Here is a 55435-nt window from a genome sequence, read left to right as displayed (position 1 = left end):
CCGCCGATGAGGATCTTCCCCTGCGTCGGATCCTCGAGGCCGGCGACCATGCGCAGCGTCGTGGTCTTGCCGCAGCCCGAGGGACCGAGCAGCGCGAAGAACGAACCGGCGGGAATGCGGAGGTCGAGCTGCTCCACCGCGGTGAAGCCGGGGTAGCGCTTCTGCACACCGACGAGTTCGAGGTCGGCGCCGGCCTCGGCGAACGAAGACGTGGCAACCATCTGCTACAGTCCCAGCGCCTGCTGGAAGGCGGTCGAGTAGCGGTTGTCCTCTTCGGCGGTGAGGATGCGGAACGGACGCAGCTTCGTCCAGTCCTCCTCGGTGGGGAAGATCGCCGGGTTGTTCACCTGATCGGGATCGATGTCCTGCATCGCCTCCTGCGCCCCCTGCACCGGGCAGACGTAGGCCACATAGGCGGCGACCTCCGCGGCGACCTCCGGCTGGTAGTAGTAGTCGATGAGCTGCTCGACCCGCTCCTTGTTCTCGGCCGAGGTGCCGTTGGGAACCGTGAACGAATCACGCGCCACCATGCCGCCGGTCTCGGGAAGCTCGACGCCCCACTGGTCATCGAGCTCCTTGTTCATCATGACCACGTCACCGGTCCACACGAAACCGGCGAGCATCGTGCCGGTCTCGAGATCCTGCGTGTAATCGTTGCCCTTGACGTTGTTGATCTGGCCGCTGTCCAGGGCATCGGTCAGCCACTCCATCGCACGGTCGAACTCCGCATCGCCCCAATCGCTGCTGGGATCGACGCCCTGGCCGGACAGGATCAGGCCGATCGTGTCGCGGAACTCGCTGAGCACCTGCACCTTGCCTTTCAGCTCGGGCTTCAGCAGATCGTCGAGCGTGTGCAGACCGCCGGGCAGCGCCTCCTTGTTCCAGGCCCAGCCCGTGGTGGGCAGCTGCCAGGGAATCGAGAACTTGCGCCCCGGATCCTCCGCGAGCGCCTCCCACTCCGATTCGAGCAGGTTGCTCTCCACGTTCCCGAGATTGGCGTAGTCGAACTCCTGCACCTGTCCCGCATCGATGAGGCGCGCGTTCATCCAGTCCGTCATCGTGATCACGTCGTACCCGACGAACTGATCGAGTTGCAGCGCATCCTTGATCTTGCCGTAGAACGTGTTGTTGTCGTCGATGTCCTCGACGTAGTTGACGTTGAAACCGGCCTGCTCGATGAACGCCTCGAGGGTCGGATTCGTCGAGGTCTCCTCGTCGAAATCGAGGTAATAGGTCCAGTTGCCCCAGATGAGGGTGTCGCCGCTCCCGCCGCTTCCGCCCCCGCAGGCGGAGAGCGCCAGCGTTCCGGCGCCGGCCGCGCCGACCGCCGCGCCGCGGAACAACTGCCTGCGGCTGACCTGCTGCCGGCGGATCAGGTCGACCAGACCGCTGACGATGGGATCTTCGGGAGAGGGACGAACCACGAGTGACTCCTTGCTCGATCGGACGGTACGACTACCTGCCACTCGCCGGGGGCGTCATCGCCGGAGTCGATGAACACGAGTATGGCGCAGACGGAGCGCGCATCACAACCTCACCGACGCGCGAGCGTATTTTCGACACGAAACAGTTACAGAAGCGAAATCCCCGATGCCGGATCCGTCGCGCCCCGGCGGAAGCGCGACGGATTCCGTCGCCGCCGGGTCGCTTCCGCGCGTCGCGGCGCGCGGCCGGCCCAGGCTCCGAACCGCCTCGGACACCTGATTCCCGGGCGATAATCATGAAATCATCAGGATCCAACATCACAAACCACTGATTCCTTTGCTTTTTCCTTTCTTTAGTGTCAGTATCGATAGCGTGAGCACCATCCGGAACACGACGACGCTCGACGCGACGTCGAAGGCGATCATCGAGCAACTCCAGCTCGACGGTCGGCGTTCGTACGCCGAGATCGGCAAGGCGGTCGGCCTCAGCGAGGCCGCCGTGCGCCAGCGCGTGCAGAAGCTCACGGAGGCCGGAGTGATGCAGATCGTCGCGGTGACCGATCCGATGCGCCTGGGCTTCAACCGCCAGGCGATGCTCGGCATCCGGGTCTCCGGCGACACCAGGGTCGTCGCCGACCGCCTCACCGAGCTGCCCGAGGTCACCTACGTCGTGCTCAGCGCCGGGTCGTTCGACATCCTCGCCGAGATCGTCTGCGCCGACGACGACGCGCTCATCGAACTGCTGAACCAGCGGATCCGCGAACTCGACGGCGTCGCCGCGACCGAGACCTTTCTCTACCTCCAACTCAAGAAACAGAAATACGACTGGGGAACACGATAACCATGTCCTACGATCCGACCGCAGCGGTGGACACCGCCGCACTCCAGGCCTCGGCCAAGCGCCACATGTGGCCCCACTTCACCAACCGCAAGGTGCTCGACGACGGCATCCCCGTCATCGTGCGCGGCGAGGGCCACCACATCTACGACGCCGCGGGCAAGCAGTACATCGACGGCCTCGCGGGCCTCTTCGTGGTCAACGCGGGCCACGGCCGCCAGCGCATCGTCGAGGCCGCCGCCAAGCAGATGCAGCAGCTCGACTTCATGCCGCTCTGGTCCTACGCCCATCCGGCCGCGATCGAGCTCTCCGAGCGCCTCGCGGGCTACGCCCCCGGCGAGATGAACAAGGTGTTCTTCACGACCGGCGGCGGCGAGGCCGTCGAGTCGGCCTTCAAGCTGGCCAAGCACTACTGGAAGATCAAGGGCCAGCCGATGAAGCACAAGGTGATCTCGCGCTCGGTCGCCTATCACGGCACCCCGCAGGGCGCCCTCGCCATCACGGGCATCCCCGACATGAAGAAGTTCTACGAGCCGCTGACCCCTGGCGGTCACCGCGTGCCCAACACGAACTTCTACCGCGCCGAGGAGATGGGCGCCCCGTCGGACGACCTCGAGGCCTTCGGCCAGTGGGCCGCGAACCGCATCGAGGAGGCCATCCTGTTCGAGGGCCCCGAGACCGTGGCCGCGATCTTCCTCGAGCCGGTGCAGAACTCGGGCGGCTGCTTCCCGCCTCCCCCCGGCTACTTCAAGCGCGTGCGCGAGATCGCGGACGAGTACGACGTGCTGCTCGTCAGCGATGAGGTCATCTGCGCATACGGCCGCATCGGCGACTTCTTCGCCTCGAAGGCGCTCGGCTACGAGCCCGACATCATCACCTCGGCGAAGGGCATCACCTCCGGCTACGTGCCGCTGGGCGCCATGATCGTGTCCGACAAGGTCTCGGAGCCGTTCAACTCGACCGAGAACACCTTCTACCACGGCTTCACCTTCGCGGGCCACCCCGCCGCCGCGGCAGCGGCGCTCGCCAACCTCGACATCTTCGAGGAGGAGGATCTCAACGGCAGCGTGCGCGAGAACAGCCCGCTGTTCCGCGCCGAGCTCGAGAAGCTGCTCGACATCGACATCGTCGGCGACGTGCGCGGAGAGGGCTACTTCTTCGGGATCGAGCTGGTGAAGGACAAGGCGACGAAGGAGACCTTCAACGAGGAGGAGTCGAACCGCCTGCTGCGCGATTACCTCTCCCCCGCGCTGTGGGACGCCGGCCTCTACTGCCGCGCCGACGATCGCGGCGACCCCGTGATCCAGCTCGCGCCGCCGCTGACCATCGGCAAGGCCGAGTTCGCCGAGATCGGCGGCATCCTGCGCAGCGTGCTGAAGGACGCCTCCTCGAAGATCTGAGGGCCCTCTCGCGCCGCCGGCTCTCGAACGGCCCCTCCGCCCCGGCGGAGGGGCCGTTCCCGTCTCCGGCACGATCCGTTAGGCTCCGCATATGACCTCCACGGATCCCGCCCCCAGCCCCGAGCCCGCGCAGACGCCCCCGCACGGCGATCCGCCTCCCCGGTACGCCGCACCCGCCTACGATCCTGCGCCGGGCGCAATCGCGTCCCCGGCGCAGGCGCCCCTCCCGGCTCCGGCGAGCGCCGCGCCGACGCTCACCGCGCGCGGCGGGGTCAACGGCCTCGGCATCGCGGCGCTGTCGCTCCTCGCACTCCTCTCGTTCCTGAGTCTCCTCGCCCCGCTGCTCTACCGGCAGGCGGCGATCATCGGGGACTACTCGCTCGTCGCGGGATCGCTCACGGGACTGCAGTTCCTGGTGGTCCTCGTCGCGATCGGCCTCGCGATCGGCGGCGTGCTGCAGCGCTCGGCGCCGAGACTCCGCTGGACCGCGATCGGCTCGCTCGTCTCGGGCGCGCTCTCCCTCGCCTCGATGCTGTTCGGCACGCTCGGCGGCTGGCTCGCGACGGCCCTGCCCTACTAGGGCACGTCGCCGAAGTCTGCACGCGCTCCGGTGCGCCCGCGGTGCGGGACGCTAGGCGGCGGTCTGCTCGGGCGAGTGGCACCCCGCCGGACCCGGCAGATGCTCGTAGGCAAAGTCGCCGCGGTACTCGAGCACGGTGCCGAGCACGGGATGGCGGGCCCGCGCGGAGATCGTGTAGCACTGCCGTTCGGCGTCGAAGCCGGTCGCCGACTCGGCGGCGATCCCGAGCAGGCGCGGGAGGCGCAGGCGTCTCCGGCCGATCCTGAGCCGCATCGAACGCGATCGCAGGATCAGCCGGCCCTCGGCGTCGACGCCGCAGTCGAGGAGAAGCTCGACCCGGCCGCGGGCCCCGAGGACGTTCCGAAGCGCACCCGGTTCGGGGCCGGTCAGCAGCACGTCGATGAAGCGCTGCGATCCGCCCCGGAATCCGAACACCCGCCCCGTGGCGAGTGCGGGCTCGCCGTCGCCGGAGCTCCAGGGCCGGTCGACGACCGTGAACGGAACCCGCCGCTCCCGGCGCGTGACGAGCATTCCGGGGCCGAGGATCGGCCGGGCCAGTCGCAGCAGCGGGCCGAAACGGCTGCCCGCGATCTCGAACTCGCCCCGACCGACGCCCCAGCCCGACGGATCCGGCGGGCCGGAGACGTAGGCGAGCATCTCGGGGCTCAAACGCCGCGCGCGCTCCCCGAGCGCGGCGAGGAGCACGGATCCCCGCCCCGTCACTCCCTGATCTCCTCGCGATACGGCCGCACCGTCACCGGCGCGACGGAACCGGGAGGATACTCGCAGACGAACTCGCCCCGGTATCCGAAGAGCAGCCCGAGCACACGGTTGCGCACCTCGAGATCGACGACGAAGCACTCCCGCTCGTCGTCATAGCGCTCGAGCAGGGTCGCGCTCCCGCTGAGCAGCAGCGGGAAGCGGAAGCCGAGCGGGCCGGCGTAGAAGCGCTGCTCGCCCGAGGTCAGCCGCAGCGCGCCCTCGGCCGTGGCCTCCAGGCTGAGATCGACGGCGAGATGCTGATGGGTCCCGAGATAGTCGACGATGCCGCCCCGGGTCTCGCTGAAGATCATCGTCGCGTCGAAGCGCCGCCTGCGGCCGCGCCGCACCTCCATCGTGCGGACGAAGGTGACGGTCTCACGTCCGAAGCCGTCGACGTAGGGGTGGTTGTCGATCTGGAACGGCACGTCGCGGCCGCGCTCGGGGAACATGATGTTGCGGGTCGCGCCGAACGCGAGGAACGGCCGGACCCACCAGGGGCCGCGCCGCAGCTCCCGCATGACCCCGCGCCCGACGCAGCCGTAGCCGGCCGAGACGCCCACGCCGAAACGACGCTGCAGCTGCGGATGCAGCCGCTCGAAGTCGCCTCCCATGGCGCGCCGGAACACCCCGGCGGATCCGGCCGACCCGGCGGATCCGACCGGCGCGGCGCGGGGGCACCCACCGCTCACCGCTCCAGCGCTCCCAGCGAGTCGGGCGCGTCGTCCATCACGCTCGCGGATCCGCCCCGCTGCGGCCGGGAGCGGCAGCGGCCCGCTCGCGCGCGGGGCCCCGCGAGACGCCACCAGCGCACGCGCTCGGGCGCGACGCCCTGCTCGGCCCAGAGCCGCAGCCGGTCGAAGCTCCAGGCCGTGAGCCGCCAGACCAGCCGTCGGGTGAGCAGGGGGTCGAGCAGGCGACCGAGCGGCCCCCAGCCCGGCTCGTAGTCGTATCCCGTGATGAACCGCACCCCGCCCTCCGTCGGCAGGTAGCGCCAGTAGCCGCGACCGCGGCCGAGCGGGGAGAGGCGATCGTCCGTGTCGAAGACCAGCGCCGAGGTGCGTGACCCCCGCGCACCGCGCCGCTCCCCCAGCGAGACGCCCGTCCCCCGGATCGTGTGCACGCCCAGGCCGAGTTCGTAGCGGAACTCCTGCGCGCCGTCGTCGCGCAGGCCCGTCGGCACGATCCGGCTGAACCGGGCGTCCCAGCGCGCGTGCAGCACGGGATCCTGGGTGAGGCTCCACACCGTCTCCATCGGGGCGCGAATGTCGATCTCGACGTACAACGCGCGATCCCGTGCCCGGCCCATGCGTCGAGTCTACGCGCGTGGAGAGCGCCGTCGCCGAAACGAGAGCGTGCGCGAACGGTTACGGCAGGGACATCGCCGCGCAACGTTCCCGAAACACCGACCCCGCAGACTGACAGGGCAGGACAAACCCCCGGCTCGGCACGGGAGAAAGGATGGCACCATCATGGAAGCCACAGATGTCTGGACACTCGCGAGCGCGGCGCTCGTACTGATCATGACCCCGGGCCTCGCGCTCTTCTACGGCGGACTCGTACGGGTGCGATCGGTCGTCAACATGATGCTCTTCAGCGTCAGCGCCATGGGCGTCGTCGGGGTGCTCTGGATCCTCTTCGGCTACAGCATGAGCTACTTCGCCGACGGCGAGAGCGGCTTCGCCGGCAACCCCTTCAAGGACTTCGGGCTCATCGAGACTGACCCGGCGACCTTCATCGGCGTCGGCTTCGGCGCCGTCTTCGCGATGATCACGACCGCCCTGATCTCGGGCGCGATCGCCGATCGCGTCGGTCTCGGCTCGTGGGTGCTGTTCGCCGGCGTCTGGGCGACGCTCGTCTACTTCCCGGTGGCCGCGTGGGTCTGGGGCGGCGGCTGGATCATGCAGCTCGGCACCTGGCTCGGCACGCCCGAGGTGATCGACCTCGCCGGCGGCACGGCGATCCACATCAACGCGGGCGCCGCGGCCCTCGCCCTCGCCATCGTCGCCGGGAAGCGCGTCGGCTTCGCCCCGGGTTCGCACAAGCCGCACAGCGTGCCGCTCGTGACCATCGGCGCCGCCCTGCTGTGGTTCGGCTGGATCGGCTTCAACGGCGGGCTCGCGACCGAGGTCGGCGAGGCCGGCCTGATCCTGGTGAACACGCTCGCCGCTCCGGCCGCCGCGATCCTGGGCTGGATCATCACCGACGTGCTGCGCGGGAAGAAGCCGGGCGTCGTCGGAGCCGCCTCCGGTGCGGTGGGCGGCCTCGTCGCCATCACGCCCTCCGCCGCGAACCTCTCCCCGCTGTGGGCTCTGCTGCTGGGCCTCATCGCCGGCGCCGCCTGCGCCCTCGCCATCGACCTGAAGTACCGTCTCGGCTACGACGACTCGCTCGACGTGGTCGGCCTGCACCTGGTCGCCGGGCTCATCGGCTCGCTCTACCTCGGCTTCTTCGCCTTCGACGACGGTCTCTTCACCGGCGGCAACGGCGGACTGCTGCTGGTGCAGGCGATCGCCTCCTTCGGAGTGCTGATCTACTCCTTCGTCGTCTCCCTGCTCATCGCGCTGGGCGTCAAGGCCCTCACCGGCCTGCGCGTCCCGAGCGAGGTCGAGGAGACCGGCATCGACTCGGTCGCCCACGGCGAAGAGGCGTATGCCCTGGTCGAGCCGGCGGAGGCGAGCCTCCCCTCCGCGAGGTAACTCCCCTCGACCCCCAGACCGGGGCGGGTTCGGGCGCCGATGGCCGAACCCGCCCCGCCCTTTTGCCGCCCGCGCATCCCGCGTGTCCCGCCACGCGTTGCTCCACGACACTGGCACTCTGGCGCGAGAAGCCCCCTCCGCAACGGGTGCGGAGCATCATCCTCGTCGCGGAGGGCGCTTCTCGCCACCGGATCCACGCGGCTCACCGGACAGGCGGGCCGCAGGATCCTTGGATAGGCTCTGAGCGTGACGGATTCCACACTCGCCCCGGAAGCACTCGCCTCTCTCGCCGACACCGCGGCGTCGCTCGCGCGGAGCGTCGGCGGCGTGGTCCGCTCGCTGCGCGACGCGGGCGTCGCCGTGGCCGCGACGAAGTCGAGCATCACCGACGTGGTGACCGCCGCCGACCGCGAGGCGGAGCGGCTGCTGGTCGAGGGGCTGCGCGAGCTCCGACCGGACGACGGCATCCTCGGCGAAGAGGGCGCCAGCGTCGCGGGATCGACCGGCATCACCTGGGTGGTGGACCCGATCGACGGCACGGTCAACTACCTCTACGGGCTACCCGCCTACGCGGTGAGCGTGGCTGCGACGGTCGAGGATGCCTCCGCGCCGGAACCGAGGCGCGGCGGCATGGCAGACGGACGCCGCGCGGTCGCCGGCGCCGTCTACCTGCCGGTCACCGACGAGCTCTTCACCGCGTGGCAGGGCGGCGGCGCCCGGCTCGACGGCACTGCGCTCACCGGCCCGGACGAGGTCGAGCTCTCGCAGGCGCTCGTGGGCACCGGATTCGGATACACCGTCGACCGCCGCACCGAGCAGGCGGAGGTCGTGCGGCGGCTGATCCCGCGCGTGCGCGACATCCGACGCATCGGCTCCGCCGCCACGGATCTCTGCCTGCTGGCGGCCGGGCGCCTCGACGCCTATTACGAGCGCGGCCTGCAGCCCTGGGACTATGCGGCCGGCGCACTCATCGCCCGCGAGGCGGGCGCGCTGATCCTCGGCCGCGACGACGCGACCGCGCCGGGCGAGCCGCTGCTCATCGGCGGCGCCCCGAGACTCGCAGAGGATCTGCGCAGCGCGATCACGGAGGCCTACGCGGCGCTCTGAAGGCCGCCGCGGCGCGCCTCCCCTGCGCTTCGGGAGGAAATCGCAGCTCGGGAGGGTCGCTTCGGCCGTTCTCCTCAGCCCGAGCTGCAAAGCTCCGCCCTATCCGCCGCTGGCTTCGGATCCGGGCGCGCCTGAACCGCCACCTCGGTGTCCGAAAACCGCGTGCCCCATTCCGGGGAGTACGTCAGAATCGAAGCATGCGCCCCGCCCAGACCCGAACGCCCCCCGCGTCGCCTCCCAGCGGCGCCGCCGGCGCCACGCAGGTCACACCGGAGCACGACGGCGACCCCGGAGCCTCGCTCCCGCTCGACAGCACCCCCGGAGCCTCGCTCCCGCTCGATGGCACCCCCGGAGCCTCGTTCCCGCTCGACTTCGACGTCTGCTATCGGGCGATCGCCGGGCGCGATCCACGCTGGGACGGCCGCGTCTTCCTGGGCGTCTCGAGCACCCGGATCTACTGCCGCCCCTCGTGCCCCGCCCGCAAGCCCAAACCGCAGAACTGCCGCTTCTTCGCGAGCGCCGCGGCCTGCGTCGCCGCGGGATTCCGGGCCTGCAAGCGCTGCCGCCCGGACGCGATCCCCGGCACCCGCGACTGGGACGCCCGCGGCGACCTCGCCGCCCGAGCGGTGCGCCGCATCCGCGACGGAGCCGTCGACTCCGTCGGCGTCACCGGATTGGCGCGCGAGCTCGCGGTCAGCGAGCGGCACCTGCGGCGGGTGCTGATCGCCGAGGTCGGCGCGAGTCCGTTGCAGCTCGCCCGAACCCGGCGGGCGCACGCCGCCCGCACCCTCATCGACCAGACCGATCTGCCGCTCGCCGACATCGCGTTCGCCGCCGGCTTCGGCAGCCTGCGGCAGTTCGGCGACACCATGCGGGAGGAATTCGGCGACGCGCCCTCGCGACTGCCGCGGAACGGGCGCGGAGCCCGGACGTCCGTCTCGCCGGGCGGTTCGGCCGCCGACCCCGCTTCGGACGAGCGGCCCCGGCTCGCGCTGCAGCTCCGGGGCCGCGCGCCCTACGACGTCGCGGGGATGCGGGCGTTCCTCGTCGCGCACGCGATCCCCGGCCGCGACGCGGTCGAGTGCCGCGGCCGCGAGGCTGCTCGAGCTCGCAGTCGCGACGCGGCTCCAATTCGCAGTCGCGACGCGGTCGGAGCGGATCCGCTCGCCCCGACCGCTCATGCGATCGATGTGCCCGGTGGCACCGCGACCGCCGAGATCGGGTGGGAGGCGGTCCGGGAGGAGCGGGGAACGGTCGCGATCCCGGTCGCGCTGACGCTTCCGATCCTCGCCGACACGATGCCCGCGATCGCGACGGTGCGCCGACTGCTCGATCTCGATGCGGATCCCGCGCAGATCGGCGGGGCGCTCGGCCCCGATCCCCGGCTCGCCCCGCTCCTGAGCCGGCGACCGGGCCTGCGCCTGCCCGGAGCCCGGAACCCTCAGGAGTTCGCGCTCGGCACCGTGCTCGGGCAGCAGGTCTCCCTCGCCGCGGCGCGCACGCTGCAGGGTCGGCTCGCCGAGGCGTTCTCCGTCGCCCCTCCCCCGGGATCGGCCTCCGAGTTCCGTCCGGCGCCCGATGCGGCCGGGATCGCGGACACCGACCCCGCCGAGCTCCGCGAGCGTCTCGGGCTGACGAGGGCGCGGGCTGAGACGCTGCGGGACGTGGCTCGAGCACTGGCGACGGGGCTGGATCTCGGCCCGGGCGCCGACCGCGGGCACGCCCGCGCCGAACTCGCCGCTCTCCGCGGCATCGGACCGTGGTCGGTCGAGCTCATCGCCATGCGCGCCCTCGGGGACCCCGACGCCTTCCCCGCGGGCGATCTGATCCTGCGCCGCGCCCTCGGTGCGCGCACGGATCGAGAGACCCGCTCGCTGGCCGAGGCCTGGCGCCCCTTCCGCGGCTACGCCACCCAGCATCTGTGGGCAGACTTCCTCGCCGCCCAGGCCGCCGCGACCGCCTCGCGATCCGTTCCCCACCCCACACACGCACCAGGAGCACGCCCATGACCCGAGCACCCCTCGTCCGCACGAGCACGACCATCGCCGGCGCCGTCTTCCAGACGCTCGTCACCCCCGAGGACGGCGTGATCCGCGCCGCCGGCTTCGTCTCCGCGGATCGCGGGCACACCGAGCACGCCCAAGCCGACCCCGAGCGGCGCCTGGCGCAGCTCGATCCGGCGCTGGCCGCGCGCGGAGTGACGGAGGAGTCGACCGAGGCCGCGGTCCGTGCCGTCGCCGATGCGCTGCACGCCTATGCTGCGGGCGAGCTCGACGCGATCGACGCGCTGCCGGTCGCGCAGCCCGAGACCCCCTTCCGCGGGGAGGTGTGGAAGGCCCTGCGCCGGGTGCCCGCGGGCGGGACCGTCAGCTACACGGAGCTGGCCGCCCTCTCCGGGCGCCCCTCCGCGGTGCGCGCCGCGGCCTCGGCCTGCGCGAACAACCTCGTGCCGCTGATCGTGCCCTGCCACCGCATCGTGCGCACGGACGGCGGGCTCGGCGGATACCTCTTCGGCACCGAGCTCAAGCGGCGCCTGCTCGCGCACGAGGGCGTGCGCGGGGTGAGTGGGACCGCCTTGCGGTGAGCGGGGCGCGGCCCAGCGGTTTTCCGAGCATCGGCCGCGACTCGTCGGGGGTCCTGCTCTGCGAGGAAAATCGGTGGGCCGCGCTCCGCTCGCCTCACGCTGGGGAAAGACCCCGCTCCGCGAGCACCCTACGGAACCCGGCGGTACGCGAGGTCGCGGATCGCGCGCCCCTGATCGATGCCCTTCTGCTCGAAGGCGGTCAGCGCGCGGCCCTCGAACCTCGGCGCCCACTCCCCCTCGAAGTCGCGCTCGAAACCCTCGGCGGCGTCGAGCACCTCGCGCATCTGCTCGGCGTAGTCCTCCCAGTCGGTCGCGAGCCGGACCACGCCCCCGGACCGCAGCGCACGCGCCGCCACCCGGGTGAAATCGTCCGAGACGAGGCGACGCTTCGTGTGCCGCGACTTCGCCCAGGGGTCGGGGAAGAACACCCAGAGCTCGTCGACCGCGCCCGGCGGGAGCGCTCGCTCGAGCACCTCGGGCGCGTTCGCCTCGATCATGCGCAGGTTCGTCGTCTCCGCCCATTCGGCGCGGATCATCGTGCGGGCGAGGCCGGCGCGGAAGACCTCGATCGCCAGGAAGTCGCGATCCCGGTGCTCGGCGGCGGCGTGCACGATCGCGTGCCCCTGCCCCGATCCGATCTCCACGGTGAGCGGCGCCGCACGGCCGAACACCTCGGCGGGATCGATCCTCGCCTCCTCGGCGACGCTCGTCACCCCGTGTTCGCGCGGCAGCTCGAGCAGATAGCGGGGGCGGAGCTCCTCCCACGCGCGCTCCTGCGAGGGGGTCATGCGTCCGCTGCGGCGCACGAACGAGAGCGGGCGCTCGCGGAACACGCGCGGTTCGGTCATCAGGCCAGCCTACTGGGCGAACGGCGAGTTGAATAAGATGGGCGCATGACGCGACGGATCCTGCTGGTGAACGGCCCGAATCTCAACCTGCTCGGCAGCCGCGAGCCCGAGGTGTACGGCGGCGACACCCTGGAGGACGTCGTCGCCCTCGCGGAGCGCACCGCAGCCGGGCTCGGCTTCGAGCTGCGGGCCGTGCAGAGCAACCACGAGGGTGTCCTGATCGACGCCATCCACGACGCCCGCACCGGCACCGACGCGGAGGCGGAGGCGGAGGCGATCGTCATCAATCCGGGCGCCTTCACGCACACCTCGATCGCGCTGCGCGACGCGCTCTCGGGGGTGGCCCTGCCCGTGGCCGAGGTGCACCTGAGCAATGTGCACGCGCGCGAGGAGTTCCGGCACCGCTCCTACATCTCGCCCGTCGCGGCGTTCGTCATCGCGGGCGCGGGGATCCAGGGCTACGAGTTCGCGGTGCGCCGCCTCGCCGCGATCCTCGGCTGAGCCTCCGCGCGCCCGTCCGCCGCTTTCGGGCGTGCGACGAGCGTGCCCCGAGGCCGCGGGCGCACCCCGAAACCACCGCGGTTTCGAGGTACGCCCGTGCGCATCATCACGGCGCCGTCGGGAAGATGTCGAACAGGCTCGGATCGTGCGCGTGGACGATCACCGCGAACACCACCGCGTCGAAGAGCAGGTGCACGGTCACGACGTAGGCGAGCGACTTCGTGCGCAGGAAGATGTAGCCCTGCGCGAGCGCGAACGGGATCGTGAGCAGCGGCCCCCACGACCGGTAGCCGAGCTCCCACAGGAACGAGACGAACACGATCGCCTGCAGCAGGTTGGCGAGCCACGCCGGGAAGTGCCGCAGCAGCACGGCGAACACGGTGCAGATGAAGAACAGCTCGTCCCAGATGCCCACCGCGCCGACGCCGACGAAGAGACGGGCGATGAGATCCGGGGTGTCGACGACGGGCCAGTTCTGGTAGACGCCCGAGGCGATGAAGTAGAAGGGCAGGATCACCCAGGCGAGCACGAGGACGGCCGCCAGCCACGTCCAGTGCCAGGCGCCCCAGCGCCCGCCGCCCCGCCACGGGAAGGAGGTGGCGCGATCCCGGTAGACGAACCGCGAGACCAGGTAGGGCACGAGCACCGCGCCGCCGAGCGCCAGCGTGAACCGCACCATCGCCCAGTTGTCGAGCTCGGCGGCGAGCGGGATCGAGCGCACGATCACGAGCCCGATCGCCACGAGGGAGAGATCGCGCAGCAGGGACGGCGTGCGTCGCGCCTCCGCGCCCGGGCGCAGGAGCGCGCCGCCTCCCTCAGCGGCGAAGGCGATGGCGAGCCCGGCGACGAGCAGACCGGCCCCGAGCCAGACGATCTCGAGGACGAAGAACGCCGGTGCGGCCAGCATCGTGAGCGTCGCCGCGACGAGCGCCCAGGGTCGCACACGGGCCTCGGTTCGCTGCGTCTCCATCTGACCAGGGTATCTGGCGGTTGCTCGCCGCCGAGGGCGCCATGAGCGCAGATCCGCCGCCGCGCGCGATTCTCGGCGGAGCTGCGCTCACGGCGGCGGTCTCAGTCCGAATGCGTCTCGTCGGGGAGCGCCAGCCCCTCGAACGGAGCGGCCCGGCGCACGAACTCGTCGCGGTCGCGCTCGCGCACGGCGGTGGCGCCGGCGAACAGTTCGATGCCGGCGGGCAGCCAACCGTACTCCTCCGCGTCCCGGCGCAGCCCCTCGTCGAGGGTCAGGTCGAAGACCGAGATGTCCAGCCATTCCGTCCCGGTGCCGTGAAAGGTCGCCGAGCGCATCGACCCGGCCCACGCCGGATCGCACGCGTCCTCTTCTCGGGTGCTGTCGCAGTCGTCGGCTCGGCGCGGGAGGCCGTGCCGTTCGGCGACTTCCTCGGCTGCGTCGAGCACCCGATCCCAGTCGTGCTCCGGGATCGTGACGTCGGCCTGCCAGACGGGCGAGTTGTAGAGGAGCAGCATCGAGCCCCCTCCGTATCCGTTCCCGCCCGTCGGGAACCAGTTCCCCTCATCGGGATCCTGCCTCAGACTCCACGAGAACGGCCCGGGGCCGCCGTCGAGCTCGGCGTCGATGGCCGTTTTCAGATCGTTCATGAGCGGGGTCACGCGCGCCTCGGTCTCCTCGACGGTGGGGCTCGCGAGCACCGCGTCCGCCTCGATGCCGGCGGACGCCGGGTAGTCGGCCCAGTCGACCGTGACCGTCCGCCCCGCCTCGTCCCGGTAGCTCGTGGTGGGCGAGGAGGCGCATGATCCCGCCGTCAGGGCGAGCAGCAGCGCGATCGGGAGCACGGTCGCGGCCCGTGCGGCCCTCCCGGGCGCGCGGCTCATCGCCGTCGCCCGTCGGCACCGACCGGCGCGCGAGGCGCGGAGGCGACGAAGCAGGCCAGCCCGAGGACCGCATAGGCGCCGCCGATCCACCAGAAGAGGAGCATCAGCAGACTCTCGCCGAACAGCGTGAGGACCATCACCGCGGCGCCGACCGCCGCGGTGAGCAGGTAGCCCCAGCGCAGCCCCAGCGTGCAGAGGATCGCGAGCCCGATCACGAGCCCGATCACCGCGACCGTGCCCCAGGCGAAGAGGATCGCGCCGCTCGCGAGGCCCGCGATCGCCAGCAGGGCCGGAATGACGAGCACGACGCCGAGCAGGATCCGCCAGCCCCGCGCGGCGGTCAGGTTCAGCCCGCGGCCGACGCGCCAGGGCACGATCGCGGCGGCCCAGAGCGCTGCGGCGAGCGGGGCGTAGAAGCCGCCGACCGAGAGGATCGCGACGACGCAGAGTCCGGTCACCGCGATCGCGGCTGCGAATACCACCGGGCGCCGGGCGGAGCGGGGCAGCACGAACGGCAGCGCGGCGAGCACCGCGGGGATGAGCGCGAGCACGGCGGCGCCCGGTCCGTACTGCTCGACCAGCGTCTGCGTGGTGGGCAGCAGCCCCCCGCCCTCGTCCGACGCGAGCCCCTCGTCGTCCATCCGGTAGGAGGGCAGGAGGAAGGCGATGAAGACGCCCGTCAGCATCCCGATGAACACCGAGGCCCAGCCGAGCGTCTTGGCCGCGCGCTCCTCGCCGACCGCGGCGTCGGCCGACAGCGCGAGCTCGTCGCGGTACTGCTGCGCCACGGCATCCGCCGGCCCGAGCGCCCGCAGGATCTCGTCGATCTGGCGCCCCTCGTCGCGGGCGTCGACGATGTGCGCGCGCACATCGTCGAGAGCGGCCTCGCGCACCGCCGCCGGCGCTCCCGCCAGCACGCGGTCGAGCCTGTGCAGGTAGTGGTCGGCCTGCTCGGGCAAGTGGTCGTTCATCGTGATTCCTCCTCGAGTAGTCGGTCCACCTGGCCCGAGATGCCGTTCCAGACGCCTGCGAAGACCCGGAGCTGCTCGAGTCCCGCAGCCGTGACCGCGTAGTACCTGCGGGCGCGGGCGCCCTCGGCGTGCTCCCACCGGGTCTCGACCGCTCCGGCCTCACGCATGCGGGCGAGCAGCGGGTAGAGGCTGCCCTCGCTCGCGCTCAGCCCGCGGGACGTCAGCTCGTTCGCGAGTTCGAGCCCGTACATGTCCCGCCGCGCGAGCAGCGCGATGACGCAGAACTCCAGCACGCCCTTGCGCAGGTTCGTCGCGATGCGGTCACCGGGTTCGTCCATACTCCGACTATACCTTGCATTGCAAGTATTGCAATGCATGACACCTCGACTGCTGGCGAGGCGCCGGGCGAGACGCGCGGGCGGCGAGTGGGACCCGTCTTCGCGAGAGCAACGCTGTCGGACTGCAGATCGCCGCCCCACTTGCGAATGACGGTCCCGCTCGCGGACGGGAGGGCGGCGGGAGCGGGGCGGCGCGACAGGGGGCGTCGGGGCGCGGCCGGTGCGGGATCAGGATCTGAGAGGTCCGATGTCGGCGACCCGCGCTACGCTTCTCACATGAGCGACGCAGCAGGCACGCACCCGGCCGACTCCCACGACCGGATCCGGGTCTCGGGCGCCCGGGAGCACAATCTGAAGGACGTGTCGGTCGAGATCCCGAAGCGTCGCCTCACCGTGTTCACCGGGGTCTCGGGATCGGGCAAGAGCTCGCTCGTCTTCGGCACGATCGCGGCCGAGTCGCAGCGACTCATCAACGAGACCTACAGCGCGTTCGTGCAGGGCTTCATGCCCTCGCAGGCCCGGCCGGACGTCGACGTGCTCGAGGGCCTGACCACCGCGATCATCGTCGACCAGGAGCGCATGGGGGCCAACCCCCGGTCCACGGTGGGCACGGCCACCGATGTCAACGCGATGCTCCGGATCGTGTTCTCGCGCCTCGGGGAACCGAGGATCGGCTCTCCGAACGCCTTCTCCTTCAACGTCGCCTCCGTGAGCGGGGCCGGGGCGGTGACGCTCGAGAAGGGCGGGCGGACGATCAAGGAGCGGCGCAGCTTCGAGGTCCTGGGCGGCATGTGCCCGAACTGCGAGGGGCGCGGCGCGGTGAGCGATTTCGCGCTCGACGAGCTCTACGACGCCGACAAGTCGCTGGCCGAGGGCGCGCTCAAGGTGCCGGGCTTCAGCATGGACGGGTGGTACGGACGGCTCTTCGGCGCGATGCTGCCGATGGAGAAGCGGCTGGGCGACTTCACGGAGAAGGAGCTGACGGATCTGCTCTACAAGGAGCCCGTCAAGATCAAGGTCGACGGGACGAACCTCACCTACGAGGGCCTGATCCCGCGGATCCAGAAGTCGATGCTCTCGAAGGACCGCGAGGCGATGCAGCCGCACATCCGGGCCTTCGTGGACCGGGCGATCGTGTTCCGCACCTGCCCGGACTGCGGCGGCACCCGGCTGAACGACACGGCGCGGTCCTCCACGATCGCCGGGCGATCGATCGCCGATGTCTGCGCGCTGCAGATCTCCGACCTCGCCGACTGGGTGCGCGGCCTGGAGGCGCCCGGCATGGGCCCGCTGCTGGCCAAGCTCTCCGACACGCTCGACTCCTTCGTGCGGATCGGGCTCGGCTACCTCTCGCTCGACCGGCCGACCGGCACGCTCTCGGGCGGAGAATCGCAGCGGACGAAGATGATCCGGCACCTCGGCTCGCCGATCACCGACGCCACGTATGTCTTCGACGAGCCGTCGATCGGCCTGCACCCGCACGACATCCGCCGGATGAACCAGCTGCTGCTGCAGCTGCGCGACAAGGGCAACACGGTGCTCGTCGTCGAGCACAAGCCGGAGATGATCGCGATCGCCGACCACGTGGTCGACCTCGGGCCGGGCGCGGGCGCCCAGGGCGGCGAGATCCGCTTCGAGGGGACCGTCGAGGGGCTGCGCGGCTCGGAGACGCTCACCGGCCGGCACCTCGACGACCGCGCGCGGCTCAAGAGCTCGGTGCGCGAGGCGAACGGGACGATCGAGGTGCGCGGCGCCGACCGGCATAATCTGCGCGGTGCTGACGGGCACGGTGTCGACGTCGACCTGCCGCTCGGCGTGCTCTGCGCCGTGACCGGCGTGGCCGGGTCCGGCAAGACCTCGCTCATCCACGGCTACGTCTCCGGGCGCGAGGGCGTCGTCGCGGTCGACCAGGGCGCCATCAAGGGATCGCGCCGTTCGAACCCCGCGACCTATACGGGACTGCTCGACCCGGTGCGCACCGCGTTCGCCAAGGCCAACGGCGTGAAGCCCGCGCTCTTCAGTGCGAACTCCGAGGGCGCCTGTCCCGAGTGCAAGGGCGCCGGGACGATCTACACCGATCTCGGGATGATGGCGACCGTCGAGAGCGTCTGCGAGGTGTGCGAGGGTAAGCGCTTCGCAGCCGAGGTGCTCGACTACACCCTCGGCGGCAGGAACATCGCGGAGGTGCTCGACCTCAGCATGTCGGAGGCGCGCGAGTTCTTCGGGGGCTCCGAGTCGAAGGTGCCGAAGGCCGCGAAGATCCTCGACCGGCTCATCGACGTCGGCCTCGGATATCTCACGCTCGGCCAGCCGCTCTCGACGCTCTCGGGCGGAGAGCGGCAGCGGCTGAAACTCGCCATCCACATCCTGGAGGACGCGGAGATCTACGTGCTCGACGAGCCGACGACGGGCCTGCACCTCGCCGACGTGGAGCAACTGCTCGCGCTGCTCGACCGTCTGGTCGACGAGGGCAGGAGCGTGATCGTGATCGAGCACCACCAGGCGGTCATGGCCCACGCCGACTGGATCGTCGACCTCGGTCCTGGGGCCGGCCAGCAGGGCGGCCGCGTCGTATTCGAGGGCACGCCCGCGGAGTTGGTGGCCGACCGCTCGACGCTCACGGGCGAGCACCTGGCCGAGTACGTCGCGCAGTAGGGCTCGAGCGGCACTGCCCCGGACCCGTGTCGGCCGAGTCCGCTACGATCGATCGCGAGGCGAGGAGTGCGCGCGACCGTGAACACCGGAAGAGACCCCCGTGCGCACACAGGAACGAGCGCCGGCGCCACCGGGGAAGAGACCGTCGATTGGCGGCACGATCGTCGGCCCATCCGAGCGATCGGCGTGTTCCAGGACGCGGTGATCGACGAGCAGAGCTGGCCGGTCACGGTGCCCGCGGTCGGCGCTTTCCTCGAGGTCGCGCGCGCGGGGGCGCCCTTCGGGGGCTGGGAGTTCGGTCCGGGGGTGACGTTCCTGGTCGGCGAGAACGGCTCCGGCAAGTCGACCCTGATCGAGGGAATCGCGGAGGCGGTCGGGCTGCCGCCCGAGGGCGGCAGCCGCAATGGGGGCGCGAGAACGAGATCGACCGAATCGCCGCTGGGCGGATGGCTGAAGATCGTCCGCGGACCGATGGGGGCGAAGGGCGGATTCTTCCTGCGCGCGGAGACGATGCACCAGTACTTCTCGTGGCTCGAGGACGGACTGGAGTGGAACGAGTCCCATCCCGATGCCCGCCTGCATCGACTCAGCCACGGCGAGTCGTTCAACGACCTGCTCGACCGGAAGATCGATCACGAGCGATTCGAGATCGGGCTGGCGCTGCTGGACGAGCCGGAGGCCGCGCTCTCCTTCGGCTCGATCCTGCGCTGGCTCGCCGCGCTCGACCGGATGCGCTCACGGGGGACGCAGGTGATCTGCGCGACCCACTCGCCGATCCTCGCCTCCCTGCCGGGTGCGACGATCCTCGAACTCGGCGAGTGGGGCATCCGCACCGCGGCGTGGGAGGATCTCGAACTGGTGCAGCACCACCGCGGCTACCTGCAGGCTCCCGAGCGGTATCTGCGCCACCTCTTAGCGGGCCGAGACGGGTCGTGAGGCGCCTGCGGCGGGACGAGCCGCGGGCCCCGTCGCGTCCTACTCGCCGGCCTCCGGCGGGACCGCCGTCCGCGGCGCCTCGGGGAGCTCGTTCAGGGCCCGGATCAGGCGGTGCAGCTCGCCGACGGCGCGCTGGCGCGGGACGAGGACGATGCGCTCGAGATCCAACGCGTCGGAATCGGAGCGCTCCGCGGGGAACGGCTCGGTGCGCTCGATCCGGCCCCGCTCGAGCACGCCGCCGAACCGCTCGTTCAGCGCCTCCAGCGCATGGTCGTCGGGCGCGGTGCGCATGCGCAGCACGAGCTGCTCCCCGAACCATCGCAGCGAGACGTAGTTGCGCCAGAACCCGGTGATCTCCGCCACGGCGTCGTCGACGGAATCGGTGATGAGCACCCGATCCAGATCGCCGGCGGTGATCATGCCCGTGCGCTCGAGCTCCCCGGTGACGAAGGTCTCGAAGCCGCGCCAGAACGTTCCGCCGGGCTGATCCAGCAGCACGATCGGCACCGGCACCATCTTGCCCGTCTGCTGCAGCGTGAGCAGTTCGAAGGTCTCGTCCATGGTGCCGAAACCGCCCGGCAGGCAGATGAAGCCGAGCGACTCCTTCACCAGCATCAGCTTGCGGGTGAAGAAGTACTTCATCGAGACCAGTCGGTCGCCGGCCGCGATCTGCGCGCCGGGTCGCTCCTCGAACGGCAGACGGATCGAGACGCCGAGCGAGTTCGCCTCGCCGGCGCCTATGGCGGCGGCCTCCATGATGCCGGGCCCGGCGCCGGTCACCACCATCCAGCCCTGCTCCGAGAGCTCGCGCGAGGCGCGCTCGGCCTGCTGCGAACGGGGATCGTCGGCGGGCGTGCGGGCCGAGCCGAAGATGGTCACCTTCGGGACGTCGGCGAACGGCGCGAAGAGGCGGAACGCCAGACGCATCTCCTCGAGCGCCGCCGCGCTGATCTTGAGGTTCAGCCGCGTCGCCCCGTCGTGCCCGAGCCCGAGCCCGGCGGCCACGATCCGCTTGATCAGACCGCGTTGCGAGGCGATGCCCGCCTCGGCGATGAGTTCGTCCAGCAGGGCGCCGAGCGCGTCGTCATCGGGACGATTCTCCATGACCCCAAGTCTACGGGTCCGCCGATGGATCTTCGCTGGGCCGGGCGTGCCCACCTCCGAGCCATGACTCGTGGGACACGCTCGCACCCGCCCTGCCGGCTCGACCGCCGCGGCCGACTTCTACGACGAATGAACAGCGCGGAACACGGGCTGCGCGACTCCGCGCGGTCACGACCGGCACGCGACAGGTCAATCGCTCCGGCAGGCTCACGGCTGCCGAACGCGTTGCCAATGAACACAGTTGGGGGTATGGTCACGGTAACTCCAAGCGACAGAGGCCAAATGGCAGCAACCCCGACAAGACCCGCAGCCGGGAGCAGCGGATCAGAATGCCCGGGCGGGGTACGACGCCGGTGGACGGCGTCCGATGAGACGACTTGAGATCTTGCGATTCGTGAATGTGAGGCCACCTGAGATGAAGCAACGAGTTCGACCTCGCGCACGGGCTTCGGCCGCCGAGTTCGTCCGGTCCGGGGCAACCACGAGGAAGAAGGGCGCGAGGACGTTCCCAGCGCTTCTCCTCGCACTCGTCCTGGCGGTCAGCGGCGGACCGGTAGCTCACGCAGACTACTACTCCGGTGGCATGCCGACTCGCACGTTCGGAGTGCGGTACAGCGACGTCAGTTCCACCTGGAAGTCCTACTTCGACGCGGGCAGGTCTCGCTGGAACAGCGCCGGCATCGGGGTGGATATCTCGAAGAACCCGGACACCAGTTCGAAGATCACTGCAGGGGAATACTCGGGAAGCTGGCTCGGCCTGTATGCGCCCTGGGAGACCTCCACCGGGAAACGGGTGTTCACGATCAGAATCAATTCCCGAACTATTGCGGCGCATTCGGGCGGCAACTACGGCACCTGGTTCATGGGCACCGCCACCCACGAGTTCGGTCACGCGTTGAGTCTCGATGACGACCCGAGGACCACACGGCCGTCGCTCATGCATCACTCGCGCGACCGCAACACGGTGGTCCGCCCCACGGCCTACGACAAAGAAGAAGTGCTGAGGATCTACTGATGAGAACGAGAACGATGAAGGCCTTCGCCCTGCCGATGTCGGCCCTGGCGCTCGCGGCGCTCCTCAGCTCGTGCGCGACCACAGTCGTTCCGGCAGAGCAACGGACGGACCCGACCGGGTCGGCCGAGGAAGCATCTCCCCGGTCGTCCGACTTGGCCCCCACCGCTGATTGGCTGAGCTATGCCGGTCCGAAGGAAGTGGCGCAGGACGCCGATGTGGTCATCGTGGCGAAGTATGTCGACGAACACCGCGACACCCTGTACCCGGATGTCTCGGCCGGCGGGGATCCGGAGACCAACCCGCAGCACGGACTCTCCGAAGAGGAGCTCGAGCGTGCACGAGAGGACGGCGCGATCCCGCTGAACGTCAGCCGGGTCGAGGTGACCGAGGTGCTCAAGGGAGGAGCGAAGGCCGGACAGACCCTCGAAATCGCCCAGATCGCAACCGAAATCGACGGCGAATTGGTCCCGGAGTCGAGCACCACCCTGCTGAAGGACGTCGAATCCGAGCTGCTGCTGCTCTTCCTGGCCGAGTATGACGATGCCCCCTACGATCTGCTCAATCCTACGGAGGCGCTCTACGAGCTTGACCAGGACGGCACACTGCGCTCGTTCAGCGATCAGCCCGGGTTCCAGGTCGGCACTCTGCGAGAACTACGCGCGGAAATCGCGAGATGAGCACGCCGGGCAGAGCAACCGGAGCAGCTCCGCCTCGACGCGTGCAGCCGGATGATGATCGGCCCCGAACTCGACCATCCTGCCCTCGAAGGGTGCATCGCGAAGGCCCTGTGCGGAGGTGAGGCCGCAGGGAGATCGCCGGTGGATCGCAGGGAACCACTAGGCTGAAACGCATGCCAGCACGGCACACGCGCATCGCGCCGCAGAGCTCCCACGGCCAGCTCGCCGCCGCGCTCTCCGCGCTGCGCACCGAGTTCTCGCTCCCCGCGGGATTCCCGTCCGGCGCGGAGCAGGAGGCGCGCACTGCCGCTCCGGCCGCTCCGGAGCTCGATCTGCGCGACCTCCCCTTCCTCACACTCGACCCCGTCGGCTCCCGCGATCTCGACCAGGCCTTCCATCTCGAACGGCGCGGCGGATCCGCCGGATTCCTCGTGCGCTACGCGATCGCCGACGTGCCGGGCTTCGTGCGCTCGGGCGGCGTGATCGACGGCGAGGCCCGGCTGCGCGGGCAGACCGTGTACCTCCCCGACGGCGCGGTGCCCCTGCATCCGAGGATCCTCAGCGAGGGCCGCGCCTCGCTGCTGCCGGGAGAGGATCGCACCGCCTACGTGTGGACGATCGCGCTCGACGAGGCGGGAGAGCAGACCGCGGTGCGCCTCGAGCGAGCCGCGATCCGATCCCGCGCGCAACTCGACTATCCTCGCGCGCAGCAGGCGATCGAAGCGGGCTCGGCGGAAGGGCCGCTGGCGCTGCTGCGCGAGATCGGCGAGCTCCGCGTCGAGCGGGAACGAGCGCGCGGCGGGGCGAGCCTCAACATGCCAGAGGAGGAGATCGTGCGCGACGACGCGGGCTATCGCATCGAGCGCCGGTTCCCGCTCCTGGTCGAGGAGTGGAACGCCCAGCTCTCGCTGCTCGCCGGCATGTCGGCGGGCGCGATGATGCTCGAGGCCGGCATCGGGATCCTGCGCACCATGCCGCCGCCGAAGCCCGAGGCGCTCGACGCGTTCCGCACTCGGGTCGGCGCCCTCGGCGCACCCTGGGCGCCGGATACGAGCTACGGCGATTACCTCCGCTCGCTCGACCGGGAGGCGCCGCAGTCGCCGGCGGTGCTGCAGGCCGCGGCCTCGCTGTTCCGGGGCGCCGCCTACGCGGCCTTCGACGGCGAACCACCGGCGGAGAGCGCGCAGGCGGCGCTCGCCGCTCCCTACGCGCACGTGACGGCGCCGCTGCGGCGGCTCGTCGACCGCTGGGGCCTCGCCATCTGCGCGGCGATCAGCGCGGATCGCGCGGTACCCGAATGGGCGCGCGCGAGCCTGGCCGAGCTGCCCGCGCTGATGCGCGGTTCGGGTGCCCGCGCCGCGCAGATCTCCTCGGCGGCGCTCGATCGGGTCGAGGCGGCCCTGCTGCGCGACCGCGTGGGCGAGCGCTTCACCGCGGTGGTGCTTGAGGCGGGCAAACGCGCGCGGATCCAGATCGCCGAGCCTCCCGTCACGGCCCACTGCGCGGGCGATGGCCTCGTCGCGGGCGAGCGGGTCCGCGTGCGGGTGGTGCGCGCCGACGTGCCCTCCGGAGAACTCGAGCTCGCCGTGGCATAGGCCGCCGGGCACGACCCGCGATCCGAGGGCGGCCGGAGAGCGGCGAGGCTCAGACGGTGACGACCTCGGGGGCGCCGGTGCCGGCCTCATGGCCCATCTCGTCGGCGATCCGGTTGGCCTCGGCGATGAGCGTCGCCACGATCTCCGACTCGGGCACCGTCTTGATGACCTCGCCCTTCACGAAGATCTGCCCCTTGCCGTTGCCGCTGGCGACGCCCAGATCCGCTTCGCGCGCTTCGCCAGGCCCGTTGACCACGCAGCCCATCACGGCGACGCGCAGCGGCACGCTCATGCCCTCGAGGCCGGCCGTGACCTCGTCGGCGAGGGTGTAGACGTCGACCTGCGCACGCCCGCACGAGGGGCAGGAGACGATCTCGAGCTTGCGCTCGCGCAGGTTGAGCGATTGCAGGATCTGCAGGCCGACCTTCACCTCCTCGACGGGCGGCGCCGAGAGCGAGACGCGGATCGTGTCGCCGATGCCCTCGCCGAGCAGGATCCCGAACGCGGTGGCGCTCTTGATCGTGCCCTGGAAGGCCGGACCGGCCTCGGTCACCCCGAGGTGCAGCGGCCAGTCGCCGCGCTCGGCGAGCTGCCGGTAGGCCTTGACCATCACGATGGGGTCGTTGTGCTTCACCGAGATCTTGAAGTCGTGGAAGCCGTGCTCCTCGAACAGCGACGCCTCCCAGACCGCGCTCTCCACGAGCGCCTCGGCGGTCGGCTTGCCGTACTTCTCGAGGAGCCGGCGATCCAGCGAACCGGCGTTCACGCCGATCCGGATCGACACGCCGGCGGCCGCGGCGCGCTTCGCGATCTCGCCCACCTGATCGTCGAACTTGCGGATGTTGCCCGGGTTCACCCGGACCGCGGCGCAGCCGGCGTCGATCGCGGCGTAGACGTAGTTCGGCTGGAAGTGGATGTCGGCGATCACCGGGATCTGGCTCTTCATGGCGATGATCGGCAGCGCCTCGGCGTCGTCGCGGCTGGGGCAGGCCACGCGCACGATGTCGCAGCCCGCCGCCGTGAGCTCGGCGATCTGCTGGAGCGTGGCGTTGATCTCGGTGGTCGGGGTGGTCGTCATCGACTGCACCGACACGGGCGCGGTGCCGCCGACGGTCACCGAGCCCACCCTGATCTCGCGCGACTTGCGTCGCGGAGCGAGCACCTCGGGAATCTTCGGCATTCCAAGATTGATTGCGGCCACGCCGCGAGTCTACCCGCCGAGCCTGGGGATACGGATCAGCCGAGCAGGCTCACCGGTTTGACCAGGTCCGCGTAGATGAGCAGCAGACTCATGGCGCCGAGCACGATAACCACGGCGAAGGTGATCGGCACCATGCGCGCCGTGTCGACGGGTCCCGGATCCGGTTTGCGGCGGATCCTGGCCCAGCCCCTCCGCAGCCACTCGTAGAGCGCGCCCGCGACGTGTCCGCCGTCGAGCGGCATGAGGGGCAGGAGGTTGAACACGAAGAGGGCGACGTTCAGCGAGCCGAGCAGGCTGAGCATGCTCTGCGCGCGGGCCGTCACCGGCGCTTCCTCCATGCTGGCGATCTCGCCCGCGATGCGGCCGACGCCGACGACGCTGATCGGGCCGTTCGGGTCGCGCTCCTCGGCGCCGAACGCGGCGTTCCAGACGTCGACCATCCGCTGCGGGAGACCGAGGATCACTCCGACCATCTGCCCGACGCTGTCGCCGACGAAGACCGGCACCTCGGTGATCGGCTGCTGGACGATCTCCGACGCGGGGACGACCCCGATCATGCCGACGGTCTCGACCACCGGCTCCCCGTCCGCCCCCTTCACCGTGTTGCCGCGGTCGTCGACCGCCCACCTCTGATTCTCCGCCGGAGTCACCGTGAGCATGAGCTGGGCCCCGTCGCGCTCGACCAGGAGATCGAGTGGGACGCCGGGGGCGGCGCTGATCGTGTCGCGGATCTGCTTCCACTCGGTGATCTCCTGGCCGCCGATGGCGACGATCCGATCCCCCGGCTGCAGACCGGCCGCAGCTCCCGGCGCCGGCGGGTCGGTCGCGCCGCAGGTCTCGGCGTCGCTGGAGGCGGGGATCAGGCATTCGCTCACGGCCGCGATGGACGTGCCGTACTGCGGCACCCCGAACCCCATCAGCACGATGCCGAAGAACACGAAGGCCAGCACCAGGTTCATGAAGGGACCGCCGAGCATGATGACGATCTTCTTCCAAGGCGGAAGGCGGTAGAAGGCGCGGTGATCCTCGCCCGCCTCGATCGTCTCCGCGCTCGCCAGCCTCGCATCGTCCACCAGTCCCGCGAGGCCGCGAGGAACCGGGGAGTCCCGGGGGTCATCCTCGGCTCCGGCAGCTGAGCGGTCCGGGAAGCCCGAGAGGCCGTCGGAGCCGACCGGCTCCTGGTCCGTCCGTCCCTTCGCCGCGGGCAGCGCAGCGCCTTCCTGCACCACCGTGTTCAGGAAGCCGGTGGTGCTCGCCCGCGCGCGCTCCCCGTGCTTGCCCGGCGGGTACATCCCCGTCATCGCGATGTAGCCGCCCAGCGGGATCGCCTTCACCCCGTACTCGGTCTCGCCCTTGCGCCGCGACCACAGGGTCGGGCCGAAGCCGATCATGTACTGCGTGACCTTGACGCCGAAGAGCTTCGCGGGCAGCAGGTGCCCGATCTCGTGCAGCCCGATGGACAGGGCCACTCCGATCACGATGATCAGGATGCCGAGGATGTAGAGGAGGACTTCGGTCACCCGGAAAGGCTATCCCCACTTCTTCGGAGAACGCTGTTGGACGGGGCGCCGCTCACCGCGCGGTCCGACCCGACGAGGCTCTGCTCGCCGTCGTGCCCCGAGACCGCCCACGCACCGCGGGAAGACGGCGTCTTCGGGGTGCGCTCGCGACGAAGGGGGACACCGGTGGCGAAGGGAACCGCGGCGAGACGCGTCAGCCGAGATCCGCCCCGTTCGCGGCGGCGTACTCCCCGGCCGAGAGCAGCGGCCCCTCCTCGGTCACTGCGACGCGGAACAGCCAGGCGTCGCCGTACGGGTCGCTGTTGACGAGCGACGGATCGGCGACGACGGCGTCGTTGATCGCGACCACCTCCCCGCTGACCGGGGAGAAGAGCTCGGAGACCGACTTGGTCGATTCGATCTCGCCGCAGACCTGGCCCGCGGTGACGGTCGCCCCGGGTTCGGGCAGCTCGACATAGACCACGTCGCCCAGCGCGTCGGCGGCGACCCGGCTCACCCCGATCGTGGCCGGGGTCCGATCGTCGATCCACTCGTGCTCGACGGAGTAGCGGAGGGCGGGGTGCACGGTGCTCATGATGGTTCCTTATCGTGATGGGTGATGGGCGGTTGCGGATGATTCGCGGCGGCGCTTCGGATGCGAGGATCGCATCATCCGACCGGCTTCAATCGGTTCGGAAGAGCGAGCGAGCTCATGTCTCGCTCACCTCGATCGCCGGTAGAACGGCAGGGCGACCACCTCGAACGGCTCGCGACGCCCGCGCAGATCGACCTCGAGTGCGGTGCCCGGCGCGGTGAACGCCGGATCCACGAGCGCGAGGGCGATGGGAACGCCGAGGGTGGGGCTGGGCTGACCGCTCGTGACGCGGCCGATCTCGCGATCCCCGGCGAAGATCGGGTATCCGGCCCGGGGAGCCCGCCGGCCGGCGCCGCTCAGGCCGACGAGCGCCAGTGCCGGGCCGGCCGCCTTCGCGGCCTCCAGCGCGGCCCGGCCGACGAAGGTCTCCTCCTTCTCGAACGAGACGACCGGCCCGAGACCCGCGTCGAAGGGCGTGACCTCGGTGCTCAGTTCGTTGCCGTAGAGCGGCATGCCCGCTTCCAGGCGGAGCGAATCCCGCGCCGCGAGCCCCGCCGCGACCAGGCCGTGCGGCTCGCCAGCCGCCAGCAGGGCGGACCAGACCTCGCGCGCGCACGCGTTCGGAACGTAGAGCTCAAAACCGTCCTCGCCGGTGTACCCTGTGCGGGCGAGCAGCAGCTGGACGTCTGCGAGGCTGGTCTCGGCGATCGCGTAATAGGCCAGTTCGTCCACCAGCGCATGCCGGTTCGCGAGGCCCGACCCCCCGCCGATCAGCTCGTGCAGGATCGCGGCCGAGGCCGGCCCCTGCACCGCGATGAGGCTCGTCGCGGCGGTGGCGTCGCGCACCGCGACGTCGAAGCCCGCTCCCCGCTCGGCGAACGCGGCCGCGACCGCTGCCGTGTTCCCCGCGTTCGGAACGACCAGGTAGCGGTGCTCCGCGAGGCGATAGCCGATCAGGTCGTCGATGATCCCGCCCCGCTCGTCGACGATCAGGGAGTACTTGGCCTTCCCCACCCCGATCCGGGCCAGATCGCCGACCAGCGCGGTGTTGAGGAAGGCGCCGGCGTCCGGGCCTTCGATCCAGAGCTCACCCATGTGGGAGAGGTCGAAGAGTCCCGCGGTCTCGCGGACGGCGCGATGCTCGGCGAGCTCGCTGCCGTACCTGAGCGGCATGTCCCATCCGCCGAAGTCGGTGAAGGAGGCACCGAGTCTCTCGTGCTCCTGGTGCAGCGCAGTGGGTCGGGGGTCGGTCATGTTCACTCTCCAAACGCTTCAGTGGCTACGGCCCCTGAAGCAAGCTCGGTATCGGTTGGATCCGAAAGTCCGAGGACTTCCGGATCGAGTGGCGGGCAGGCGCACACCAGGTTCCGGTCTCCGAAGGCGCTGTCGATGCGGGCCACGGGAGGGAAGTACTTGTCGACGCGGAGGCGCGCGAGGGGGAACGCCGCCTGCTCCCGCGAGTAGGGCGCGCTCCACTCGTCGCTCACGACGGCCGCCGCGGGGTGCGGGGCGTTCCGGAGAGGAGAATCCTCGAGCGCGAAGCGTCCCGCCACGATCTCGTCGATCTCGCCCCGGATCGCGATCATCGCCTCGATGAAGCGCTCGATCTCCCCCAGGTCCTCGGACTCGGTCGGCTCCACCATGAGCGTCCCGGCGACCGGGAAGGCGAGCGTCGGGGCGTGGAAGCCGAAGTCGATGAGCCGCTTCGCCACGTCCTCCGCGGTGACGCCGCTGGCCGCGGTGAGCTCCCGCAGGTCCAGGATGCACTCGTGCGCGACGAGCCCCCGGTTGCCGCTGAAGAGCACCGGGAAGTGGTCGCGGAGCCTGGCGGCGATGTAGTTGGCGCTCAGCAGGGCGGTCTCGGTCGCCCGGGTGAGGCCATCGGCTCCCATCATCGCGATGTAGGCGTAGGAGATGGGCAGCACCCCGGCCGAGCCGAAGCGCGTGGCGGCGACCGGAACGCCCGCCGTCTCGGGGGCGCCGCCGGCGCCCGCGTCGGCGGAGGGTCCCTGGGGGTCGCCGGGGAGGTAGGGCAGCAGATGCTCGGCCACCGCGACCGGGCCGACTCCCGGCCCGCCGCCGCCGTGGGGGATCGCGAATGTCTTGTGCAGATTGAGATGCGAGACGTCTCCGCCGAAGCGGCCGGGCCGCGCGAGGCCGACGAGCGCATTCATGTTGGCGCCGTCGATGTAGACCTGCCCGCCCGCGGCGTGCACCTTCTCGCACACCTCGCGCACGTCCGCGTCGTAGACGCCGTAGGTCGAGGGATAGGTGATCATGATCGCGGCGAGCGCGTCGCGGTGCTCCGCGATCTTCGCGGCGAGATCGTCCGGGTCGATCTCCCCCGTCTCCGTGTTCGCGACCACCGTCACCCGCATGCCGGCCAGGACGGCCGAGGCCGCGTTCGTGCCGTGCGCGGACGCGGGGATGAGGCAGACGTCGCGCTGCGCGTCGCCGCGATCGAGGTGGTAGCGCCGGATGGCGAGCAGTCCCGCGTACTCCCCCTGCGAACCGGCGTTCGGCTGCAGGGAGACCCCGGCATAGCCGGTGATCTCGACGAGTCGGCGCTCGAGCTCGGCGATCAGCTCGCGCCAGCCGACCGTCTGATCCGCGGGCGCATAGGGGTGGATGCCCGCGAACTCCGGCCAGGAGATCGGCTCCATCTCGGCGGTCGAATTGAGCTTCATCGTGCAGGATCCGAGCGGGATCATGGTGCGGTCGAGCGCCAGGTCGCGGTCGGAGAGGCGGCGCAGATAGCGCAGCATCTGCGTCTCGCTGCGGATGGTCCGGAACGTCGGATGGGTGAGGTAGTCGCTCGTCCGGACTAAGGCGCTCGAAAGCAAAGCATCGCTTTGCGCGCCGTATGTCCCGATCCCGTCCTCGGGATCGGTTCGTAGGACAGGCACCCCGAGCGCCTCCGCCACGGCGGCCACAATCTCGTCGGTGGTCGTCTCGTCGGTCGAGATGCCGACCGTGTCGGCGTCGACGCGGCGCAGGTTCACGCCGGCGTCGGCCGCGGCGGAGATCACCTCATCGGCGCGCCCCGGTACCCGAGCCCAGACGGTGTCGAAGAACGACTCGTGCACGATCTCCACTCCGGCGTCGGTGAGCGACGCCGCGATCGTGCGCGCGTGGGCATGCGTGCGCTCGGCGATCCGCCGGAGGCCCTCCGGCCCGTGGTAGACGGCGTACATCGACGCCGTGACGGCCAGCAGCGCCTGCGCCGTGCAGATGTTGCTCGTCGCCTTCTCGCGGCGGATGTGCTGTTCGCGGGTCTGCAGCGCGAGCCGGTACGCGGGGACGCCCCGGGCGTCCTTCGACACCCCGACCAGTCGGCCCGGCAGGGCGCGTTCGAGGCCCTGCCGCACCGCCAGGTAGGCGGCGTGCGGCCCGCCGAAGAAGAGCGGCACGCCGAAGCGCTGCGTGCTGCCGACCGCCACGTCGGCGCCCTGCTCGCCGGGGGGCACGATCAGGGTCAGCGCCAGCAGGTCGGCGACCACGGTGACCAGCGCACCCCGGTCCCTGGCCTCGGCGATGATCGCGGTCTGATCCGCCACCCGCCCGCTGTTGCCGGGCTGCTGCAGCACGATGCCCGAGACATCGCCCTCGGGGAGGCCGCGCGAGAGATCCGCCACCTCGACCTCGAAGCCCAGCGCCTCGGCCCGGCCGCGGATCACCGCGACGGTCTGCGGGAAGAGGTCGGCGTCGAGCACCGTCTTGGCCGTCGGCGCGGCGCCGCGGTTCGCCCGGCGCATCAGCAGCACCGCCTCGGCGGCGGCCGAGCTCTCGTCGAGCATCGACGCGTTGGCGACGGGAAGCGCCGTGAGGTCGGCGACCATCGTCTGGAAGTTCAGCAGCGCCTCGAGACGGCCCTGGGAGATCTCCGGCTGATAGGGCGTGTAGGCCGTGTACCAGGCCGGATTCTCGAGCACGTTCCGACGGATCACCGGAGGGGTGTGCGTCGCGGAGAAGCCCTGCCCGATCATCTGCGTCTTCACGATGTTGCGCGCGGCATATCCCCGCAGCTCGGCGAGCACCTCTTCTTCGCCGAGCGCCGCCGGCAGATCGAGGCGCTGCGCGCTGCGGATGCCGGCCGGCACGGCCGCGTCGATGAGCTCCTCGAGATCGCGGTAGCCGAGGGCGTCGAGCATGGTCCGGCGGTCATCGGCGCTGCTGACGCCGATGTGCCGGTCGGCGAACCGGCCTTCGGCAAGGGTCGGGGCGGGAAACGTATCGCTCACGAGGATCTCCGGGGTCTGGGCGGCGCCAATGGCGCCTCCTGGCTGATCCTCCCCGCTCTGTACCGTGACCTGAGAGATTCAGCCGCTCGCATGGAGACGGCCTTGCACCTTCGGTGAGCGCGACGACGCGCTGCTTTCCAGAGTTGCCTGATCGGTGCGGTACGGGTGCCTGAGAGATTCCCGGAGAGGGTTTGCTCCTACGGCGCCGGGCTGATCCAGCGGGGATCGTCCGGTCTCTCCCGCATCGATTGAGCGGCGTATTCACTTGTGACTCTGCGCCGACGCTACCACATTCGGGCGCCGTGTCGGAGGCTCGGCTCGGGTCGGCTCAGCCGTCGCCCGGGGCCGACCCGGCATCGGACGCGTCGCTCGCGGATGGTTCGCCGTTCCACTTCACGGCCAGCTCGAACAGCGAGGTCGCTCCGTAGTGCCTCATCGCCGCACTGACACGGCGCTGCGCCGTGCGCAGCGAGATGCCGAGCGCCCGGCCCGCCGTGTCGATCGACGCGCCGCGGGCGAGGTGCTCGAGCACCCCGGTCCAGGGCCGATCCCGGGGACGCCTCGGGTCGACCGCCTGCTCCCAGACGCCGTCGAGGTGGGCGTGGGCGAGACTCGCCACCGTCGGCTCCGTGATCACGACGATCCCCTCGAACGGGCTCCCGCCCCACTGCCTCGGCAGCACGACCGTGTCGTCGCTCACCATGATCCACGACGCGAGCCGCGGATGCGCTCGCAGCGCGACCGACGGCGCCATGACGGCGGCGATGCGCTCGGGCTCGGCGGCGAGCTGGGCCGTCGACACGACGGTGCGGATGTCGACCTGTTCGCCGTGCAGGAACAGCTCGGCCGATTCGGGATCGTGGCCGAAGCGCTCGGCCACCGCGACATCGGGCAGGAGCATCCGGATCCTGCGCGGGCTGCGCCAGGCGAACCGCCTCGTCCACAGCTGCTCCATGTGCAGCGGGCCGTCGGCTATCTCGATCGCCGAGCGCCCGGCGTGCGGATCCGTCCCGATCGACCAGTCCTCGAGCAGCGAGGGCAGCCGGGCGATGAGCTGCTCGACCTCGCGCAGATGCGCGCGGCCCGCGTCGAGCTGCTCCCCCACCTGCTCGATGAGGCGCTGCTCGGGCGCACGGTACCCGATGGCCTCGCCGTCCCAGGTGATCTCGCGGTCGCGGGCCAGCGCGGCGAGGATCCCCCGAGTCTCCTCGAGGTCGACGTCCAGCGCCTCTGCGGCCGACCTCGTGGTCGGGGGCCGCTGCTGCACGAGCGTCGAGAGCGCGTTGGAGGGAGGCAGGGAGTCCCGCGACGGGGGCGCGGTGCGGGGTGGCATGCCTCCAGAATATGGCGGTTATAGGCCATGACACCATAGCGCCATCAAGAATCTTTACAGTGAACCGTGCACCCATCCCGAGAGCGGCGCCGCCGCTCGATCGTCCTCCGAGGTGAACCATGATCACTGCCCTCCCATCCGATCGTCCGCGCCGCTTCGCGACGGCGCTCTTCGCGGTGCTCCTCGCGGGGGCGCTGCTCGCGACGCTGCTCCCCGCCGCCGCGCCCGCGCCCGCCCGCGCCGCCGAGGGCAGCGCCGACTGCGTGGGAGCGCTCGAGTGCCTCACCTTCCGCAGCGGGTTCAGCGACATCGCGAGCGACAACATTCCCGACGCGGACACCTGGTATCTGCGCCCGACGCTGAACGAACCCGAGTCGGCGGGCGACGCGCCGTGGCAGGGCACGTTCCAGATCGTGCTCCGCTCCTCGATCGGCACCGACGACGAGCAGTGCCTGCAGGCCACCGGCGATGATGCGGACCTCCGGGAGTGCGGAACCAACTCTGCGCAGCGCTGGTTCTTCCAGCCCGCGGCGACCCAGGTGAACACGCAGGAGGGCGGGTGGAACCCCTGGTGGCCGGTCTCCCGCGCGAACGACTGGCCCCGCTCGGAGGCGATCGACGGCAAGTTCTACATCCGAAGCGCCGGACACGGCAAGGACACCTACGGCTGCCTCATCACCAAGAAGGACGGGCTCATCGAGCAGGCGCCGTTCGGTCAGGTGACTGCGACGATCAAGAACTGCGACAGCCTGGACGCGACCGAACGCGCCTTCGCCCAGTTCAACGTGTACGACTACGAGGGCGCGGCGAACAGGTACACGCTCTCGCCCGAGCATCGCGACGAGCTCACGAAGGCGATCCTGAGCTCCGCCGTCGCCCACGCCGTGGCCCGCTGCGGGAAGGACCCCAGCCGCTGCGCCGGTCTACTGCGGGACGGGACCACCGGCGAGCAGCTCTCCTCGCAGTGGGAGCGGGTCGACCGCATGAAGATCGTCCACGAGCCTCGTCCCGTATGGCACACGATCGGGTGCGCGGGACCCAACGGCACCGGCAGCACGGCGCAGTCGATCTTCAACGGCGGATCCGCGCCGCTGACGACGACGATCTCGGCGGGCGGGAGCAACTCGTACAGCACCTCCGTCACCACGGGGCTATCGGTCACCACGAGCTACTCCTTCGACGTGGGCGCCTTCCTCTCCGCGAGCGTCGAGGTGCAGACCTCGACCGAATGGGGCAAGGTCTGGAGCGACACCGAGACCGTCGAACAGGAGGTCAGCTGGACGATCCCGCCGCAGCGGTACGCCACCGCCGTGCTGGCCGCGAAGTCGGTGCAGGCCACCGCGCGGTGGCGCTTCGACAGCGGGGCGATGCAGTGGACGACCGATGAGGCCGCGCGACTGACCGTGCCGCACGCTTCGAACCCGTCATCCAGCACCCCGGACTCGACGCTCGCGGTGTTCAACAGCCTCGGCCGCAAGTCGTGCGGCGCTACCACGCCGAGCGTGCTCGACCCCGAGCAGACCATCGCGATCTCCAACACCACGGCCCCGGGTCGGGCACCGGCGCAGGGCGATGTGCTCGCCGCCGACGCCGAAGCGGACTGGTGGACCACCGACAGCGCCGACGACACCGGGGTGCACCTGCGCTTCCAGTGGTACCGGCAGCGCGGCGATGCGACGCCGGTGCCGATCCCGGGAGCCGTCGGCAAGACCTACCGGGTGACCCAGGACGACGTCACCGAGACCGAGCTCCTCGATCGTGTAGGACGCTACCGACTGCGGGTCGGCGTGACCGACGTCGCCGACGAGAGCCGCTTCGACAGCCAGGAGTACACCTCCGTCGCGACGGCTGGCGTGGTGGACAAGCGAACCACCGAGTCGCTCTCCCTCGTCGCTCTCTCGATCCTGGATCCGTCGCCCGAGTCGACCGAGCGCGTCGTCGCCGACGTGCGGGTCACCGCTCCGGCCGCGGCAGATGCGCCGACCGGGAGCGTCTCGCTGCTCGCCGACGGCGACGAGATCGGCAGCGCCGAGCTCGACGCGCGCGGGCTGGCCCGTTTCCGCATCGCGCTGCCCCGAGGGACGCACCACCTCGACGCGCGCTACGACGGCGACGCGGTGCTCGACCCGTCCGGCAGCGACACCGCGATCGTCCGGGTCCGCGGCGCGGAGAGCGTGACGCGGGCCTCGGTCGAGCAGCCCTCGCCGCGCATCGGCGAGCGCTCGGCGGTGCTGATCGACGTGAGCGGATCCCGCTCGGGAACTCCCACCCCCACCGGCAGAGCGGAGGTGACCGTCGACGGCGTGCCGCTGACCGCGGACGCGACGCTCGACGAGGCGGGGCGCGCCCGGGTCGAGCTCCCGGCCTTCGCGACCGCCGGGAGGAGGACCATCGCGGTGACGTACCTCGGCGACGACGTCTTCGACCCCTCGAACGCGGGCGCCGCAGAACTCGTCGTCGCCGCCCCGGCGACGGTCGCGAAGATCTCCCTCCCCCAGACCGTCGTGGCCCGCGGCAAGCCCTTCTCGGCCCGGGTCTCCGTCGCCTCCAAGAGCTCGGGCGCCCCGGTCGGCGGACGCGTCCGCCTGCTGATCGACGGGCGCGCGACGGGATCGTACATCCGACTCGACGAGAGGGGCCGGGCGACGCTGCGGGCCACGGCGCCGCGCACCGGCAAGCTCGCCGTCTCGTTCCTCCACGTGCCGTCAGCCGCCGAGCCGGGGGCGACGCAGCAGGCCTCCCCGCGCGCGGCACTGCACGTGAGGAGCCACGCCGCCGCGGTCACCCTGCGCAGCGACCTGGTGAACCTCCGCCCGGGCAAGCGCATCGTGCTCTCGGGCAAGGTCCGGATCGCGGCGAAGTCGGGCGCGAAACGACCGAGCGTGGTGATCACCCGCAACGGCAAAGCCGTCCGCACGGTGCGGGTCGACGCGAAGGGCCGGTACCGGGTCGTCGTGAAGGCCCGCGCCGTGGCGAAGGGCCGGCACGAGTACCGGGCGGGCTACCGGGGCTCCTCGCTCCGTTCGATCGCCCCGGCGACCTCCGCGAAGCTGACGATCCTGCGCCGCTGACCGGTCGGCCCGGAGCCCGCCGCGTCCGGGCCCCGGGCCCAGTGCTCCGGGCTCCGGGCTCCGCGAGTGGACCCCCGTTTCGCGAACGGGACCGTGTTCGACGGTGCAAGGCGGTCCCACTCGCCGAAGAGGGTCCCGCTCGGGGGGGATAAACCGTGTCAAGCGGACGCGATAACTTTCTGTGCCTGCCGGAAGCGGCAGACCCCCCCCTAGGGCGAGACGCCCTCGGCGCGCCGGGAGCACGCCCAGAAATGGGCGTGCTCGGTCAGCGTCAAGCGGACGCGATAACTTTCTGGGCCTGCCGGCGCGCCCACTGCTCCGCGTCGGCGAGCGTGTCGAGGGTGAGTTCGGCGGGCGGGTCGTGGACGTCCAGCACGGACTGCACCGTCTCGACGATCCCCAGGAACCCGATCCCTCCGGCGTGGAACGCCTCGACCGCCTCCTCGTTCGCCGCGTTGTAGACGGCCGGGAAGGTGCGCCCCGCGCGGCCCACCTGCTTGGCCACCGACACCGCCGGGAACACCGCGGAATCGAGGGGCTCGAAGTCCCAGCTCTGGGCGGCCGCCCAGTTGAGCGGGGCGCCCACGCCGGAGACCCGGTGCGGCCAGTCGAGGGCGAGGGAGATGGGGAGACGCATATCGGGGGGCGAGGCCTGGGCGATGGTGGACCCGTCGCTGAACTCCACCATCGAGTGCACGATCGACTGCGAGTGCACCACCACCTCGATGTCCGCGTAGGGCACGTCGAAGAGCAGATGCGCCTCGATCACCTCGAGCCCCTTGTTGATCATGGTCGCGGAGTTGGTGGTGACGACCCGGCCCATGTTCCAGGTCGGATGGGCGAGCGCCTCCGAGGGCGCGACGTCCGCGAGCTCCTCCCGGCTGCGGCCCCGGAACGGACCGCCGCTCGCGGTGAGCACCAGACGCCGCACCTCCGACTCGGAGCCCGCGCGGAGCGCCTGCGCGATCGCGGAGTGCTCGCTGTCGACCGGCACGATCTGACCGGCCTTCGCGAGCCGCTTCACCAGCGCACCGCCCACGATCAACGACTCCTTGTTGGCGAGGGCCAGCGTGCGGCCCGCTTCGAGCGCCGCGATGGTCGGCCCCAATCCGATGGAGCCGGTGATGCCGTTGAGCACCACATCGGCCTCGACGTCGCGCACCAGCGCCGCGGACTCGTCCGCGCCCAGGGCGGTGTGCTCGACGCCCAGCTCCTCCGCCTGCTCGCGCAGGCGGTCCGATCGGATTCCGGCCGCGAGGCCGACCACCTCGAACCCGTTCGGGTTGGATCGGATCACCTCGATGGCCTGGCGGCCGATGGAACCGGTGGAGCCCAGGATGATGACGCGTCTCATAGCCACCATTCTGTCGGATGACTCCCGCGGAGCGGAGCCGCGCGCCGCACCGCGACGACGGTCGCCTCCGGGGTTCGCGCTACTCGGCGTCCTCTTCCGCGTCCGCCGTCTCCTGCGCGGGGATCGCGTCGAGGATGTCGACCACGAACACCATCACGTCGTCCTCCGTGGCATCAGCGGCCGCGAGGCGCTCGGCGGTGGCCTCCGCATAGCCCTCGTCGGCCGGGATGACGGCGAGGATCTGAGAGCCGACCTTCTGCCCGGTGATCGCCTTCGTGAAGCCGGGAACGAACTGGTTCGCCGGGAGCATGATCGGGGTGCCGTTCGTCCAGCTGGAGTCGAACTCCTTGCCGCTGCTCCAGACCACGCCGGTGTAGTGCAGGTAGACGGAGTCGGTCTCGCCCACCTCGGCGCCGTCGCCCTCGATGAGCGGCACGATCTCGAGCTCCTTCGGGGCGTCCTCACCCTCGGGGATGGTGATGGTCGGCGCGCCGTTCTCGGCCAGTTCGACCGTCGGGAGCCCGTCGACCGGTTCCTGGGCTTCGCCCTCGGCGCGCTCGAGCGCGGGCGCGCGCAGGACGTCGAAGACCATGACGAGCGCGTCGGCGTCCTCCATGCCGTAGCTGGCGGCCTGGCCGTCGCCGAGCACCTTCGAGGCCGGGGCCACCGCCGCGACGCGGTCGCCGATGGTCGAGCACGCGATCGTCTCCGTGACCCAGGCCGGGAAGGTGCTCTCGTCGGCGCCGTTGGTGACGGCGGTCGGTGCCGTGGGGGCGAGCGTCTCCCCCGTCACGCCGTTGAAGACGGAGAGCTGGGTGAGGACGAGCTCGTCCTCGGCGATCTCCTCGCCCTCGCCCTCGATCAGCACGGAGCGCTCCAGCTCGGCGACCTCGATCGGCGTCTCGGAGGCGAGCGTCAGCGGTGCGCCGAAATCCCCCTCGATCTGCAGTGCGCCACTGGCCTCGCCCGCGGGCGCGCACGCCTGGGTCTCGCCGTTGACGGCGCCGTTCTCACCCTCGTCGCCGTTGTCGCTCCCGAAGGAGCAGCCGGTGGCGGCGAGAACCGCCACGAGCACGGCGGGCAGGGTGATCGTCGACAGGGCGCGGGTACGCTTCACGTGGAGCCTCTTCACGGTCTGCACGTCTGCGGAAGAGACGTGGGGTCGGTCGTCGATGCGCGACTGCGCACCCCAACGAGTATCACACCCGAAGGTTCACGAAAGCTGGTAGCGCAGCGAGTCAGCCGCGCGCCGATCCGGGCGCCGGGGCCGTGCGCGCGGTCACCCGAATCGCCCGGCCGGCCTGTATGACGAGCACGATCAGCAGAGCCATCGTGGCCGCGTCGCAGGCGATGTAGACGTAGTGCCAGATCGACTGCCCCGGCTCGGCGCCGGCGAGCACGAGGTCCGTGCGGGCGTTCAGCGGCGGGCGCACGACGGCGACCTTGAAGACGAACACGGCGACCAGCAGCAGCAGCCACCGCAGTCTGCCGCGCGATGCTCGCGCGGCGCGGGGCCAGAGGTGCAGCAGCACGAGCGCGCTCAGGAGCACGCCCTCGGCGAGGTTCAGGGCGGCGAAGACGAGCCGCCCGATGCCGAGCCCGAGCGGGATGGTGATGCCCGGCGCCTGGAACTTCAGGGGCGCCTCGACGAAGCTGATCGCCGCCACCATCCCGAGCCAGAGCACCGGGATCGCGAACCGCCAGAGCTCCACTCCGAGGCCTCCGACCGAGGATCCCGCTCGTCCTACCGTCATCGCCGCTCCTCCCCGCCGTTCGCGCTCCGGACGGCTCTCATCCGCTTGCGTCTCCTCGACCCGGACCGGCCGCGATCGCCGCCGCGTACAGTTCGCGCGCCGACCCCCCGGTCGCCGCCGCCACCTCCCGTGCCGCGTCCTTGAGCCGGTCTCCGGAGGCCACGCGTCGCCGCACCTCGGCCAGCGCGTCCGCGGCGGAGACGCTCGTCTCGGGGGCGCCTCCGACGACGAGCACGATCTCTCCGCGCACTCCGTCCTCGGCCCACGCCGCCAGCTCGTCGAGCGGGCCGCGGCGCACCTCCTCGTGCAGCTTCGTGAGCTCCCGGCAGACGGCTGCGGGGCGATCCGATCCGAACGCGTCGGCAAGGGCGCGCAGCGAGCCGGCGGTCCGGGCGGGCGACTCGAAGAAGACCATCGTGCGCCGCTCGGAGCGGAGCTCGGCCAGGAACCGGGCGAGCTCGCCCTTCTTGCGGGGGAGGAAGCCCTCGAATGCGAAACGGTCCGTCGGCAGCCCCGCCACGGCGAGGGCGGCGATGACGGCACTCGGACCGGGGATCACGCTCACCCGCACCCCGCGCTCCGCGGCGAGCTGCACGACGCGGAAACCCGGGTCGGAGACCGTGGGCATGCCGGCGTCGCTCACGAGCACCACCTCCGCGGTGGCCGCGCGGTCGACCAGCTCGGCCGCGCGCGTGCGCTCGTTGTGGTCGTGCAGGGCGACGAGTTCCGCGCGGCGCGGGATGCCCAGGAGCGCGAGGAGTTGCGCGGTGCGGCGGGTGTCCTCTGCCGCGATCACCTCGGCGTCGGCCAGCGCCTCGCGCAGGCGGGGCGACGCGTCTCCGAGGTTGCCGATCGGAGTCGCTGCCAGCAGGATCATGCTTCACATGGTACGCGGTGGCGCGGGCTGGAAGAATGGAGCCATGAGCGAGAACGAGCACGGCGATCCGGAGAGCCCGCAGGCCGGAGATCGGCAGTGGGTGCCGGTGCCGCCCGCCAACCCCTACGCGACGCGGCGCCCCTCGAGCACCGGTCGCGGCCTGTCCATCGCAGCCATGGGCCTCGGCCTGCTCGCGCTCCTCACCAGCGCGGTCTCGGCCTTCTACTTCAATCCGCTCGTGGCGCTCGGGGCGGGCCTCGGGATCCTCGCGGCCGTGCTCGGGATCGTCGCGCTCGTGCGGCGCGGGCAGCTGCGAGCCGCTGCGATCACCGGCGTCGGAGCGGCCGCCGTCGCCGTCCTGATCGCCCTGCTCAGCGGCGTGCTCGCCCTCGGCACGGCCCTCGGCACCGGCGTCGCCGAGCTCGCACCCGGCACGGGCGACTCGCCGGGCGCGGAGGAGACCGTCCCCCCGGAGAGCGAGGAGTCCGCCATCGAATGGCCCGCGAACATGGCCAGCGGCGGCATCGTCTTCGCCGAGGGCGGCGAGCCCGTGCGCAGCGATCCCGTTCCGTCGGGCACCGCGCCGCAACCCACCAGGGTCGAGCGCGAGAGCGGACGGAACGACGTGCTCGTCTACGTCGACTACCGCTGCCCGCACTGCGCCGCGTTCGAGCTGGCGAACGGCGATCTGCTCGAAGAGGCGCTCGGCGACGGCTCGACCACGGTGGAGCTGGTACCGCTCTCCTTCCTCGACCGCGGGAACGAGGGCGGCTACTCCGCCCGTGCGGCGGCGGCCGTGGTCTGCACCGTCGACATCCAGCCCGAGCACGCCTGGGAGCTGCATGCGGCGCTCCTCGACCCCGCGGTGCAACCGTCACCGGGCGAGGATGTGGACGATGCGGGGCTGATCGCTCTCGCCGCGCAGGCGAGCGGCGCCGACCTCGACCCCGGCGTCGCGGACTGCATCGAGAGCGGGCGCTTCGTCCCGTTCGTGAAGGCGCTGAACGACTGGGCGCTCGCGAATCCGGTCCCGAACGCGATCGACCAGGAGTCCCGCCTCTCCGGCACCCCGACGGTGCTGGTGAACGGGGTGCTCTACACGGGCGCTCCCGACGACGCGGCGGCCTTCCGCGAGTTCTACGACGAGCAGACGAGTTGACGACCGGCGGTGCCGAGCGCGCCTCGCCCTCCGGGCTGCGGGCGCTGATCGCCCGCGTCGGACCGGGCTACGCGCCCCTGGCCGTCGTCTCGCGCTTCCCCTACGCCATGATGGTCGTGGGGGTGCTGACGCTCGCGGTGTCGGCCAGGGGGTCGATGCAGCTCGGCGGGCTCACCTCGGCGATGGTCGGGCTGGGGGTCGCATGCTTCGGTCCGCTGATCGGGGCGGCGGCGGATCGCTACGGCCAGCGCCCGACGCTGCTCGTCCTCGCCGCGGCCAACAGCGCCGCGCTCGGCCTGCTCGCCTGGGTGGCGTACGGCGGTCTCCCCGAATGGACGCTGCTCCTGTTCGCTTTCCTCGTCGGGACGACGGCGCCGCAGACCTCGCCGATGTCGCGGACCCGACTGCTCGGGGCGATCCGTTCGACCGTCAGGACGGAGGATCAGCCGAAGACCCTCTCCACTGCGCTGGCGTTCGAGTCGGCGGCCGACGAGGTGGTCTTCGTCTTCGGGCCGGTGGTGGTGGGGCTTCTCGCCACCGTCTTCGGCGGCTGGGCGCCGGTGACGGGCGCCGCGATCCTCAGCCTCGTGTTCGTCTCCGCGTTCGCCCTCCATCGCACGAGCGCGCCCGCGGTCTCCGCCTCCGAGCGATTGGCGACCCTCGCACCCGTGCGGGATCTCTGGCGACCGGAGCTGCTTCTGGTGGTCCTGGGGGCGACCGCCGTCGGCCTGTTCTTCGGCTCGACCCTGACCGCGCTGACCTCGTTCCTGCGGGATCGGGGCATCGCGGAGCAGGCCGGGCTCCTCTACGGCGTCATGGGGATCGGATCGGCGATCCTCGCCATCGGGGTCGCCTGGCTGCCGCCCCGCTTCTCCCTGCGCACCCGCTGGTTCGTGTTCAGCGGCGTCACGGCGGCCGGGACGGTGCTGCTGCAGTTCGTCTCCGACGTGCCCGGCATGGCCTGGACGCTCGCCCTCACGGGGATCGGCATCGGACCGCTGCTGGTGACCGTCTTCAGCCTCGCCGCCGCGCGCACCCCGGAGGGCCGATCCGCGACGGTGATGAGCATGGTGGGGACCGGCATCATGGTGGGTCAATCCTCGGCGACGGCGGTCACGGGCCTGACGGCAGGCGAGGTCGGCACCGCGGCGGCGATGGCCCTGCCGCTCGCCTCGGCCGTGCTCGCGGTCGGCGCCGCGCTCGTCAATCTGGTCGCGTTCCCGGGGCTTCGCTCTCAGCACAACTGAAACCGTCCACGACCCCTGCGGGAGTGGGAGAATGGTGCCCATGCCCTCCCCCGATCCGACTCCGATCACGCCGGACGAGGTCGCGGATCTGCGCGCCGCGTTTCCGTACTTCTCCGATCCCCCGTCGGCCGGCGGCCGCCCCGTCGCCTATCTCGACGCGGCGGCGACCTCGCAGCGGCCGGCGCGTGTCCTCGACGCCGAGCGAGCGTTCCTCGAGCACGCCAACGCCGCGGTGCACCGCGGCACCAGTCGGGCCGTCGGATCGGCGACCGAGCTCTTCGAGGGCGCGCGCGCGACGGTGGCCGGGTTCGTCGGCGCCGACCGCCCCGAGCAGATCGTCTTCGCCGAGAACGCGACCGACGCGCTGAACATCATCGCGCTCGGCATCGGCGAGGCGAACGCCGGACTCGGCGTGACCGGCAGCGAGCGCTTCGCGCTCGGCGCGGGCGACGAGATCCTCGTGACCGAGGCGGAGCACCACGCCAATCTGATCCCGTGGCAGCGGCTCGCGAAGAAGACGGGTGCCGCGTTCCGCTACATTCCCGTGAACGAATACGGCACCTGGTCGATCGACGACGCACGGGCCGCGATCAATGCGCGAACCCGCATATTCGCCTTCTCGCACGTGTCGAACGTGACCGGCTTCCTCTCACCGGCCGCCGAGCTCGCCTCACTCGCCCGCGAGGTCGGCGCGATCACGGTGCTGGACGCCTGCCAGTCGGTGCCGCACCTGCCGGTCCGCTTCGGCGAGCTCGGCGTGGACTTCGCGGCCTTCTCCGGCCACAAGATGCTCGGGCCGAACGGCGTCGGCGTGCTCTACGGTCGCGAGGAGCTGCTGGCGGCGCTGCCGCCCGCGCGCACCGGCGGCAGCGCGATCACGAAGGTCACGATGGAGGAGGCGGAGTTCCTGCCGCCCCCGATGCGCTTCGAGGCCGGCACGCAGCCGGTCTCGCAGATCGTCGCCCTGGGCGAGGCCGTCGCGTTCAACCGGGACGTGGGGGTGGCCCGCGCCGCGGCGCGCGAGCACGAACTGGTCGAGCGGCTGGTGCAGGGGATCCTCGAGACGCCGGGGCTCCGCCTGCTCGGGCCGCAGGGCGCGGAGCAGCGGGTCGCCCTCGCCGCGGTGGAGGTTGCGGGCCTGCACGCCCACGACGTGGGACAGTTCCTGGACGAGCAGGGCGTTCTCGTGCGCGTGGGGCATCATTGCGCGCAGCCGCTGCACCGCGCGCTCGGCATGGCCTCGAGCACCCGGGCGAGCGTGCACGTCACCACGACCGAGGACGAGGTCGATCGCTTCCTCGACGGGCTGCGCGGCGCGCAGCGCTACTTCGGCACGGTGGCCCCGAGCGCGACGCCGGGAGCGGGGTCCGCGCGATGAGCGGGCTCGACGGGCTCTATCAGGAGCTGATCTTCGATCATTCGCGGCGCCCGATCGGCAAGGGTCCCTTCGAGCCCCCCGAGGGAGCGCTCAGCGCCTCGCACCACGAGTTCAATCCGAGCTGCGGCGACGAGCTCACCCTGAGCATCGCCGTGGATCCTGCGACGGGCGGCATCGAGCACCTCGCCTGGGAGGGGCAGGGCTGCTCCATCTCGATGGCGTCCGCGTCGGTCCTGGCTCAGCTGGTGCGCGAGGGCGACGACGAGGGCCGGTCGCTCACGCCCGCTCAGGCCCGGCGGCGCATCGACGCCTTCCGCGAGATGATCCAGTCGCGCGGCGAGGCCGAGCCCGACGAGGATCTCCTCGGCGACGCGATCGCCTTCCAGGGCGTCTCCAAGTTCGTGATGCGGGTGAAGTGCGCGATGCTCGGCTGGGTGGCGCTCGAGGCGGACCTCAGGCAGCTCGAGGCCTGATCCCGCAGGCTCCGCCCACTCGCCCTCCACAGCGGCGGTCTTCTCTGACAGCCCGCTGAAGCGGCGTCGTTTCCGGGGAGAACCCGATTCGAGGCGCAACGATCGCCCAGCCTGGACGCATGCCTCCTCCCCCACCGCTCACCGGATCCGATCAGCGGAGCGTGCTCCGCTGCGGGACGACCGCCGACCTGCTCGCCGCGCTCCCGTTCCTCACGGGGTTCACCGCGGAGAACAGTCTCTTCATCGTGATGTTCGAGGGGAGCCGGAGCGGTCACGTCGCCCGCATGGATCTTCCCCGCGATCAAGAGGATCCCGGGATGGGACTCCTGATCGACGCGGTGTGCGAACTGCTGCGGGCGACCGGCGCGGGCGCCGAGGCCCCGGCGCTCGTCATCGTCTCGGATGACGCCTTCGCGTCGTCGGGCGGCGCGCCCTGGCGCGGCCTCGCGCGCCAGCTGCGCGGGCGGTTCCGCCGCGAGGGATGGCGGTTGCGAGACCTCGCGGTGATGGCGCGGGACGGCTGGGCCTCGTTGATGGGCGAGGCGCGGCCCCGGGTCGGTCGACCGCTCGACGAGATCCGCGCGAGCCCGATCGCTGCCGCGGCCGCGGCGGCGATCGGTCCCACCGATGCCCCGCGGCCGCTCTCGGAGCTCGGCCGGATCGGCCCGGCGGACGCGAGCCGCGCCGCAGCGGTCGTCGACCGGCTCGCCGAGCTCGATCGGCGCGAATCCCCCGACCGGGAAGAGGCGGGCGGATCCGGCGCGGAGGAGACGGCACGCGCGTCTCGGGCCGACGCCTCGGTCTGGCTGCACGGAACCGCGCGGGTCGCGGAGGCGTGCTTCCGGTCGGAGGACGTGCCCGACTCTCGCCTGTGCGCGCGCTTCGTGCGCGCCGCGGAGGACCCTCGCCGGTGGCTGCTGCTGGCGCTCACCGCCGTGACGCGGGCGCGCTTCGTCATGGACGCGGTGCAGGAGGCCGAAGATCTCGTACCGGGACGGTTCTCGGAGGTGCCGATCGACCTCGATGCGGGTCCGACGCCCGGGCCGGCCCGGGGATGGAGCATACGCCGCATTCTGTGCTCGCTGGCCGCTCAACGAGCGGGCGCCGAGAAGATCCGGCGGACGATCGAGGTCGTCGGGAGCATCGCCGCGCACACGCCCGAGGCACGGCGCCCCGGTCTGCTCGCGCTTCTCGCCTGGGCGTGGTGGCTGCGCGGCACGCAGACGGTCGCCTCCGGGTTGCTCGACGACGCGCTCCGCCTCACGCCGGGGCACGAGCTCTCGCTGATGATGCAGCGCCTCATCGCGACGCCGCCCGCCTGGACCAGGAGGCCGGTGGGCGACGGATGAGACGCCGGTCAGCCCCCGCCCGTCTCGCGGGACACCACGCCGGCGATCCGGTCGATCAGGGCGTCGCCGATCGGCTCGGCGAGCGTGAAGCGCACGGCCGTCTGAGCGAGCGTCGGATCGATGCCCATCGCGAGCAGCACGGGAGAGGGCTCGTCGCTGCCGGCCGCGCAGGCGGAACCCGACGACGCCGCGATCCCCGCCGCGTCGAGGGCGACGAGCACCGATTCCCCGCTCACTCCCGGAAGCACGAACGAGGCGTGCCCGGGCAGTCGCTCCTGCGGGTGGCCCGTCAGGCGGGCGCCGGGCACGCGACGCAGCAACGCCGCGACGAGCTCGTCGCGACTCGCGACCAGCGCGAGCGCGCGCGTTCCGACGCTCCTCGCCGCCGCCTCGACCGCAGCGGCGAACCCCGCGATCGCCGGAACGTTCTCGGTCCCCGATCTCGCCCCGCGCTCCTGCCCGCCGCCGTGCAGCACCGGCTCGAGCGGCAGGCTCGTCCTCACGAGCAGCGCGCCGGAGCCCTGCGGGCCGCCGAACTTGTGCGAGGCGACCGTGATGGCGTCGACCTCGCCGCCCGGCCACCCCGACGCCGCGAACGAGACCGGCAGCACCGCGGCGGCCTGCACCGCGTCGGTGTGCACGAGCGCGCCGCGCCGCTTCGCGGCCGCGGCGATCTCCGGGAGCGGCTGCACGGTGCCCACCTCGCCGTTCGCCAGGCCCACCGTCACGAGGGTCGTGTCCTCGCGCACCGCGTCCGCCACGTCCTCGGGGTCGACGCGCCCGAACCCGTCCACCGGCACCTCGGAGATCTCGAAGCCGTGCACCCGTTCGAGAAATCGGCAGCACTCCGACACGGAGGGATGCTCGATGGGCGTCGTCACGATGTGCCGACCGCGCGGCGCTCCGAGCGAGAGACCGATCACCGCGAGATTGTTCGCCTCGGTGCCGCCGGAGGTGAGGACGACTTCGGCGGGCCGAGCGCCGAGCGCGGCCGCGACGGAGGTGCGCGCGGCCGCGACCAGCGCCCCGGCCCGATGCCCGGCGGCGTGGACGCTCGACGGGTTGCCCGGGCCCGCATCGAGGGCCGCGATCATCGCGGCCCGGGCCTCGGGCCTCAGGGGAGCCGTCGCCGCGGCGTCGAGATACCGGGAGGAGTCCGGCGCCGACGAGCGCGGGTGCCGCGATGCCGGAACCGTCGCCCCGGAAGCCGTCCCAGTCACCGCTCGACCGCGGGGGCACCGGCGAGATCCGAGCCGGTTTCGACCTCGACGGCGTCGAGTCCCAGGTCGAGCGACGGGGCGCCATGGGTGAGCCGTCCGACCGAGATCACATCCACCCCGGTGCGCGCGATCGCGCCGACCGCGTCGAGGCTCACTCCCCCGCTCGCCTCGCAGACCGCCCGATCGTCCACGATCCCCACACCCGCCTCGAGATCGGCGAGCGAGAAGTTGTCGAGGAGCACGCCGTCGACCCGGGCGGCGAGCACGTACTCCAGCTGTTCGAGCCGGTCGACCTCCACGATGATCGAGACGGCGTGTCCCGCTCGCTCGCGCAGCCGTCGCAGCGCCTCGGTCAGCGCATCGCCGCCGGTGGCCCCGAGCGCGACGAGATGGTTGTCCTTCACCATGATGGCGTCGGACAGCCCGAACCGGTGGTTCGAGCCGCCGCCCGCACGCACCGCGTGCTTCTCGAGAGCGCGGAGCCCCGGGGTGGTCTTGCGGGTGTCGGCGATCCGCGCGCGGGTCCCGCTCGTCTCGGCCACGTATCGCGCGGTCAGCGAGGCGATCCCGCTGAGGCGCTGGGCGAAGTTGAGCGCGATCCGCTCGGCGGTGAGCACCCCCCGGGCCGGGCCGGAGACTCGGGCGAGCGCATCGCCGGCCGCGAACGGGGTCCCCTCCTCCAGAAGCCCCGCCACTTCGACATCGGGGTCCACCTGTCCGAACGACTCGACGATCAGGGGTCCGCCGGCGAACACTCCCGGCTCCCGTGCCACGATCCTGGTGTCGATGCGCGAGGCGGACGGGATCGCGAGCGTCGCCGTGAGATCGCCCCAGGGGGCGTCCTCGGCCAGGGCGCGCGACACGGCCTCCGAGACGATCTGTTTGGTCAGCATGCGGCGAGGCTCCTCGTATCGGAAGTCGTTGCCCGATTCCGTCGGACGTCGGTGAAGGTCGTCGGCACCGCGATCGCGTCGGGGACCGTCGGCGCGATCCAGGCCTGTCTGCGGCGCTGGGCCGGATCCGTCTCGGGGTGGTCGGAGCGCTGATGGGCGCCCCGCGACTCGGTGCGGGCCTCGGCACCGACCGCGACCATATCGGCGAGTTCGGCGAGCATCCCGCTCTCTGGCGCGAGACGCTCGCGGAGGGCGCGCAACCCGGCGGCATCGCGCTCGATGCCGAGTCCCGCCGCGACGGCGTCGCGGACCCAGGCGTCGCCGGTCTGCGCACGGTCGGCCTGCGCGCGGTCGGCCTGCGCGCCGACGGGAGGCTGAGGAGACACCGGAAACTCGCGTCGGCGGAGCAGCAGTTCGCGCATGGCGCCGCCGTTCGGCTCCCAGACCGTCCGCCCCGCGGCGATCGCCTCGGCGTGCCTGACCGCGGATTCGCCGGCGCGGCGGCCGAAGACGAGCCCCTCCAGCAGCGAGTTGGAGGCGAGGCGGTTGGCTCCGTGAACCCCGGTCGCGGCGGTCTCTCCCGCCGCGTACAGCCCGGGCAGCGAGCTCCGCCCGTCGAGATCGGTGGCGATGCCGCCCATGGTGTAGTGCGTGGCGGGCGAGACCGGGATCGGCTCGCGCGTCCAGTCGAGGCCCCGCGCGGCGACCGTCGCGGAGATCCTCGGGAATCTGCGCGCGAGCGTGCCCGCGCCGCCGTCGCGCTCGATCCCCGTCGCATCGAGCCAGACGGCGTCTTCACCGCGCTCGCGCAGCACCCGGTGCACGACACGGGAGACGACGTCTCGCGGTGCGAGCTCCGCGGCCGGGTGGACCGAGACCATGAAACGCTCGCCCGAGCCGTCTCGCAGCACGGCTCCCGCGCCGCGCACCGCTTCGGAGATGAGGAACCCGGTCCCGTCGAGCACCGTCGGGTGGAACTGCACGAACTCGAGGTCGGCGACCAGAGCACCCGCACGTGCCGCGATCACGATGCCTTCGCCGCGGGCCCCGGCCTGATTGCTCGTCCGCGGGAACAGCGCCCCGTAGCCGCCGGTGGCGAGCACGATCGCCGCCGCGTCAACGACCGACGCGCCGCCGTCGACGTCGCGCAGCACCGCGCCGCGCACCGCGCCGGCGTCGACCCGCAGGGCTTCCAGCTCGGTGCGCTCGCGGATCACGATCCGGCCCGCGTCCGCCGACTCCCTCACCCGCAGCATCAGGAAGTCGTGCAGGGAGGCGCCCGTGCGATCCTCCCCGGCGTGCAGGATGCGCGGGCGCCCGTGCGCCGCCTCCAGACCGAGCTGCAGCCGCCCGTCGCGATCCCGGTCCGCGGCGAACCCCGCGTCGAGCAGCGCCCGCGCGGCCTGCACGCCGTCGGCGGTGAGGATCCGGGCGGCCTCGGCGTCCACCAGCCCGGCGCCCGCCTCGATCGTGTCCGCCGCGTGGTCGCGCGGAGCGTCCCCGTCGCCGAGCGCGACCGCGATGCCGCCCTGCGCCAGCGCGGTGTTGCCGCCGGCCGCCCCGGAGCCGGCGCGGAGAACGCCGGGGGTCACCAGCTCCACGCCGATGTCGGATCCGGCCGCCTCGACGGCCGCGCTCGCGGCGAGCGCGCAGCTCAGCCCGGCCACCCCGGATCCCGCGATCAGGATCACGGGCGCGCCGCCAGCATCCGCTCGAGCGCGACGCGCGAGTCCTCCGCCACGGAGCCGTCGACGACGATCCGGTTGGGCGCATCGCCGGCTACGAGCGACTCCAGCGTCCAGGCGAGATAGGCGGGGTGGATGCGGTACATGGTCGAGCAGGGGCAGACCACCGGGTCCAGGCAGAACACCGTGAGCTCGGGGTGCTGCTCCTGCAGCCGGTTGACGAGGTTGATCTCGGTGCCCACCGCGATCACGTCGCCCGGCTTCGCCGCCTCGATCTCCTTGCGGATGTACTCCGTCGATCCGCTGCCGTCGGCCGCCTCGACCACCGCGGCGGGGCACTCCGGGTGCACGATCACCCGCACCCCCGGGAACTGCGCCCTGGCCCGTTCGATCTGCCCGACGGTGAAGCGCTTGTGCACGGAGCAGAAGCCGTTCCAGAGGATGACCCGGGACTCGCGGAGGTCCGCTTCGCTGTTGCCGCCGCGGGGCAGGTGCGAGCGCCAGAGCGGCATCCGATCCTCCTCGATGCCCATCGCCTTCGCGGTGTTGCGGCCGAGGTGCTGGTCGGGGAAGAACACGACCCGCTGACCGCGCTCGAAGGCCCATTCGAGCACCGTGCGCGCGTTCGAAGAGGTGCAGACGATCCCGCCGTTGCGCCCGCAGAACGCCTTGATCGCCGCCGAGGAGTTCATGTACGTCACGGGGATCACGGGCTGACGACCCGAGGCGTCGGGCTCGTCTCCGAGCACCTCGACTAGTTCCCGCCAGCAGTCCTCGACCTGGTCGATGGTCGCCATGTCCGCCATCGAGCACCCCGCCGCGAGGTTCGGCAGGATCACGGCCTGGTCCGGACCGGAGAGGATGTCCGCGGTCTCGGCCATGAAGTGCACTCCGCAGAACACGAAGGCCTCGGCCTCGGGATGCGCCTTCGCCGCTTGGGCGAGCATGAAGGAGTCGCCCACGAAATCGGCGTGCTGCACGATCTCGTCGCGCTGGTAGAAGTGGCCGAGGATGCGGACTCTCTCCCCGAGCGCCGACTTCGCCGCGATGATCCGGCGGTGCAGTTCGTCCTCGCTCGCGTCGGTGTACTCGGTCGGCAGCGGCCCCTGCCGGGGCGCGTCGCCCGGGATGCGGTCGCGCACCGAGGCGCCCGGGCCGTATCCGGGCCGGGCGTCGATGGTCCAGGGCTCGAGCCCGAGATCCGTGTCGCAGGTCGATCCGGTCGCCCGGAGCGCGATGGGGCGCCGGTGGGAGGGGGTGGGCGCCGGGGCGGCGGCGGAGCGCTCGGCGTCCGCCGCATCGCGGATCAGTTCGGCAACGCTGCTCATGAGGTCTTCCTTCGATTCTGGGATGGGGCGGTGGCCGGAACGACGGCCGGTCCCGAGATCCGGGAGGTCTCGGCGCCGTGCCGGAAGCGGTAGAGGCGGGCCGGACGGTGTCTGGTGCCGGTCTGGGTGGCGCCCGTCTCGACGAGGGTGCCCTGCGCGAGCGCCTGCCGCCTGAAGTTGGCGGGATCCACCTGCTCGCCCAGAATCGCCTCGCGCACCTCGCGCAGCTGCGCGAGGGTGAACGACTCCCCCAGGAAGCGATGGGCGACCGCAGAGTACTCGGTCTTCGAACGCAGCCGGCCGAGCGCGTAGGCGACGATCTCCGTGTGGTCGAAGGCGAGCGACGGCAGCCGATCCGCCGAGAACCAGGCCACGTTGGGGTCGACCTCATCGCGCTCGGGGCCGGCGTCGGGATCGAGCTGCGACTCCCCGTACAGCGCCCAGTAGGCGATCGTCACGAGCCGCTGCGCTTCGGCCGAGCGCTCGATCGCGCCGAAGGAGTAGAGCTGCTCGAGGTAGCCGGGATCGCGTCGCACGGCGGCGCGCAGGGTGCGCAGGGCGGTGTCGACGAGGGTCTCGTCCCAGGGGATGGGGCCGCCCGGCAGCGCCCAGTCGCCCTCGAACGGCGGGCGGGTGCGCCGGACCAGGGGCAGCCACAGCGCCGCCTCCGAGGCGTCGCGATCCCGATCGAGCCGATCGACCGAGGCGCGGCGTTCACCTCGACCGAACGACACTCCATCCGCACCGACGACGCCGATGAGCGCGCCGACCGGGGGCCGGAGCGCGAAGGCCACGGAGGAGACGGCTACCGCCGGCGGCAGGAACCTGCGCTCGCTCACGCTGAGCCGTGAGTAGTCCACACCGCACCTCCGTTCCGAGCCCTACTTATAGTCACTTTGACTATAAGTGAGACTACACCCTTTCGCCGCGAAACACCGAATCCTCGCGCAACACGTCGGACGACCGTCGCGCGATTCACAGCCGAACGGTTACATTGGTCTGCGAGGCACCGCCGCAGCGGGGTGCGCGGACAGGCACACAGTCAGACAGAGGGAAGGAGCCCGCGATGAAGGGTTTCAAAGAGTTCATCATGCGCGGAAACGTCATCGAGCTGGCGGTCGCCGTGATCATCGGCGCGGCGTTCACCTCCATCGTGAACGCGCTGGTCGACGGGATCTTCAACCCGCTCATCGCCGCGATCTTCAACGCGGACGAGATCAACAAGGCCGTGTGGCAGATCGGCCCGGTCTCGCTCGGCGTGGGAGCGGTGCTCGGCGCCCTGATCAACTTCCTGCTGATCGCGCTGGTCGTCTACTTCGTCATCATCCTGCCGATGAACAAGCTGAACGAGGCCGCCTACGTGCGCAAGCACGGCCACAAGCCCGAGGACGAGGAGGAGCCCCCGACCGAGACCGACCTGCTCGTCGAGATCAGGGACCTGCTGGCGCAGCGGGAGACCGGCGGCGCACCCGAGCAGCGTCCGGCCGTGCGCGGCGAAGGCCCCGCGCACGGGGCGCACGGCGCCCAGTAGGAGCGGCGCGAGCGCCTTCCGGGCTGAGATCGCGCTTCGGGCTGAGATCCTCGCCCCCGAGGATCCTCCGGACGTGCGATCTCAGCCCGACGTGCCGGCGCGAAGCGCCTCCGCGATCGGCGTCGCGCCGTCGTTGAAGCGGATCGTGCGCCGGATCGTGCCGCGACCGCCCTGGGCAGCGGCGGTCACAGCGGCGATCACGCGAGCGACGTTCGCCCTCGAGACCCGCCGCGCCTCGGCGGCGGCCGTGTCGATGAGACCGCTCCCCTCCTCCGAGGTGAGCGCGCTCGGGCCGAGCACCGTCCAGTCGAGGTCGCTGGCGCGCAGATGCTCGTCGGCGGCCGCCTTCGCCTCGGCATAGGGGAAGAACGCGTTCTCCGGGTCGACGCCGTGCTGCAGCGAGGACCCGAAGTACGACACCATCACGTATCTCGCGACCCCGGCACGAGCGGCGGCGTCGATCGAGCGGATCGCCGCGTCTCGATCCACCGCGCGCGTCCGCGCCGGGTCGCCGCCGCCGGCTCCCGCGCTCCAGACCACGACGTCGTGACCGGAGACCAGCTCGGCGAGGCCCGCGACGTCGAGCGTCTCGATGTCGGCGACGAGCGGCTCGGCGCCCGTCTCTCGGACCTCGTCCGCGTGCTCCGGGTTGCGGATCACCGCGGTCACCCGGTCGCCGCGCGCGACGAGCAGCGGCTCCGCGAGCAGCGCGATCTTGCCGTGACCCCCGAGAATGATGATGCGTGCCATGCCCTCGAGTCTACGCGCGCACGGCGTCCGGGGTATAGCGTTGAGGCGTGGGAGAGATCCGTGTGAGCGCCGTCGTGATGCGGGACGACGCGGGGCGCGTGCTGAACGTGCGCAAGCGGGGCACGCGCATGCTGATGCTGCCCGGCGGCAAGCCCGAACCCGGCGAGGCCCCGCACGAGACCGCGGTGCGGGAGTTCCGGGAGGAGCTCGGCGTCCGGCTGGATCCAGCCGCCCTCACGCTGCTGGGCGAGTTCCGCTCCGCGGCGGCGAACGAACCGGGGTACGCGGTGGTCGCGCACGTCTACGAGCACCCCTATCGCTCCGGCGCCGCGGCGAGCGCCGAGATCGATCGTCTCGAGTGGGTGGATCCCGCCCGCCCGCGGGACGACCTGGCGCCGCTCAACACGGAGCAGGTGTTCCCCGCGCTCCGGTCGCTTCCGGCCGAGTGACGCCGCCAACCGCCTCAGCGACGCTCGGGCAGCGGAGGGCCGTCGGGGAAGTCGCTGCGGGTCAGGTCGAGGAACAGCGCATCCTCGAGATGCCCGCCGGGCCGCACCTGGTAGTCACGCAGCACGCCGATCCGTTTGAACCCCAGCCGCTCGTAGCTGCGGATCGCGCCGTGGTTGTTCGCATTCGGGTCGAGGGTGACGCGGCTGATGCCGGCGGCGAACTCGCCGCGGATCGCCAGCGCGAGCGCCTCCTCGCCGATGCGCCTGCCGCGGAACCGGGTGCCGATGAAGAGGTGGATCACGGTGGTCGGATACTCGGGATCCTCTCCCCTGAGCACCATCATCGCCCCGGCGCACTCCCCCTCGACCTCGATGATCCGGCCCGTCGGCGGATCGATGAAGTCCTCTCGGACGCGATCGGGGGTGTAGCCGACCCACCACTCCGAGACCTCTGGCTCCTGCAGGATCGCGAGCAGCGGGCCGGTGTCTCCCGGCTCGGGCGCGCGCAGCGTGACGAGGGGGCCGACGAGCGGGGCGGGGACGTGCGACGGAGACGACGACATGGCGTCAGCCTACCCGAGGAGCCACGAGCGACGGGCGCATGTTGACTGAGAGCGCGCTCGAACTCCTAGGCTGCTGCCATGACAGCGGATGAGGCCGGGTTGTCCGTCGCCCGGATGAGCGAGACGACCGGGGTATCGGCGCATACCCTGCGCTACTACGAGCGCGCCGAGTTGATCCGCCCGGTCGCCCGGAATCCGGGCAATCACCGTCGCTACTCGCCCGCGGACGTGGAGTGGGTAAGGTTTCTGCTCCGGCTGCGCGAGACGGGCATGCCGGTCGCCCAGATGCGCAGGTACGCACGACTGCGCGAGGAGGGCTCTGCGACGACCGAGTCGCGGCTGCGGCTGCTCGAGGCGCACCGCGAAGAACTGCGCGAGCAGATCGCGCGGCTGCGCGCTCACGAGCGGGCACTGGCAGAGAAAACCACCGCCTACCGCGCCGTGCTCGCCGCGCCGAGCACACACGCTGGGAGCGACCCGGAGCCGTCGGCGGAGACCGCACGGCGATCGCCGACCGAGAGGGGAACGGACAGATGACCGATACGACTGAGACCACCGGAACGACCGCAGCCGTGACCGAGACCGCTGAGCGACGGCGGCGCTTCGAGCGCGGGCGGACAGTGCTCGAAGCGGTCGATGGACGAGCGGGCTCGAAGGTTGTCGAAGCGCTCGACGATATCTCGCCGGAACTCGCCCACCAGGTCGTCGCCTGGGGATTCGGCGAGATCTACGCGCGCCCAGGGCTGGAGCCCCGGGACCGGCAGCTCGTCACCCTCGGCATGCTCACCGCTCTCGGGGGCTGCGAGCCCCAGCTCGAGATCCACGTGGGCGCCGCCCTCAACGCCGGCCTGACCCCGGAGCAGATCATCGAAGCGCTCCTGCATGCGGCCGTCTATTGCGGGTTCCCGCGCGCGCTGAATGCGACCTTCGCAGCGAAACGCGTATTCGCCGAACGAGGGCTGCTGCCCATCGCCTAGGTTCCGTCGAATCGTCGCGACACGTCTCGGTGGATACCCGGAGCTTGCACGGATAGGGTGCTGAGAGCACACATCACGCGACCGCGCGGTAGCCGCGCAGGGAGGAGGCGGCGATGTCCGTCGTCAAGATCAACGCTCTTTCGGTTCCCGAGGGCGCCGGCCCGGAGCTCGAAGCCCGGTTCGCCGCGCGGAAGCACGCGGTCGACGGGTCGCCCGGGTTCGAGGGCTTCCAGCTGCTGCGGCCGACCGCCGGGGAGGACCGCTACTTCGTCGTGACCACCTGGGCATCGGAGGAGGATTTCGCGGCGTGGCGCGACGGGCGGGCGAAGGACGCGCACGCCGGGCCGGAGGGGCAGCAGCGGCCGCCCGTGGCTCAGGGCGCCGAACTGCTCGAGTTCGAGGTCGTCGATCTGGGCTGAGGCGGCCGCCGCTCCCGTGCAGGGATCCGCGGCCCGGGGTCGCAACCGCCGCTCCGCCGCGGGCCACGGCCCGGCCTAGATGTAGTTCCCAGTGAGGTTGTGAACGCGATCTGAGGGTGTCTGCCCACCGATCCCGGTATGGGGTCGGTGATGATTGTAGTGATGGAGCCAGGTGCCATATGTTGCGGCCCTGGCTTCTTCGCTGTC

The 55435-nt window shown here is 71.5% G+C and carries 53 protein-coding genes, 1 pseudogene and 2 riboswitches (1 of these 56 cut by a window edge); of the genes and pseudogenes, 25 read left to right on the top strand and 29 right to left on the bottom strand.

Annotated elements, in window-relative coordinates:
- Together J4H92_RS02465 and J4H92_RS02460 are read right to left on the bottom strand one after the other, a co-directional pair.
- Nucleotides 1-221, bottom strand: partial view of an ABC transporter ATP-binding protein gene (locus J4H92_RS02465; RefSeq protein WP_208095566.1) — the start only. Its footprint begins 970 nt before the window's first position; the window shows 221 of its 1191 coding nt (coding positions 1-221); its start codon is at nt 219-221; its stop codon lies off the left edge, out of view.
- Nucleotides 222-224: 3 nt separating this feature from the next.
- Nucleotides 225-1424: an extracellular solute-binding protein gene (locus tag J4H92_RS02460; protein ID WP_208095564.1), complete on the bottom strand. Its 1200-nt coding sequence runs from the start codon at nt 1422-1424 to the stop codon at nt 225-227.
- A gap of 373 nt (nt 1425-1797) precedes the next feature.
- Between J4H92_RS02460 and J4H92_RS02455 the strand changes: the two genes are divergently transcribed.
- The 3 genes from J4H92_RS02455 (at nt 1798) to J4H92_RS02445 (ending at nt 4242) form a co-directional block, all read left to right on the top strand.
- Nucleotides 1798-2265, top strand: a complete 468-nt coding sequence (locus J4H92_RS02455) for an AsnC family transcriptional regulator (protein ID WP_208095562.1) — start codon at nt 1798-1800, stop codon at nt 2263-2265.
- A 2-nt stretch (nt 2266-2267) separates the two neighbouring features.
- On the top strand, nt 2268-3662 hold the full coding sequence (locus J4H92_RS02450) for an aspartate aminotransferase family protein (RefSeq protein WP_208095560.1): 1395 nt from the start codon (nt 2268-2270) through the stop codon (nt 3660-3662).
- A gap of 91 nt (nt 3663-3753) precedes the next feature.
- A complete protein-coding gene (locus tag J4H92_RS02445) occupies nt 3754-4242 on the top strand; it encodes a hypothetical protein (RefSeq protein ID WP_208095558.1) in 489 nt (162 codons plus the stop codon).
- 51 nt (nt 4243-4293) lie between these two features.
- Here J4H92_RS02445 and J4H92_RS02440 read toward each other — a convergent pair whose 3' ends face one another.
- The 3 genes from J4H92_RS02440 to J4H92_RS02430 are packed head-to-tail and all read right to left on the bottom strand — an operon-like array spanning nt 4294 to nt 6310.
- The gene (locus tag J4H92_RS02440; protein ID WP_208095555.1) at nt 4294-4965 is read right to left on the bottom strand and encodes a DUF4166 domain-containing protein; all 672 of its coding nucleotides are present in this window, start codon (nt 4963-4965) and stop codon (nt 4294-4296) included.
- On the bottom strand, nt 4962-5693 hold the full coding sequence (locus J4H92_RS02435; protein ID WP_341782974.1) for a DUF4166 domain-containing protein: 732 nt from the start codon (nt 5691-5693) through the stop codon (nt 4962-4964). Before J4H92_RS02435 ends, J4H92_RS02440 begins: the two co-directional genes overlap by 4 nt.
- Nucleotides 5690-6310, bottom strand: a complete 621-nt coding sequence (locus tag J4H92_RS02430; RefSeq protein WP_208095554.1) for an SRPBCC family protein — start codon at nt 6308-6310, stop codon at nt 5690-5692. Before J4H92_RS02430 ends, J4H92_RS02435 begins: the two co-directional genes overlap by 4 nt.
- A gap of 163 nt (nt 6311-6473) precedes the next feature.
- On the opposite strand from J4H92_RS02430, the gene J4H92_RS02425 reads away from it, so the two are divergent.
- The 4 genes from J4H92_RS02425 (at nt 6474) to J4H92_RS02410 (ending at nt 11391) form a co-directional block, all read left to right on the top strand.
- Nucleotides 6474-7700, top strand: a complete 1227-nt coding sequence (locus tag J4H92_RS02425) for an ammonium transporter (protein WP_208095553.1) — start codon at nt 6474-6476, stop codon at nt 7698-7700.
- Nucleotides 7701-7946: 246 nt separating this feature from the next.
- Nucleotides 7947-8807 (top strand): inositol monophosphatase family protein, encoded by an 861-nt coding sequence (locus tag J4H92_RS02420; protein ID WP_208095551.1) that lies wholly within the window; start codon nt 7947-7949, stop codon nt 8805-8807.
- Between the two features lie 197 nt (nt 8808-9004).
- A complete protein-coding gene (locus J4H92_RS02415; protein ID WP_208095549.1) occupies nt 9005-10816 on the top strand; it encodes a DNA-3-methyladenine glycosylase 2 family protein in 1812 nt (603 codons plus the stop codon).
- Nucleotides 10813-11391 carry a methylated-DNA--[protein]-cysteine S-methyltransferase gene (locus J4H92_RS02410; protein WP_208095547.1) on the top strand — a complete coding sequence of 193 codons (579 nt, stop codon included), beginning with the start codon at nt 10813-10815 and terminating at the stop codon, nt 11389-11391. Before J4H92_RS02415 ends, J4H92_RS02410 begins: the two co-directional genes overlap by 4 nt.
- A gap of 128 nt (nt 11392-11519) precedes the next feature.
- Here the strand turns inward: J4H92_RS02410 and trmB are convergent, their stop codons facing one another.
- Nucleotides 11520-12239 (bottom strand): tRNA (guanosine(46)-N7)-methyltransferase TrmB, encoded by a 720-nt coding sequence (gene trmB, locus J4H92_RS02405; RefSeq protein WP_208095545.1) that lies wholly within the window; start codon nt 12237-12239, stop codon nt 11520-11522.
- 45 nt (nt 12240-12284) lie between these two features.
- On the opposite strand from trmB, the gene aroQ reads away from it, so the two are divergent.
- Nucleotides 12285-12740: a type II 3-dehydroquinate dehydratase gene (gene aroQ, locus J4H92_RS02400; RefSeq protein ID WP_208095543.1), complete on the top strand. Its 456-nt coding sequence runs from the start codon at nt 12285-12287 to the stop codon at nt 12738-12740.
- Between the two features lie 106 nt (nt 12741-12846).
- Here the strand turns inward: aroQ and J4H92_RS02395 are convergent, their stop codons facing one another.
- From J4H92_RS02395 to J4H92_RS02380, 4 genes are all read right to left on the bottom strand, one after another.
- The gene (locus J4H92_RS02395) at nt 12847-13710 is read right to left on the bottom strand and encodes a CPBP family intramembrane glutamic endopeptidase (protein WP_208095541.1); all 864 of its coding nucleotides are present in this window, start codon (nt 13708-13710) and stop codon (nt 12847-12849) included.
- 101 nt (nt 13711-13811) lie between these two features.
- Entirely contained in the window at nt 13812-14591 is a 780-nt protein-coding gene (locus J4H92_RS02390; RefSeq protein ID WP_208095539.1) for an LppA family lipoprotein, read from the bottom strand.
- Complete coding sequence (locus J4H92_RS02385) at nt 14588-15562, bottom strand: HAAS signaling domain-containing protein (RefSeq protein ID WP_208095537.1); 975 nt, start codon at nt 15560-15562, stop codon at nt 14588-14590. The genes J4H92_RS02390 and J4H92_RS02385 overlap by 4 nt, the downstream gene beginning before the upstream one ends.
- On the bottom strand, nt 15559-15900 hold the full coding sequence (locus J4H92_RS02380; RefSeq protein ID WP_208095536.1) for a PadR family transcriptional regulator: 342 nt from the start codon (nt 15898-15900) through the stop codon (nt 15559-15561). The genes J4H92_RS02385 and J4H92_RS02380 overlap by 4 nt, the downstream gene beginning before the upstream one ends.
- Nucleotides 15901-16176: 276 nt before the next feature.
- Between J4H92_RS02380 and J4H92_RS02375 the strand changes: the two genes are divergently transcribed.
- Together J4H92_RS02375 and J4H92_RS02370 are read left to right on the top strand one after the other, a co-directional pair.
- On the top strand, nt 16177-18555 hold the full coding sequence (locus J4H92_RS02375) for an ATP-binding cassette domain-containing protein (protein ID WP_208095534.1): 2379 nt from the start codon (nt 16177-16179) through the stop codon (nt 18553-18555).
- Between the two features lie 78 nt (nt 18556-18633).
- Nucleotides 18634-19491 (top strand): AAA family ATPase, encoded by an 858-nt coding sequence (locus tag J4H92_RS02370; protein ID WP_341782973.1) that lies wholly within the window; start codon nt 18634-18636, stop codon nt 19489-19491.
- A gap of 39 nt (nt 19492-19530) precedes the next feature.
- Here the strand turns inward: J4H92_RS02370 and J4H92_RS02365 are convergent, their stop codons facing one another.
- Nucleotides 19531-20595, bottom strand: a complete 1065-nt coding sequence (locus J4H92_RS02365) for a TIGR00730 family Rossman fold protein (RefSeq protein WP_208095532.1) — start codon at nt 20593-20595, stop codon at nt 19531-19533.
- Nucleotides 20596-21178: 583 nt separating this feature from the next.
- Here J4H92_RS02365 and J4H92_RS02360 point away from each other — a divergent pair.
- The 4 genes and pseudogenes from J4H92_RS02360 (at nt 21179) to J4H92_RS02350 (ending at nt 23882) form a co-directional block, all read left to right on the top strand.
- Complete coding sequence (locus J4H92_RS02360; RefSeq protein ID WP_208095530.1) at nt 21179-21610, top strand: zinc metalloprotease; 432 nt, start codon at nt 21179-21181, stop codon at nt 21608-21610.
- A gap of 14 nt (nt 21611-21624) precedes the next feature.
- Entirely contained in the window at nt 21625-22287 is a 663-nt protein-coding gene (locus tag J4H92_RS02355) for a hypothetical protein (RefSeq protein ID WP_208095528.1), read from the top strand.
- A gap of 21 nt (nt 22288-22308) precedes the next feature.
- A pseudogene (locus J4H92_RS15240) lies at nt 22309-22437 on the top strand (IS5/IS1182 family transposase); the annotation flags it as partial.
- A 23-nt stretch (nt 22438-22460) separates the two neighbouring features.
- Nucleotides 22461-23882, top strand: coding sequence for an RNB domain-containing ribonuclease (locus J4H92_RS02350; RefSeq protein ID WP_208095526.1), 1422 nt, complete (start codon nt 22461-22463; stop codon nt 23880-23882).
- Between the two features lie 49 nt (nt 23883-23931).
- Here J4H92_RS02350 and ispG read toward each other — a convergent pair whose 3' ends face one another.
- The 6 genes from ispG to J4H92_RS02320 form a co-directional block, all read right to left on the bottom strand.
- Nucleotides 23932-25062 (bottom strand): flavodoxin-dependent (E)-4-hydroxy-3-methylbut-2-enyl-diphosphate synthase, encoded by a 1131-nt coding sequence (gene ispG / locus J4H92_RS02345; protein ID WP_208096491.1) that lies wholly within the window; start codon nt 25060-25062, stop codon nt 23932-23934.
- A 56-nt stretch (nt 25063-25118) separates the two neighbouring features.
- Nucleotides 25119-26603 (bottom strand): site-2 protease family protein, encoded by a 1485-nt coding sequence (locus J4H92_RS02340; RefSeq protein WP_208095524.1) that lies wholly within the window; start codon nt 26601-26603, stop codon nt 25119-25121.
- Between the two features lie 193 nt (nt 26604-26796).
- A complete protein-coding gene (gcvH, locus tag J4H92_RS02335) occupies nt 26797-27177 on the bottom strand; it encodes a glycine cleavage system protein GcvH (RefSeq protein WP_208095523.1) in 381 nt (126 codons plus the stop codon).
- A 126-nt stretch (nt 27178-27303) separates the two neighbouring features.
- On the bottom strand, nt 27304-28431 hold the full coding sequence (gene gcvT, locus J4H92_RS02330) for a glycine cleavage system aminomethyltransferase GcvT (protein WP_208095521.1): 1128 nt from the start codon (nt 28429-28431) through the stop codon (nt 27304-27306).
- Nucleotides 28432-28433: 2 nt separating this feature from the next.
- Complete coding sequence (gene gcvP, locus J4H92_RS02325; RefSeq protein WP_424960861.1) at nt 28434-31328, bottom strand: aminomethyl-transferring glycine dehydrogenase; 2895 nt, start codon at nt 31326-31328, stop codon at nt 28434-28436.
- Between the two features lie 137 nt (nt 31329-31465).
- A riboswitch (glycine riboswitch) is annotated at nt 31466-31565 on the bottom strand.
- Nucleotides 31566-31670: riboswitch (glycine riboswitch) on the bottom strand.
- A gap of 76 nt (nt 31671-31746) precedes the next feature.
- Entirely contained in the window at nt 31747-32751 is a 1005-nt protein-coding gene (locus tag J4H92_RS02320; protein ID WP_208095519.1) for a helix-turn-helix domain-containing protein, read from the bottom strand.
- Between the two features lie 119 nt (nt 32752-32870).
- Here J4H92_RS02320 and J4H92_RS02315 point away from each other — a divergent pair, with 119 nt between their 5' ends.
- Nucleotides 32871-35822, top strand: coding sequence for an Ig-like domain repeat protein (locus J4H92_RS02315; protein ID WP_208095518.1), 2952 nt, complete (start codon nt 32871-32873; stop codon nt 35820-35822).
- Between the two features lie 271 nt (nt 35823-36093).
- Here the strand turns inward: J4H92_RS02315 and dxr are convergent, their stop codons facing one another.
- The 4 genes from dxr to rsmI all read right to left on the bottom strand — a co-directional run bounded on the left by dxr (nt 36094) and on the right by rsmI (nt 39807).
- Nucleotides 36094-37176: a 1-deoxy-D-xylulose-5-phosphate reductoisomerase gene (gene dxr / locus J4H92_RS02310; RefSeq protein WP_208095517.1), complete on the bottom strand. Its 1083-nt coding sequence runs from the start codon at nt 37174-37176 to the stop codon at nt 36094-36096.
- A gap of 79 nt (nt 37177-37255) precedes the next feature.
- The gene (locus J4H92_RS15675) at nt 37256-38293 is read right to left on the bottom strand and encodes an FKBP-type peptidyl-prolyl cis-trans isomerase (protein WP_208095516.1); all 1038 of its coding nucleotides are present in this window, start codon (nt 38291-38293) and stop codon (nt 37256-37258) included.
- Between the two features lie 121 nt (nt 38294-38414).
- A complete protein-coding gene (locus J4H92_RS02300) occupies nt 38415-38930 on the bottom strand; it encodes a hypothetical protein (RefSeq protein WP_208095515.1) in 516 nt (171 codons plus the stop codon).
- Between the two features lie 37 nt (nt 38931-38967).
- On the bottom strand, nt 38968-39807 hold the full coding sequence (gene rsmI / locus J4H92_RS02295) for a 16S rRNA (cytidine(1402)-2'-O)-methyltransferase (RefSeq protein WP_208095513.1): 840 nt from the start codon (nt 39805-39807) through the stop codon (nt 38968-38970).
- A 43-nt stretch (nt 39808-39850) separates the two neighbouring features.
- On the opposite strand from rsmI, the gene J4H92_RS02290 reads away from it, so the two are divergent.
- The 5 genes from J4H92_RS02290 to J4H92_RS02270 all read left to right on the top strand — a co-directional run bounded on the left by J4H92_RS02290 (nt 39851) and on the right by J4H92_RS02270 (nt 45413).
- Entirely contained in the window at nt 39851-40966 is a 1116-nt protein-coding gene (locus J4H92_RS02290; RefSeq protein ID WP_208095511.1) for a DsbA family protein, read from the top strand.
- Nucleotides 40963-42213 (top strand): MFS transporter, encoded by a 1251-nt coding sequence (locus tag J4H92_RS02285; protein ID WP_243751919.1) that lies wholly within the window; start codon nt 40963-40965, stop codon nt 42211-42213. The genes J4H92_RS02290 and J4H92_RS02285 overlap by 4 nt, the downstream gene beginning before the upstream one ends.
- Nucleotides 42214-42244: 31 nt before the next feature.
- Nucleotides 42245-43591 carry an aminotransferase class V-fold PLP-dependent enzyme gene (locus tag J4H92_RS02280; protein ID WP_208095509.1) on the top strand — a complete coding sequence of 449 codons (1347 nt, stop codon included), beginning with the start codon at nt 42245-42247 and terminating at the stop codon, nt 43589-43591.
- Nucleotides 43588-44064, top strand: coding sequence for a Fe-S cluster assembly sulfur transfer protein SufU (gene sufU, locus J4H92_RS02275; protein ID WP_208095507.1), 477 nt, complete (start codon nt 43588-43590; stop codon nt 44062-44064). The genes J4H92_RS02280 and sufU overlap by 4 nt, the downstream gene beginning before the upstream one ends.
- A 119-nt stretch (nt 44065-44183) precedes the next feature.
- A complete protein-coding gene (locus J4H92_RS02270; RefSeq protein ID WP_208095506.1) occupies nt 44184-45413 on the top strand; it encodes a DUF4192 family protein in 1230 nt (409 codons plus the stop codon).
- 8 nt (nt 45414-45421) lie between these two features.
- On the opposite strand, the gene J4H92_RS02265 is transcribed toward J4H92_RS02270, so the two are convergent.
- Genes J4H92_RS02265 through J4H92_RS02245 form a run of 5 tightly spaced genes read right to left on the bottom strand, consistent with a single transcriptional unit; the run spans nt 45422 to nt 51399 of the window.
- Nucleotides 45422-46633 (bottom strand): aminotransferase class V-fold PLP-dependent enzyme, encoded by a 1212-nt coding sequence (locus tag J4H92_RS02265; RefSeq protein ID WP_208095504.1) that lies wholly within the window; start codon nt 46631-46633, stop codon nt 45422-45424.
- Nucleotides 46630-47526 (bottom strand): carboxylating nicotinate-nucleotide diphosphorylase, encoded by an 897-nt coding sequence (gene nadC / locus J4H92_RS02260; protein WP_208095503.1) that lies wholly within the window; start codon nt 47524-47526, stop codon nt 46630-46632. The genes J4H92_RS02265 and nadC overlap by 4 nt, the downstream gene beginning before the upstream one ends.
- Nucleotides 47520-49217: an FAD-binding protein gene (locus tag J4H92_RS02255; RefSeq protein WP_208095501.1), complete on the bottom strand. Its 1698-nt coding sequence runs from the start codon at nt 49215-49217 to the stop codon at nt 47520-47522. The genes nadC and J4H92_RS02255 overlap by 7 nt, the downstream gene beginning before the upstream one ends.
- Nucleotides 49214-50539: a quinolinate synthase NadA gene (gene nadA, locus J4H92_RS02250; RefSeq protein ID WP_208095499.1), complete on the bottom strand. Its 1326-nt coding sequence runs from the start codon at nt 50537-50539 to the stop codon at nt 49214-49216. The genes J4H92_RS02255 and nadA overlap by 4 nt, the downstream gene beginning before the upstream one ends.
- Nucleotides 50536-51399: an NrtR DNA-binding winged helix domain-containing protein gene (locus J4H92_RS02245; RefSeq protein WP_208095497.1), complete on the bottom strand. Its 864-nt coding sequence runs from the start codon at nt 51397-51399 to the stop codon at nt 50536-50538. Before J4H92_RS02245 ends, nadA begins: the two co-directional genes overlap by 4 nt.
- A 206-nt stretch (nt 51400-51605) precedes the next feature.
- Here J4H92_RS02245 and mscL point away from each other — a divergent pair, with 206 nt between their 5' ends.
- Nucleotides 51606-52070 (top strand): large conductance mechanosensitive channel protein MscL, encoded by a 465-nt coding sequence (gene mscL / locus J4H92_RS02240; protein WP_208095495.1) that lies wholly within the window; start codon nt 51606-51608, stop codon nt 52068-52070.
- 81 nt (nt 52071-52151) lie between these two features.
- Here mscL and J4H92_RS02235 read toward each other — a convergent pair whose 3' ends face one another.
- The gene (locus J4H92_RS02235; protein WP_208095494.1) at nt 52152-52820 is read right to left on the bottom strand and encodes an SDR family oxidoreductase; all 669 of its coding nucleotides are present in this window, start codon (nt 52818-52820) and stop codon (nt 52152-52154) included.
- 47 nt (nt 52821-52867) lie between these two features.
- Here J4H92_RS02235 and J4H92_RS02230 point away from each other — a divergent pair, with 47 nt between their 5' ends.
- Nucleotides 52868-53269, top strand: coding sequence for an NUDIX hydrolase (locus J4H92_RS02230; RefSeq protein ID WP_341782972.1), 402 nt, complete (start codon nt 52868-52870; stop codon nt 53267-53269).
- A 14-nt stretch (nt 53270-53283) separates the two neighbouring features.
- Here J4H92_RS02230 and J4H92_RS02225 read toward each other — a convergent pair whose 3' ends face one another.
- Nucleotides 53284-53832 (bottom strand): GNAT family N-acetyltransferase, encoded by a 549-nt coding sequence (locus J4H92_RS02225; protein ID WP_208095492.1) that lies wholly within the window; start codon nt 53830-53832, stop codon nt 53284-53286.
- A gap of 78 nt (nt 53833-53910) precedes the next feature.
- Here J4H92_RS02225 and J4H92_RS02220 point away from each other — a divergent pair, with 78 nt between their 5' ends.
- From J4H92_RS02220 to J4H92_RS02210, 3 genes are all read left to right on the top strand, one after another.
- Nucleotides 53911-54369: a MerR family transcriptional regulator gene (locus J4H92_RS02220; protein WP_208095490.1), complete on the top strand. Its 459-nt coding sequence runs from the start codon at nt 53911-53913 to the stop codon at nt 54367-54369.
- A complete protein-coding gene (locus J4H92_RS02215; protein WP_208095489.1) occupies nt 54366-54809 on the top strand; it encodes a carboxymuconolactone decarboxylase family protein in 444 nt (147 codons plus the stop codon). Before J4H92_RS02220 ends, J4H92_RS02215 begins: the two co-directional genes overlap by 4 nt.
- A 113-nt stretch (nt 54810-54922) precedes the next feature.
- The gene (locus J4H92_RS02210; protein ID WP_208095486.1) at nt 54923-55228 is read left to right on the top strand and encodes an antibiotic biosynthesis monooxygenase family protein; all 306 of its coding nucleotides are present in this window, start codon (nt 54923-54925) and stop codon (nt 55226-55228) included.
- A 75-nt stretch (nt 55229-55303) separates the two neighbouring features.
- Here J4H92_RS02210 and J4H92_RS02205 read toward each other — a convergent pair.
- A partial coding sequence (locus tag J4H92_RS02205; RefSeq protein WP_208096487.1) for an integrase core domain-containing protein occupies nt 55304-55435 on the bottom strand: 132 nt, incomplete at its 5' end.

Origin of the sequence: Leucobacter weissii, from assembly GCF_017565745.1 — a bacterium.
Lineage (GTDB): Bacteria > Actinomycetota > Actinomycetes > Actinomycetales > Microbacteriaceae > Leucobacter > Leucobacter weissii.
The sequence above is the reverse complement of the archived record's forward strand: the minus strand, read 5'-3'. Positions and strand labels throughout refer to the sequence as shown.

What these genes read in the sequence shown, in the direction of transcription:
- sufU (WP_208095507.1), top strand. Translation starts at nt 43,588, where the DNA reads ATGAGCGGGCTCGACGGGCTCTATCAGGAGCTGATCTTCGATCATTCG.
- J4H92_RS02360 (WP_208095530.1), top strand. Translation starts at nt 21,179, where the DNA reads ATGCCGACTCGCACGTTCGGAGTGCGGTACAGCGACGTCAGTTCCACC.
- ispG (WP_208096491.1), bottom strand. Translation starts at nt 25,062, where the DNA reads ATGCCGAAGATTCCCGAGGTGCTCGCTCCGCGACGCAAGTCGCGCGAG.
- J4H92_RS02270 (WP_208095506.1), top strand. Translation starts at nt 44,184, where the DNA reads ATGCCTCCTCCCCCACCGCTCACCGGATCCGATCAGCGGAGCGTGCTC.
- J4H92_RS02215 (WP_208095489.1), top strand. Translation starts at nt 54,366, where the DNA reads ATGACCGATACGACTGAGACCACCGGAACGACCGCAGCCGTGACCGAG.
- J4H92_RS02385 (WP_208095537.1), bottom strand. Translation starts at nt 15,562, where the DNA reads ATGAACGACCACTTGCCCGAGCAGGCCGACCACTACCTGCACAGGCTC.
- J4H92_RS02450 (WP_208095560.1), top strand. Translation starts at nt 2,268, where the DNA reads ATGTCCTACGATCCGACCGCAGCGGTGGACACCGCCGCACTCCAGGCC.
- J4H92_RS02290 (WP_208095511.1), top strand. Translation starts at nt 39,851, where the DNA reads ATGAGCGAGAACGAGCACGGCGATCCGGAGAGCCCGCAGGCCGGAGAT.
- trmB (WP_208095545.1), bottom strand. Translation starts at nt 12,239, where the DNA reads ATGACCGAACCGCGCGTGTTCCGCGAGCGCCCGCTCTCGTTCGTGCGC.
- J4H92_RS02395 (WP_208095541.1), bottom strand. Translation starts at nt 13,710, where the DNA reads ATGGAGACGCAGCGAACCGAGGCCCGTGTGCGACCCTGGGCGCTCGTC.
- J4H92_RS02380 (WP_208095536.1), bottom strand. Translation starts at nt 15,900, where the DNA reads ATGGACGAACCCGGTGACCGCATCGCGACGAACCTGCGCAAGGGCGTG.
- gcvT (WP_208095521.1), bottom strand. Translation starts at nt 28,431, where the DNA reads ATGACCGACCCCCGACCCACTGCGCTGCACCAGGAGCACGAGAGACTC.
- J4H92_RS02365 (WP_208095532.1), bottom strand. Translation starts at nt 20,595, where the DNA reads ATGGAGAATCGTCCCGATGACGACGCGCTCGGCGCCCTGCTGGACGAA.
- J4H92_RS02210 (WP_208095486.1), top strand. Translation starts at nt 54,923, where the DNA reads ATGTCCGTCGTCAAGATCAACGCTCTTTCGGTTCCCGAGGGCGCCGGC.
- J4H92_RS02410 (WP_208095547.1), top strand. Translation starts at nt 10,813, where the DNA reads ATGACCCGAGCACCCCTCGTCCGCACGAGCACGACCATCGCCGGCGCC.
- J4H92_RS02375 (WP_208095534.1), top strand. Translation starts at nt 16,177, where the DNA reads ATGAGCGACGCAGCAGGCACGCACCCGGCCGACTCCCACGACCGGATC.
- nadA (WP_208095499.1), bottom strand. Translation starts at nt 50,539, where the DNA reads ATGAGCAGCGTTGCCGAACTGATCCGCGATGCGGCGGACGCCGAGCGC.
- J4H92_RS02355 (WP_208095528.1), top strand. Translation starts at nt 21,625, where the DNA reads ATGAAGGCCTTCGCCCTGCCGATGTCGGCCCTGGCGCTCGCGGCGCTC.
- J4H92_RS02415 (WP_208095549.1), top strand. Translation starts at nt 9,005, where the DNA reads ATGCGCCCCGCCCAGACCCGAACGCCCCCCGCGTCGCCTCCCAGCGGC.
- gcvH (WP_208095523.1), bottom strand. Translation starts at nt 27,177, where the DNA reads ATGAGCACCGTGCACCCCGCCCTCCGCTACTCCGTCGAGCACGAGTGG.
- rsmI (WP_208095513.1), bottom strand. Translation starts at nt 39,807, where the DNA reads ATGATCCTGCTGGCAGCGACTCCGATCGGCAACCTCGGAGACGCGTCG.
- J4H92_RS02350 (WP_208095526.1), top strand. Translation starts at nt 22,461, where the DNA reads ATGCCAGCACGGCACACGCGCATCGCGCCGCAGAGCTCCCACGGCCAG.
- mscL (WP_208095495.1), top strand. Translation starts at nt 51,606, where the DNA reads ATGAAGGGTTTCAAAGAGTTCATCATGCGCGGAAACGTCATCGAGCTG.
- J4H92_RS02300 (WP_208095515.1), bottom strand. Translation starts at nt 38,930, where the DNA reads ATGACGGTAGGACGAGCGGGATCCTCGGTCGGAGGCCTCGGAGTGGAG.
- dxr (WP_208095517.1), bottom strand. Translation starts at nt 37,176, where the DNA reads ATGAGACGCGTCATCATCCTGGGCTCCACCGGTTCCATCGGCCGCCAG.
- J4H92_RS02280 (WP_208095509.1), top strand. Translation starts at nt 42,245, where the DNA reads ATGGTGCCCATGCCCTCCCCCGATCCGACTCCGATCACGCCGGACGAG.
- J4H92_RS02445 (WP_208095558.1), top strand. Translation starts at nt 3,754, where the DNA reads ATGACCTCCACGGATCCCGCCCCCAGCCCCGAGCCCGCGCAGACGCCC.
- aroQ (WP_208095543.1), top strand. Translation starts at nt 12,285, where the DNA reads ATGACGCGACGGATCCTGCTGGTGAACGGCCCGAATCTCAACCTGCTC.
- gcvP (WP_424960861.1), bottom strand. Translation starts at nt 31,328, where the DNA reads ATGCTCGACGCCCTCGGCTACCGCGATCTCGAGGAGCTCATCGACGCG.
- J4H92_RS02425 (WP_208095553.1), top strand. Translation starts at nt 6,474, where the DNA reads ATGGAAGCCACAGATGTCTGGACACTCGCGAGCGCGGCGCTCGTACTG.
- J4H92_RS02315 (WP_208095518.1), top strand. Translation starts at nt 32,871, where the DNA reads ATGATCACTGCCCTCCCATCCGATCGTCCGCGCCGCTTCGCGACGGCG.
- J4H92_RS02320 (WP_208095519.1), bottom strand. Translation starts at nt 32,751, where the DNA reads ATGCCACCCCGCACCGCGCCCCCGTCGCGGGACTCCCTGCCTCCCTCC.
- J4H92_RS02225 (WP_208095492.1), bottom strand. Translation starts at nt 53,832, where the DNA reads ATGTCGTCGTCTCCGTCGCACGTCCCCGCCCCGCTCGTCGGCCCCCTC.
- J4H92_RS02235 (WP_208095494.1), bottom strand. Translation starts at nt 52,820, where the DNA reads ATGGCACGCATCATCATTCTCGGGGGTCACGGCAAGATCGCGCTGCTC.
- nadC (WP_208095503.1), bottom strand. Translation starts at nt 47,526, where the DNA reads ATGCTGACCAAACAGATCGTCTCGGAGGCCGTGTCGCGCGCCCTGGCC.
- J4H92_RS02430 (WP_208095554.1), bottom strand. Translation starts at nt 6,310, where the DNA reads ATGGGCCGGGCACGGGATCGCGCGTTGTACGTCGAGATCGACATTCGC.
- J4H92_RS02220 (WP_208095490.1), top strand. Translation starts at nt 53,911, where the DNA reads ATGACAGCGGATGAGGCCGGGTTGTCCGTCGCCCGGATGAGCGAGACG.
- J4H92_RS02390 (WP_208095539.1), bottom strand. Translation starts at nt 14,591, where the DNA reads ATGAGCCGCGCGCCCGGGAGGGCCGCACGGGCCGCGACCGTGCTCCCG.